This is a genomic window from Methylosinus sporium, assembly GCF_003113265.1.
In the GTDB taxonomy this organism is placed as follows: domain Bacteria; phylum Pseudomonadota; class Alphaproteobacteria; order Rhizobiales; family Beijerinckiaceae; genus Methylosinus; species Methylosinus sporium.
This window is the reverse complement of record NZ_PUIV01000023.1, coordinates 1-56,843: the sequence shown is the minus strand read 5'-3', so window position 1 is coordinate 56,843 and position 56,843 is coordinate 1. Positions and strand designations below refer to the sequence as shown.

The 56,843-nt window shown below is 66.0% G+C and carries 50 protein-coding genes, 4 tRNA genes and 1 riboswitch (1 of these 55 running past the window's edge); of the genes, 32 read left to right on the top strand and 22 right to left on the bottom strand.

What is annotated here, in order from left to right; translation table 11 throughout:
• From C5689_RS13665 to pal, 3 genes are all read right to left on the bottom strand, one after another.
• On the bottom strand, positions 1-1,616 hold the 5' portion of the coding sequence (locus C5689_RS13665; protein WP_108917817.1) for a PA5441 family protein. Its footprint begins 502 nt before the window's first position; 1,616 of the gene's 2,118 nt are visible here — the first part of the coding sequence; it begins with the start codon at positions 1,614-1,616; the stop codon falls past the left edge of the window.
• A 127-nt stretch (positions 1,617-1,743) separates the two neighbouring features.
• A tRNA-Trp gene (locus tag C5689_RS13660) sits at positions 1,744-1,820 on the bottom strand.
• 87 nt (positions 1,821-1,907) lie between these two features.
• Positions 1,908-2,429: a peptidoglycan-associated lipoprotein Pal gene (pal, locus tag C5689_RS13655; protein ID WP_108917816.1), complete on the bottom strand. Its 522-nt coding sequence runs from the start codon at positions 2,427-2,429 to the stop codon at positions 1,908-1,910.
• A 309-nt stretch (positions 2,430-2,738) separates the two neighbouring features.
• Here pal and C5689_RS13650 point away from each other — a divergent pair, with 309 nt between their 5' ends.
• From C5689_RS13650 to C5689_RS13640, 3 genes are all read left to right on the top strand, one after another.
• Complete coding sequence (locus C5689_RS13650; protein WP_244594701.1) at positions 2,739-3,365, top strand: hypothetical protein; 627 nt, start codon at positions 2,739-2,741, stop codon at positions 3,363-3,365.
• Between the two features lie 75 nt (positions 3,366-3,440).
• Positions 3,441-3,503: riboswitch (Fluoride riboswitch) on the top strand.
• On the top strand, positions 3,487-4,011 hold the full coding sequence (locus C5689_RS13645) for a hypothetical protein (protein ID WP_244594700.1): 525 nt from the start codon (positions 3,487-3,489) through the stop codon (positions 4,009-4,011). Its footprint overlaps the riboswitch before it by 17 nt.
• A gap of 133 nt (positions 4,012-4,144) precedes the next feature.
• Positions 4,145-4,594, top strand: a complete 450-nt coding sequence (locus C5689_RS13640) for a hypothetical protein (protein WP_108917814.1) — start codon at positions 4,145-4,147, stop codon at positions 4,592-4,594.
• A gap of 36 nt (positions 4,595-4,630) precedes the next feature.
• On the opposite strand, the gene C5689_RS13635 is transcribed toward C5689_RS13640, so the two are convergent.
• The gene (locus C5689_RS13635) at positions 4,631-5,596 is read right to left on the bottom strand and encodes an alpha/beta fold hydrolase (protein WP_108917829.1); all 966 of its coding nucleotides are present in this window, start codon (positions 5,594-5,596) and stop codon (positions 4,631-4,633) included.
• A gap of 309 nt (positions 5,597-5,905) precedes the next feature.
• Here C5689_RS13635 and C5689_RS13630 point away from each other — a divergent pair, with 309 nt between their 5' ends.
• Entirely contained in the window at positions 5,906-6,370 is a 465-nt protein-coding gene (locus tag C5689_RS13630) for an Hsp20 family protein (RefSeq protein ID WP_108917813.1), read from the top strand.
• Between the two features lie 60 nt (positions 6,371-6,430).
• Here C5689_RS13630 and C5689_RS13625 read toward each other — a convergent pair whose 3' ends face one another.
• Positions 6,431-7,426: a hypothetical protein gene (locus tag C5689_RS13625; protein ID WP_146188386.1), complete on the bottom strand. Its 996-nt coding sequence runs from the start codon at positions 7,424-7,426 to the stop codon at positions 6,431-6,433.
• A gap of 323 nt (positions 7,427-7,749) precedes the next feature.
• On the opposite strand from C5689_RS13625, the gene gltB reads away from it, so the two are divergent.
• A complete protein-coding gene (gene gltB, locus C5689_RS13620) occupies positions 7,750-12,411 on the top strand; it encodes a glutamate synthase large subunit (RefSeq protein ID WP_108917828.1) in 4,662 nt (1,553 codons plus the stop codon).
• 16 nt (positions 12,412-12,427) lie between these two features.
• Here gltB and C5689_RS13615 read toward each other — a convergent pair whose 3' ends face one another.
• The 3 genes from C5689_RS13615 to C5689_RS13605 form a co-directional block, all read right to left on the bottom strand.
• Positions 12,428-13,330, bottom strand: coding sequence for a metallophosphoesterase (locus C5689_RS13615; RefSeq protein ID WP_244594703.1), 903 nt, complete (start codon positions 13,328-13,330; stop codon positions 12,428-12,430).
• 90 nt (positions 13,331-13,420) lie between these two features.
• Positions 13,421-13,891 carry a hypothetical protein gene (locus C5689_RS13610; RefSeq protein WP_108917811.1) on the bottom strand — a complete coding sequence of 157 codons (471 nt, stop codon included), beginning with the start codon at positions 13,889-13,891 and terminating at the stop codon, positions 13,421-13,423.
• Between the two features lie 151 nt (positions 13,892-14,042).
• Positions 14,043-15,482, bottom strand: coding sequence for an aspartate aminotransferase family protein (locus C5689_RS13605; protein ID WP_108917810.1), 1,440 nt, complete (start codon positions 15,480-15,482; stop codon positions 14,043-14,045).
• 561 nt (positions 15,483-16,043) lie between these two features.
• On the opposite strand from C5689_RS13605, the gene C5689_RS13600 reads away from it, so the two are divergent.
• From C5689_RS13600 to C5689_RS13575, 6 genes are all read left to right on the top strand, one after another.
• The gene (locus C5689_RS13600) at positions 16,044-16,631 is read left to right on the top strand and encodes a cold-shock protein (protein WP_108917809.1); all 588 of its coding nucleotides are present in this window, start codon (positions 16,044-16,046) and stop codon (positions 16,629-16,631) included.
• Positions 16,632-16,880: 249 nt separating this feature from the next.
• Positions 16,881-17,261, top strand: coding sequence for a DUF192 domain-containing protein (locus tag C5689_RS13595; RefSeq protein WP_244594699.1), 381 nt, complete (start codon positions 16,881-16,883; stop codon positions 17,259-17,261).
• 93 nt (positions 17,262-17,354) lie between these two features.
• Positions 17,355-17,431 (top strand) — tRNA-Pro (locus tag C5689_RS13590).
• A 75-nt stretch (positions 17,432-17,506) separates the two neighbouring features.
• Positions 17,507-17,818, top strand: a complete 312-nt coding sequence (locus C5689_RS13585; RefSeq protein WP_108917825.1) for an ETC complex I subunit — start codon at positions 17,507-17,509, stop codon at positions 17,816-17,818.
• A 10-nt stretch (positions 17,819-17,828) separates the two neighbouring features.
• Positions 17,829-17,905 (top strand) — tRNA-Arg (locus C5689_RS13580).
• 90 nt (positions 17,906-17,995) lie between these two features.
• Positions 17,996-18,072, top strand: a tRNA-Arg gene (locus tag C5689_RS13575).
• Positions 18,073-18,106: 34 nt separating this feature from the next.
• Here C5689_RS13575 and C5689_RS13570 read toward each other — a convergent pair.
• The 3 genes from C5689_RS13570 to C5689_RS13560 form a co-directional block, all read right to left on the bottom strand.
• Positions 18,107-19,603, bottom strand: a complete 1,497-nt coding sequence (locus C5689_RS13570; protein WP_108917808.1) for an outer membrane beta-barrel protein — start codon at positions 19,601-19,603, stop codon at positions 18,107-18,109.
• A gap of 132 nt (positions 19,604-19,735) precedes the next feature.
• The gene (zapE, locus tag C5689_RS13565) at positions 19,736-20,878 is read right to left on the bottom strand and encodes a cell division protein ZapE (RefSeq protein ID WP_108917807.1); all 1,143 of its coding nucleotides are present in this window, start codon (positions 20,876-20,878) and stop codon (positions 19,736-19,738) included.
• 25 nt (positions 20,879-20,903) lie between these two features.
• Positions 20,904-21,401: a GNAT family N-acetyltransferase gene (locus C5689_RS13560; RefSeq protein ID WP_108917806.1), complete on the bottom strand. Its 498-nt coding sequence runs from the start codon at positions 21,399-21,401 to the stop codon at positions 20,904-20,906.
• Between the two features lie 118 nt (positions 21,402-21,519).
• Between C5689_RS13560 and bla the strand changes: the two genes are divergently transcribed.
• Genes bla through C5689_RS13545 form a run of 3 tightly spaced genes read left to right on the top strand, consistent with a single transcriptional unit; the run spans position 21,520 to position 23,504 of the window.
• Positions 21,520-22,377, top strand: coding sequence for a class A beta-lactamase (bla, locus tag C5689_RS13555; protein ID WP_108917805.1), 858 nt, complete (start codon positions 21,520-21,522; stop codon positions 22,375-22,377).
• Between the two features lie 29 nt (positions 22,378-22,406).
• Positions 22,407-22,967, top strand: coding sequence for a GNAT family N-acetyltransferase (locus C5689_RS13550; protein ID WP_108917804.1), 561 nt, complete (start codon positions 22,407-22,409; stop codon positions 22,965-22,967).
• Positions 22,968-23,504, top strand: coding sequence for a GNAT family N-acetyltransferase (locus C5689_RS13545; protein ID WP_108917803.1), 537 nt, complete (start codon positions 22,968-22,970; stop codon positions 23,502-23,504).
• Here C5689_RS13545 and C5689_RS13540 read toward each other — a convergent pair.
• On the bottom strand, positions 23,495-23,968 hold the full coding sequence (locus C5689_RS13540) for an NUDIX domain-containing protein (protein WP_108917802.1): 474 nt from the start codon (positions 23,966-23,968) through the stop codon (positions 23,495-23,497). The two genes, C5689_RS13545 and C5689_RS13540, sit on opposite strands and share 10 nt — an antisense overlap.
• A gap of 153 nt (positions 23,969-24,121) precedes the next feature.
• On the opposite strand from C5689_RS13540, the gene mbfA reads away from it, so the two are divergent.
• Positions 24,122-25,093 (top strand): iron exporter MbfA, encoded by a 972-nt coding sequence (gene mbfA, locus C5689_RS13535; RefSeq protein WP_108917801.1) that lies wholly within the window; start codon positions 24,122-24,124, stop codon positions 25,091-25,093.
• Between the two features lie 9 nt (positions 25,094-25,102).
• Positions 25,103-25,984 carry a metallophosphoesterase family protein gene (locus C5689_RS13530; protein WP_108917800.1) on the top strand — a complete coding sequence of 294 codons (882 nt, stop codon included), beginning with the start codon at positions 25,103-25,105 and terminating at the stop codon, positions 25,982-25,984.
• 6 nt (positions 25,985-25,990) lie between these two features.
• On the opposite strand, the gene C5689_RS13525 is transcribed toward C5689_RS13530, so the two are convergent.
• A complete protein-coding gene (locus C5689_RS13525; protein ID WP_244594698.1) occupies positions 25,991-26,773 on the bottom strand; it encodes a hypothetical protein in 783 nt (260 codons plus the stop codon).
• Between the two features lie 420 nt (positions 26,774-27,193).
• On the opposite strand from C5689_RS13525, the gene C5689_RS13520 reads away from it, so the two are divergent.
• The 3 genes from C5689_RS13520 (at position 27,194) to mobA (ending at position 34,286) form a co-directional block, all read left to right on the top strand.
• Positions 27,194-32,638 (top strand): GH36-type glycosyl hydrolase domain-containing protein, encoded by a 5,445-nt coding sequence (locus C5689_RS13520; RefSeq protein ID WP_108917824.1) that lies wholly within the window; start codon positions 27,194-27,196, stop codon positions 32,636-32,638.
• Positions 32,639-32,769: 131 nt separating this feature from the next.
• Positions 32,770-33,636, top strand: coding sequence for a hypothetical protein (locus C5689_RS13515; protein WP_108917798.1), 867 nt, complete (start codon positions 32,770-32,772; stop codon positions 33,634-33,636).
• Between the two features lie 23 nt (positions 33,637-33,659).
• On the top strand, positions 33,660-34,286 hold the full coding sequence (gene mobA / locus C5689_RS13510) for a molybdenum cofactor guanylyltransferase MobA (protein WP_108917797.1): 627 nt from the start codon (positions 33,660-33,662) through the stop codon (positions 34,284-34,286).
• Here the strand turns inward: mobA and lepB are convergent.
• From lepB to C5689_RS13495, 3 genes are all read right to left on the bottom strand, one after another.
• Positions 34,274-34,966, bottom strand: a complete 693-nt coding sequence (gene lepB, locus C5689_RS13505) for a signal peptidase I (RefSeq protein ID WP_108917796.1) — start codon at positions 34,964-34,966, stop codon at positions 34,274-34,276. The two genes, mobA and lepB, sit on opposite strands and share 13 nt — an antisense overlap.
• Before the next feature lie 101 nt (positions 34,967-35,067).
• Positions 35,068-36,099, bottom strand: coding sequence for a cysteine synthase A (locus C5689_RS13500; protein WP_108917795.1), 1,032 nt, complete (start codon positions 36,097-36,099; stop codon positions 35,068-35,070).
• A 63-nt stretch (positions 36,100-36,162) separates the two neighbouring features.
• A complete protein-coding gene (locus tag C5689_RS13495; protein ID WP_108917794.1) occupies positions 36,163-37,053 on the bottom strand; it encodes an aldose 1-epimerase family protein in 891 nt (296 codons plus the stop codon).
• Positions 37,054-37,367: 314 nt separating this feature from the next.
• On the opposite strand from C5689_RS13495, the gene C5689_RS13490 reads away from it, so the two are divergent.
• The 13 genes from C5689_RS13490 (at position 37,368) to mazG (ending at position 51,374) form a co-directional block, all read left to right on the top strand.
• Positions 37,368-38,390, top strand: a complete 1,023-nt coding sequence (locus tag C5689_RS13490) for a COG3904 family protein (RefSeq protein ID WP_158271810.1) — start codon at positions 37,368-37,370, stop codon at positions 38,388-38,390.
• A gap of 243 nt (positions 38,391-38,633) precedes the next feature.
• The gene (recJ, locus tag C5689_RS13485; RefSeq protein WP_174800249.1) at positions 38,634-40,454 is read left to right on the top strand and encodes a single-stranded-DNA-specific exonuclease RecJ; all 1,821 of its coding nucleotides are present in this window, start codon (positions 38,634-38,636) and stop codon (positions 40,452-40,454) included.
• A 272-nt stretch (positions 40,455-40,726) separates the two neighbouring features.
• Complete coding sequence (locus C5689_RS13480; protein WP_108917792.1) at positions 40,727-41,680, top strand: septal ring lytic transglycosylase RlpA family protein; 954 nt, start codon at positions 40,727-40,729, stop codon at positions 41,678-41,680.
• A 138-nt stretch (positions 41,681-41,818) separates the two neighbouring features.
• The gene (locus C5689_RS13475) at positions 41,819-43,009 is read left to right on the top strand and encodes a D-alanyl-D-alanine carboxypeptidase family protein (protein ID WP_108917791.1); all 1,191 of its coding nucleotides are present in this window, start codon (positions 41,819-41,821) and stop codon (positions 43,007-43,009) included.
• On the top strand, positions 43,006-43,725 hold the full coding sequence (gene tmk / locus C5689_RS13470) for a dTMP kinase (protein ID WP_108917790.1): 720 nt from the start codon (positions 43,006-43,008) through the stop codon (positions 43,723-43,725). The genes C5689_RS13475 and tmk overlap by 4 nt, the downstream gene beginning before the upstream one ends.
• Positions 43,722-44,795, top strand: a complete 1,074-nt coding sequence (locus tag C5689_RS13465) for a DNA polymerase III subunit delta' (protein ID WP_108917789.1) — start codon at positions 43,722-43,724, stop codon at positions 44,793-44,795. Before tmk ends, C5689_RS13465 begins: the two co-directional genes overlap by 4 nt.
• A gap of 9 nt (positions 44,796-44,804) precedes the next feature.
• A complete protein-coding gene (locus tag C5689_RS13460; protein ID WP_174800248.1) occupies positions 44,805-45,320 on the top strand; it encodes a DNA-deoxyinosine glycosylase in 516 nt (171 codons plus the stop codon).
• 68 nt (positions 45,321-45,388) lie between these two features.
• Positions 45,389-46,963, top strand: coding sequence for a methionine--tRNA ligase (gene metG / locus C5689_RS13455; protein ID WP_255461788.1), 1,575 nt, complete (start codon positions 45,389-45,391; stop codon positions 46,961-46,963).
• Between the two features lie 42 nt (positions 46,964-47,005).
• Positions 47,006-47,491 carry a hypothetical protein gene (locus C5689_RS13450; RefSeq protein ID WP_108917788.1) on the top strand — a complete coding sequence of 162 codons (486 nt, stop codon included), beginning with the start codon at positions 47,006-47,008 and terminating at the stop codon, positions 47,489-47,491.
• 13 nt (positions 47,492-47,504) lie between these two features.
• Positions 47,505-48,305, top strand: coding sequence for a TatD family hydrolase (locus tag C5689_RS13445; RefSeq protein WP_108917787.1), 801 nt, complete (start codon positions 47,505-47,507; stop codon positions 48,303-48,305).
• Positions 48,302-49,099 (top strand): MBL fold metallo-hydrolase, encoded by a 798-nt coding sequence (locus C5689_RS13440; RefSeq protein ID WP_108917786.1) that lies wholly within the window; start codon positions 48,302-48,304, stop codon positions 49,097-49,099. The genes C5689_RS13445 and C5689_RS13440 overlap by 4 nt, the downstream gene beginning before the upstream one ends.
• Before the next feature lie 514 nt (positions 49,100-49,613).
• A complete protein-coding gene (locus tag C5689_RS13435; protein WP_108917785.1) occupies positions 49,614-50,270 on the top strand; it encodes a cold-shock protein in 657 nt (218 codons plus the stop codon).
• A 285-nt stretch (positions 50,271-50,555) separates the two neighbouring features.
• Positions 50,556-51,374, top strand: a complete 819-nt coding sequence (gene mazG / locus C5689_RS13430; protein ID WP_108917784.1) for a nucleoside triphosphate pyrophosphohydrolase — start codon at positions 50,556-50,558, stop codon at positions 51,372-51,374.
• A gap of 37 nt (positions 51,375-51,411) precedes the next feature.
• Here the strand turns inward: mazG and C5689_RS13425 are convergent, their stop codons facing one another.
• The 6 genes from C5689_RS13425 to C5689_RS13400 all read right to left on the bottom strand — a co-directional run.
• Positions 51,412-52,065: a glutathione S-transferase family protein gene (locus C5689_RS13425; RefSeq protein WP_108917783.1), complete on the bottom strand. Its 654-nt coding sequence runs from the start codon at positions 52,063-52,065 to the stop codon at positions 51,412-51,414.
• Between the two features lie 9 nt (positions 52,066-52,074).
• Positions 52,075-52,401, bottom strand: a complete 327-nt coding sequence (locus tag C5689_RS13420) for a DMT family transporter (protein WP_108917782.1) — start codon at positions 52,399-52,401, stop codon at positions 52,075-52,077.
• A gap of 55 nt (positions 52,402-52,456) precedes the next feature.
• Positions 52,457-53,851, bottom strand: coding sequence for a GTPase HflX (gene hflX, locus C5689_RS13415; protein ID WP_108917781.1), 1,395 nt, complete (start codon positions 53,849-53,851; stop codon positions 52,457-52,459).
• Positions 53,852-53,944: 93 nt separating this feature from the next.
• Positions 53,945-54,214: an RNA chaperone Hfq gene (gene hfq, locus C5689_RS13410; protein WP_108917780.1), complete on the bottom strand. Its 270-nt coding sequence runs from the start codon at positions 54,212-54,214 to the stop codon at positions 53,945-53,947.
• 260 nt (positions 54,215-54,474) lie between these two features.
• Positions 54,475-55,839 (bottom strand): nitrogen assimilation response regulator NtrX, encoded by a 1,365-nt coding sequence (gene ntrX, locus C5689_RS13405; protein WP_108917820.1) that lies wholly within the window; start codon positions 55,837-55,839, stop codon positions 54,475-54,477.
• A 12-nt stretch (positions 55,840-55,851) separates the two neighbouring features.
• Positions 55,852-56,843: sensor histidine kinase (locus C5689_RS13400; protein ID WP_244594697.1), on the bottom strand; the 992-nt coding region annotated here is incomplete at its 5' end.

Here is a 56,843-nt window from a genome sequence, read left to right as displayed (position 1 = left end):
TCGCGCAGGAAATTGGCATATTGGCCGCGCGTCGCCTCCTTGTAGAGGAGCAGGAATCGGGCGAGCTTTCTCTCTTCCGCGCTCGCCTGCGGATCGGCGACGGCCATGCGCAGCAGGATCGGCCCCGCCGTATGGCGCAGCAGGATCGCGCGAATGCGCGGCGAGGCGAGCCGCGTCTCCGGCAAAAAGACCTTGTTGGCCATGCCGGCGCGCTCATAGCTCATGGCGAGGCCGAGCTCGACCGCTTCTCTCCACAAGGGATTGGCGAGGGTCCCGCGCAATTTCGTCCAATGCTCGATCGCCGCCGGAAATTGCCCGGAGGCCATCAGCGCCTGACCGCGCAAAATCTCGCGGCTGAAGGCGACATAGGAGCGCGGCGTCGTATTGGGCGCTCCGAGCGCTTGCAGCGTCGCCGAGAAATCGCGATCGGCGTAATAGGCGCGCGCGGCTTTCAGAAAGCCGAACAATTCCTCGCGGCCGGCGAAGACGGACGCCTCGGCGTCGAGCGCGGCGGCGGAGAGACTCTTTTCGGCGCCGTCGGCGCGCAGCTTCATCAGATCTTGCGTCGCCAGCAGGATCGGATCGCGGCTCTCATGATCTTTGGCGGCGGTCAAATATTTGGCGTCGATCTCCTGCACCAGATCGACTCCGTCGAGACCGGTCCTCGCGCCGCTCTCTTGCGCGATCTGTCGGCCATATTCGGCCGCAAGACGCTCCTCATCCGCCGCCAGCCAATAGACGCGCCGCAACAGGCCCTGCGCCGAAGCGGCGTAGCGCCCCGCCGGATAGGATTTGAGATAGGTCTGAAACGCCGTCTGCGCCGCCGTCAGCGTGGCGCGATCGGTCACATTGGGCGCGGCGGTCCCGTCGAAATCGGCGAAGGCGCCGATCTGCGCCTTGTTGATCAGGGCGCGGGCGGTCATGTAACGCGCCGCTTCGCGCAGCCAGGCGTTGCGCGCCGAATCGAGCTTGCCGAAACGCGCCAGCGCAGAATCGAAATCGCCTTCGTAGAAAGCGTCGGCGCCGGCGAGATAGGAGGCGAATTCCTGCGCCGTCGCGGCGGAGGGCGCGATTTGCGCGAGTGCGGCCGGAAGAGCGGCGGCGTCGGGCTTCTCGCCGCGGCAGGAGGGGGCGATCTCGGCGCGCGCCGCGGTCAGCGCCCGGCGCTCTTCGGGGGAAAGCGCGGGCTCGGCCTCGACCGCGGCCGCAAAAGCGATACGCCCGGACTCCATCGAGACGCAGCGCGTTCCCTCGCCGTCGGCGAAGGCGCTCTGCGCCCCGTCTTTCCCGCGTCGCGCGGCGGCGGCGGTTCGGCAGGCGTCGGTGAAATCAGGCCGCGAAAACAGCACGGAGGAATAGAAGTCGATCTTTTCGACGCCTTTCGAGACGGCCTCGTCCTTGGGCCGCAGCTTCGGATCGACGTCGATCATCAAAAAGAGAAGATTGAGCCTACTGTCATTGGCGGGATTGAGAAAGGGCATGGCGCCGAGACCGGCGTAGCCCTTTTGATCGAGCGCCCAGCGCTCGGGAGAAGGGTCGCCTCCGCCACATGCGCGAGCCGCGCCGGCGACGATCAGAAAGACGAGGCAGAAGGCCGTCGAGAGGAGAGGGCGCATCGAAACGATCCCGATTACGAAACGCGCGCGGAACTCGGCCGAAGGCTCGCGATTCTCACCTGCGTCGAGAGGCGCCGCCCGCCGCGTCGCTGTCTCGGAGTTCGGCTGGAGTGGAAGCCCGCAAGACTGGCAGGAGTGGAGGGACTCGAACCCCCAACCCCCGGTTTTGGAGACCGGTGCTCTAGCCGATTGAGCTACACTCCTGCGGTGACGGCGCGCCGTCGGGGCTCTCAATGCCGCATCACGGCCGCTGATGCAAGCGCCGGGGAGGGGCCTCGGCGCATTTTGGGGTCAAGAATTGCCGCCCGACAGCACGGTGACGGCGCGGCGGTTCTGCGACCAGCAGGAAATGTCGTCGCAGACCGCGACCGGCCGCTCCTTGCCGAAGCTGGTCGTGCGGATGCGCGCCGCGGCGAGCCCGCGCGAGGCGAGATAGCTCTTCACCACCTCGGCGCGGCGAGCGCCGAGCGCGAAATTATATTCGCGCGTGCCACGCTCGTCGGCATGGCCTTCCACGGTGAAGGAATAGCGGCCATAGCGTTGCAGCCAGTCGGCCTGCTTGTCGAGCGTCGCCTGCGCCGTCGGCGTCAGCTCGCTCGAATCGGTCTCGAAATAGACTCGGTCGCCGACATTGACGACGAAATCCTGCGGGCTTCCGGGCGCCGCATAGCCGCCGCGGCCATTGGCGCCGGCGAGCGCGGCATTCTCATCCTCGGCGTTTTTGGCGCAGGCGGAGAGCGAGACAGCCGCCAGAACGGCGACGGCGAAGCGCAGGGCGCGCGCGGCGGAAAACAATGCCAATTCCTCGGCCATGACCTCGAATCTCCTCTGACGACGGCTGTCGTCGCCAGTCCTATCCGCGCAGGGTTAAGCGAAGGTTCCGTCAACCTTGACGAAAGCTTTTCGCGTCCCGACGCGGCGCGCGAAATGTCGGTAGGGTTAACGTGAGCTCGATCGTCGATGCGATCCGTGGCGCGAGTGAGGCGAAAGCACGGCGCGAAAGAAGTCGCGCGCGCGAAATCCCGCGCACAGGGAATTGCTTATGGGGAATGCGGGGGCTGGACCGCATTGCGGATCATTGTTAGCACTTCGTTCATCATGTGGCGGGGGAAATTGAAGACGATGCGCGATTCGAAACGCTCCGCCTTCGGCGTTTGCGCGGCGCTCGGCGCCCTGGCGCTCGCCGGCTGCGTCGATACGGCGGTCGAGATCGGCCAGCCGCGCCCGGAGCAGCTCGCTCAGCGGCGGCGCGCGACGCCGCGTCCCGGCGTCAGCCCGCGCGGCGCGCCGATCACGCTCGCCAGTCTCGAAGGCGCGCCGGAGGATGCGCTCGCGCGTTTCCGTCCGGCTTTCGCCCGCGCCGCCGAGAGTCGCGACATCGCCTCCGCCGTCGAGCCGGACGCCGCCTATCGTCTGCGCGGCTATCTCACCGCCTATGCCGGCGCCGAAGGGGCGACGCGCTTCGCTTATGTGTTCGACGTCTTCGACCGCAACGGAAGGCGCGCGCATCGTCTCACCGACGAGGTCGCCGTGAAGGGCGTGGGCGATCCCTGGACGCTGCTCGACGAAAAGGCGCTCGCCGAGGTCGCGGCGCGCGGCGCCGACGAGCTCGCCGCTTTTCTCAGCGACACGCCCGAGGCGATCGCCGCCGCCGCCGGCAATGACGCGGGAGTGACCATCGCCGCCGCGACGCGCTCGGAGCCGGCGCGAACCGCCGAAAAGCCATTGGGCTTCGCTGACGCGAAGTGAGCTCCTCGGCCAGCGTTGACGATCTCGCCGGCTTTAGGTATCGAATTATGACATAAGGTCGCGTGGGCGATAGCCGGCGCGCCAGGGGATGGGGTGCCCCCTATAACCGCCGAAAAGGCTGATGACTCCTGCTCTATGTCCGACGATCGACGAGATCGGCGAACCCGGGCGCTCGCGCGCCTATATGCAGGAGAAACAGATGAATCAGGATCTCTCGGTTTTCATCACCCCTTTCGCCCTCGTCATCGGATGCGCGCTGATCGCCGCCGGCGGCCTCTATTTCATCGACATCCAATTTCTGAAGTCGCGCCTCCAGGCGGTCGCGGCGCTCGTCGCAGGCGCGATTATTCTCGCGGCGCTCGAGGTCGTGCTCGCGGGCAGCAGCGTGTCCTTTTTCAAGGCGCAGCAGGTGCAGACTTCCGCCTGCGAGCTCGAGGGCGAATCGGCGCATCCGGAGGCGCGCCTCGGCGTCGACGTCCAGATCATCCACAAGCACATTCTCGCTTGTATGCAGGAGGCCGGCTATGAATGGTCGCCGACGCATCGCAATTGCAAGGATGCGCCGGTCGCCACCAATCCCTATTGCTATCTGCCGGTCGCCGGCTTCGACCGCACGATCACGGCGTTCCAGCTGAGATTCGAATAGAAGCGACGCGCGGGCGAGGCTAAGCTCGCCGTTCGCCTTTGCGGGGCGCTTGCCGGTCGGAGGATATGCTCCATTTGACCTCGAGACAGAGGGGAAGGCGGCGCCCCGTCGGGAAGAGACGGGAGACTTGCCGATGAATGAGGACATTTCCGCCTTCGTTGCGCCGCTGACGCTCATGCTGGGCGGGGGGCTGCTCGCAATCGGCGGCCTCTCCTTCATCGGGATCGATTATTTCGACAGCAAGTTCAAGGCGCGCGTCGCCTTCGCCATCGGCCTCGCCTTCATTGTCGCGACCGAGCTCGTCTTCGTCACCAGCAGCAGCAGCGGGCGCTATTTCGCCGGGCTCAAGATCGACGTCACCGATTGCGAGCTCGACGGCGAGAGCAAGCTGCCCGAGGAGCGGCACAAGAACAGCCGCGTGCTGCATGATCACATCGTCGGCTGCATGGAGCGGCTCGGCTATGAATGGAACGCCGACCACGCGCATTGCAAGGAGGCGAAGATCGCCACCAATTCCTTCTGCTATCTGCCGACTCGGCCGGTGGCGCGAGCGATCGTGCGCTTTCAGACCGCCTTCGAGTGACGAATCCCGCTCTCGCTCGATCGAACGAAACCGCGCTCAGACGCGATCCACCGCCTCGCCGGGAACGAAAGCGTCGAAAGCCGCCCAGAACTGCTCGCGCAATTCGTCGCGCTCCATCAGCAATTCGTGACGCGCGCCGGGAAGCTCGATGAGGCTCGCGACCGGAAGCCGCTGAACGAAGCGCTCGATCGCGCGCGAGGATACGATTCGATCGCGTCCGCAGAGAAAGGCCATGACCGGCGTGCGCACGGCGCGGGCGTATTGCGGCGCGGCGAACTGCTTCATCAGCCGGAAGGCGGCGTTGATCCAGCCGACCGTCGGATCGCCGACGGCGAGATGCGGCGCGGCGCGCAACATATCGGCGTTGCGGGAAAAGCGCGCGGGATCGGATGTCAGCCGATTGCCCTCGAAGGGCAATTCCTCGAGCGATTTCGGGCCGCCGCCGGGCACATAGACCGCGCCGAGACCGAACATGTCGAGCGTATCCGCCACGGCGCGCGCGCCGATGGGAAAGCGCAGTCCCTCGAGATCGATCATCGGCGCCGAGACGATGAGGCGATCGAAGGGCGAGCGCGCCGAATGGACGCGATCGAGCAATATGGCGCCGCCCATGGAATGCGCCAGCGCATGCCAGGGAGACGGGCAGTTCAATGCCAGAACATCGGTGATGAAGGCGTCGAGATCGCGCTGATAGAGCGCGAAATCGTCGACATGGCCCTTGCGCGGATCGGAAAGATCGCGTTCCGAGCCGCCCTGTCCGCGCCAGTCCAGCGTCACCACATGAAAATCGCGCGCGAGCAGGTCGTTGATCGTCTCGAAATATTTTTCGATGAATTCCGCGCGGCCCTGGAACAGCGCCACTGTGCCGATCGCCCCGCGCGGCGGCGCGAAGCTCGCCGCCCGCAGGCTGCGTCCGTCCGCCGTGCGAATGGCGAAGACGGAGGCGTTGGGCGGCGCGGGATTGTCGGGCGTTCCGATGAGCTGCGTTTCGGTGAGCGGCATGTCGGGCGATCCTGCTGCGGCCGGAAAAGTCGCGGCGAATTTCCGTCTATCGCATGGCTCGCCCGGACGCAAAAGGGCGACGCTCGGGACATTGCAGTCGAGGGGCGGAGCCTCGGCCGCGGTGTCGACGCCATCGAAGCGGACGCGCTCGACAAAATCGCGGCTCCCGTCCCGGCGCCTCTTGCGGGTCGCAAAAGCCGCTCCCACATGGAATTCAGCGCGGGCCGTAGCGGACGCGCTTCATCCCCGGCGCGAGCGGGGACGGGCTCCCCATCGCGCTTCCACTGTCGCTTCTAGGAGGACAATGACATGCGTCACTTCGATCTTTCGCCGCTCTATCGCTCGACCGTCGGCTTCGACCGGCTGTTTTCGCTGCTCGATCAGGGACCGGGCGCGGAGGCTGCTCCGACCTATCCTCCCTACAACATCGAGCGCACGGGCGAGAACGACTATCGCGTGACCCTGGCGGTGGCCGGCTTCGCGCGAGAGGACATCTCCATCGAGACTCGCGAGAACACGCTGACCATCCAGGGCGCGAAAGAGCCGCAGCCCGAGACCGGCGTCAAGCGCGAAATCCTGCATCAAGGCATTGCGGCCCGCGCCTTCGAGCGCCGCTTCCAGCTCGCCGATCATGTCGTCGTGACCGGGGCGACCCTCGTCAACGGCCTGCTGCATGTCGATCTGGTCCGCCAGATTCCCGAGGCGCAAAAGCCGCGCCGCATCGAGATCGGCGCCGGCGCCCCGGCGCAGACGATCGACGCCAAAGCCGCCTGATCGGCTTTCGGAAGCGTCAAAAAAATCGAGGCGTCCCGCGAGGGACGCCTCTTTTTTCGTTCAGCCGCCGGGCGTCGGCTTGGCCGGCTCGCCTACGGACGGCTCCTTGGATTGCTCCGCCGAGACCGGATTGGCGGGAGCCGCAGCAGTGGGCGGCGGCGTGGCGGGCGTCGCTGGAACGATGGTCTGTGGCGCCGGCGCCGCCTGTTGATGGCCGACGGCGGCCGGTTCCGGAGCGGCCGCGCGCGGCGGCTCGGGAGCGGCTTGGATCGGCTGGGTAGGGGCGGCGACGGGAGAAGGAGAAGGCGCAGGAGATGAAGAAGAAGGAGCGGACGCGGGCGCCTGGGCCGCGCCTTGCGGCGGGGTCGGACCGGAGTGCTGTTGCGCCGGCGCCTTGCGCTCGGCCGGCTTCGCGGCGGCGGCCTTGGGAGCCGTCGGCCTGTCTTGCGGAGCAGCGGCGCGCGCCGGCGGCTTGGTCGCCTCGGACGGCGACGAATGGGGCGGGCGCCGCGTCTCGGCGTTCTCCTGCCTGACGGCGGCATGGGCGCGCGCCGGCGTCTCCGCGCGACGAGCGGGCGCGGCCGATTGCGGCGCGGGGCGCCGCGGCTCGCCGCCGAGGCCGGGCACGACCAGAGGATCTTCCACGGCGGCGCGCGGCCCGTCATAGGGCTCCGGCCCAGGCCCGCCACGATAGGCGGCTGGCGGCGCTTCGACAAAACCCGGCCCGCCCTCCGGCCCAATGCGCCAGGAGCGCAAAATCTCGCCCTCATAGAGGTCGATCAGAAAGCGCCGATAATGGCCGCGGCGGTCCACGCCGGTCGCCACCACCTGATCGCCGCGCCGGCCGAGCCCGCCGACCAGACGAAATCCCTCCTCGCCCAAAATGCCGGCGATCGCTCGAGGCGTGGCGTTGGGCGCGGGCTCCGGAATCGGCTGGTGAAAGGCGTAGCCGAAGGGGCGAAAGAAGAAATCCGCCGCGGCCGGCGTCGGCGTCGCCATCGGCGCGAGGCTCGCGATCGCGAGCAAGAGCTTCGGCCGCAGTCTCGATAGCGTCATGAACCGCTCCACATCCATCTGGTCGTCTGGCCCCGTCTCGATCGCCGAGCTTGGGCGACCATTGCGGCGAGCTTTGGACGCAGGCGGCGCGCGCCGGCGGCGGAATGCGCCGGGAATTCGGTTTTGTAGCGGCAGATTGCTTGTGCGAGGGACGCAAATCTGGCAACAATATTTCCCGCCGATATGTCAGCCATGCTGACCATTCTGCGCCAATGAGGCTCGCGCGACATGCGAGCGACGCTATGATTTCGACGACCAAGGACGGGGGAGCGGGCGCGGCGATCGGGCCGGGCGGCCCCCGGACTCGCCCGGGAGACGCCGCTATGACCGCGATCGACGCCAGAGATCCCCTCCTGCCGCAGGCTCAGGGCCTCTACGATCCGTCCAAAGAGCACGATTCCTGCGGCGTCGGCTTCGTCGCCAATCTGCACAACGCCAAGAGTCACGAGATCGTCGAGATGGGTCTGCAGATCCTGCTCAATCTCGATCATCGCGGCGCCGTCGGCGCGGACCCCAAGCTCGGCGACGGCTGCGGCATTCTCGTGCAGATTCCGCACCAGTTTTTCAAGGAAGAATGCGCGAAGCTCGGCTTCGCCCTGCCGGAGCCCGGTCATTACGCCATCGGCCAATTCTTCCTCTCTCGCGACGAGGCCGAGCGCGCCAAGGCGAAGGAATTCATCGAGGCCGCCGCCGCGAGCCAAGGCCTCGTCGTGCTTGGCTGGCGCGACACGCCGGTCGATTCGAGCGATCTCGGCGAGGCGGTGAAGGCGGTCGAGCCGGTTCATGGGCAGGTCTTCATCGGCCGCGGCCCCTCTGTGACCGACGACGTCGATTTCGACCGCCGCCTTTATCTCGCGCGCAAGACCGCCTCCAATGAAATCTATGCGCGGGGGCCGGCGGCGCGCGAGCATTATTCGGTTTCCGTGTCCTCGCAGACGATCGTCTACAAGGGCATGGTGCTGGTCTCACAGCTCGGCGAATATTTCCTCGATCTGAAAGACCCGCGCTTCATCAGCGCCATCGCGCTCGTGCATCAGCGCTTCGCGACGAACACTTTCCCGTCCTGGCGTCTCGCGCATCCCTATCGCTTCGTCGCGCATAATGGCGAGATCAACACGCTGCGCGGCAATCTCAACTGGATGGCCGCGCGGCAGGCTTCCGTCGCCTCGCCGCTGTTCGGCAACGACATAGAGAAGCTGTGGCCGATCTCCTATGAGGGGCAGTCGGACACCGCCTGTTTCGACAATGCGCTCGAGTTTCTCGTGCAGGGCGGCTATTCGCTCGCTCATGCGGTGATGATGCTGATCCCGGAGGCTTGGTCCGGCAATCCGCTGATGGATGGCGACCGCAAGGCGTTCTACGAATATCACGCGGCGCTGATGGAGCCCTGGGACGGTCCCGCCGCCATGGCCTTCACCGACGGCCGCCAGATCGGCGCGACGCTGGACCGCAACGGCCTGCGTCCGGCGCGCTATCTCGTGACCGAGGACGGACTCGTTGTCATGGCCTCCGAGATGGGCGTGCTGCCGATTCCGCAAGACAAGATCGTGCAGAAGTGGCGCCTGCAGCCGGGCAAGATGCTGCTCGTCGATCTCGAGCAGGGACGCATCGTCTCCGACGACGAGATCAAGAAGGAGCTCGCCTCCTCGCATCCCTATAAGCAATGGCTCGAGCGCACGCAGATCGTGCTCGAGGATCTGAAGCCCGTCGAGCCGCGCGCCTCGCGCGCCGATGTGTCCTTGCTCAATCGCCAGCAGGCCTTCGGCTATTCGCAGGAGGAGCTCGATCTGCTGCTGTTCCCCATGGCCGTCACCGGCCAGGAGGCGGTCGGCTCCATGGGCACGGATACGCCGATCTCGGCGCTCTCCGACAAGCCCAAGCTGATCTACACTTATTTCAAGCAGAACTTCGCGCAGGTCACCAATCCGCCGATCGATCCGATCCGCGAGGAATTGGTGATGAGCCTCGTCTCCTTCATCGGCCCGCGCCCGAACATCCTCGATCACGAGGGATCGGCGAAGCGCAAGCGGCTCGAGGTGCGTCAGCCCATCCTCACCAATGAGGACCTCGAGAAGATTCGCTGCATCGGTCATATCGAAGACAGCTTCGACACCAAGACGCTGGACATCACCTATGACGCCGCGACCGGCGCCGCCGGCCTGCGCGAGGCGCTGAACCGGCTCGGCGAGCGCGCCGAGAAGGCGGTGAACGGCGGCTATAACATCATCATCCTCTCCGACCGCATGGTGGGGCCGGATCGCATTCCGATTCCGGCGCTGCTCGCAACGGCGGCCGTGCATCATCATCTCATTCGCCGCGGCCTGCGCACTTCGGTCGGCCTTGTCGTCGAGACGGGCGAAGCGCGCGAGGTGCATCATTTCGCTCTGCTCGCCGGCTATGGTGCGGAGGCGATCAACCCTTATCTCGCCTTCGAGACGCTCGAGGCTTCGACGGCGGAATTCCCGTCCGACGTCGATGGACCGACGGCGATCAAGCGTTTCATCAAGGCGGTCGACAAGGGTCTGCTGAAGGTCATGTCCAAGATGGGGATCTCGACCTATCAGTCCTATTGCGGCGGGCAGATTTTCGACGCCGTGGGCCTCGCGCAGAGCTTCATCGACGAATTCTTCCGTGGCACCACGACGCGCGTCGAGGGCGTCGGCTTGGATGAGATCGCGGCCGAAACGGTGCGCCGTCACAAGGACGCTTTCGGCGACGTCGCCATCTATCGCGATGCGCTGGACGTCGGCGGCGATTACGCCTTCCGCATTCGCGGCGAGGCGCATAGCTGGACGCCGCATACGGTGTCGCTGCTGCAGCATGCCGTGCGCGCCAATGCGCAGGACAAATATCGCGCCTTCGCGCAGCATCTGAACGAGCAGGACGAGAAGCTGCTCAATCTGCGCGGCCTGTTCCGCGTCAAGACCGCGGAAGAGGATGGTCGCGCTCCCGTGCCGCTCGACGAGGTCGAGCCGGCGAGCGAAATCGTCAAGCGCTTCTCCACCGGCGCCATGTCCTTCGGCTCCATCTCGCGCGAGGCGCATACGACGCTCGCCATTGCGATGAACCGCATCGGCGGCAAGTCCAACACGGGCGAGGGCGGCGAGGAGCCGGAGCGCTTCAAGCCGCTGCCCAATGGCGACAGCGCGCGCTCGGCGATCAAGCAGGTGGCCTCTGGGCGTTTCGGCGTGACGGCGGAATATCTCGTCAACTCCGACATGATTCAGATCAAGATGGCGCAGGGCGCGAAGCCCGGCGAAGGCGGCCAATTGCCGGGCGACAAGGTCGACGCGGTGATCGCCAAAGTGCGCCATTCGACGCCGGGCGTCGGCCTCATCTCGCCGCCGCCGCATCACGACATTTATTCGATCGAGGATTTGGCGCAGCTGATCTTCGACTTGAAGAATGTGAATCCGCGCGCCGATGTGTCGGTGAAGCTCGTCTCTGAGGTCGGCGTCGGCACGGTCGCCGCCGGCGTTTCCAAGGGCCGCGCCGATCATGTGACCATCTCCGGCTATGATGGCGGCACGGGCGCCTCGCCGCTCACCTCCATCAAGCACGCGGGCAGCCCGTGGGAGATCGGCCTCGCCGAGACGCATCAGACCCTGGTGCTGAACAATCTGCGCGCGCGCATCGCCGTGCAGGTCGACGGCGGCCTGCGCACGGGCCGCGACGTCATCGTCGGCGCGCTGCTCGGCGCGGACGAGTTCGGCTTCGCGACCGCGCCGCTGATCGCGGCCGGCTGCGTGATGATGCGCAAATGCCATCTCAACACTTGCCCCGTGGGCGTCGCGACGCAGGACCCTGTGCTGCGCAAGCGCTTCGTCGGCCAGCCCGAGCATGTCATCAATTTCTTCTTCTTCGTCGCCGAAGAGGTTCGCGAGCTGATGGCGCAAATGGGCTATCGCCGCTTCGACGAGCTGATCGGCCAGATGCAGATGCTCGACAAGGAGAAGGCGCTCGCCCATTGGAAGGCGAAGGGACTCGATTTCTCCAAGCTGTTCCACAAGCCGGCGGGCGAGGGCGCCGCGATCCGTCACAGCCTCACGCAGGATCACGGCCTCGACAAGGTTCTCGACAACAAGCTCATCGAGGCGGCGCGCGCCTCGATCGACCGCGGCGCGAAGACGTCCATCGAGACGGCGATCCGCAATGTCGATCGCTCGACCGGCGCCATGCTGTCGGGCGAGGTCGCGCGCGTCTATGGCCTCGTTGGCCTGCCGGAGGACACGATCGACATTCGCGCCTCGGGCACGGCGGGGCAGAGCTTCGGCGCCTTTCTCGCGCGCGGCGTGACGCTGCGTCTCGAGGGCGAGGCGAATGATTACGTCGGCAAGGGACTCTCGGGCGGCAAGGTCATCGTCTATCCCTCGCGCGAGGCCAAGCAGATCGTGCCGGAGAAGTCGATCATCGTCGGCAACACCGTGCTCTATGGCGCCGTGGGCGGCGAGGCCTATCTGCGCGGCGTCGCCGGCGAGCGTTTCGCCGTGCGCAACTCCGGCGCCTATGCGGTCGTCGAGGGCGTCGGCGACCATGGCTGCGAATATATGACCGGCGGCGTCGTCGTCGTGCTGGGGCCGACGGGCCGCAATTTCGCGGCCGGCATGTCGGGCGGCGTGGCCTATGTGCTGGATGAGGACGGCGGCTTCGCCGAGCGCTGCAATCTGGCTATGGTCGATCTCGAGCCGGTGCGCGACGAGGAGGCCGTGATGACGCAGGCCTATCATCAGAGCGGCGATCTCGAGCAGCATGGCCGCGTCGATGTGATGAGCGATATGACGCGCTTCGACGCCGAGCGTCTGAAGCATCTCATCTCCAATCATCTGCGCTACACGGGCTCGACGCGCGCGCGCGCGATCCTCGACGATTGGGAGAGCTATAAGCCGAAGTTCCGCAAGGTGATGCCGGTCGAATATCGCCGCGCGCTCACCGAGCTTCTGGCGCGCAGCCAGAGCGGCGAGAAGCTGAAGGCGGCCGGCGAGTGAGGCGGACGCCGGCGCGTCACGCCGCTGGCGCTTCCACCCGAATATGAAGGACTTCCGGCGGCGCGCCGAAGCGCACCGGCAATCCTGTGCATCCCAATCCGCCGGAGACGATGAGGTGCCTCTCGTCTTCGACGATATGCCCGTGGACATAGCGACTGCCGTAGATCGACGGCACGATCGGCGCCCAGCCGAAGATCCGCACCTGTCCGCCATGGGTGTGGCCGCAGAGCGTCAGGGCGACGCGTTCCGGTACGCGCGGAAATACATCCGGCTCATGCGCCAACAGGATCACCGGATCGTCGGTGGCGACGGCGGCGAGCGTCGCGGAAAGATCGTCGAGCCCGCGCCATTTGCGCCGGCCGACGGTGATCGCATATTGGTCGGCGAGGCCGGCGAGCCATAGCGAGCGGCCCTTATGCGCCAAACGCACGGCCGCATTCTCATAGACCGGAATCCCATTGTCCTCGAGCGCGGCGCGGGCGATCGTTTCGCCGCCGCCGCGACGTTGCGCCGTGCGATCGTCCCACATGTCGTGATTGCCGAGGATCGCATGGACGCCGAGCGGCGCTCTGAGCCGAGACAGCGCCCGCGCCCATTGCGCCGACGGAATCGGCGTCGCGAAATGATGCAGTCCGGCGACATAATCGCCGAGCAGAACGACGACGTCTGGCTCGAGCGCGTTCATGTGATCGACGATCGCGTCGATGCGCTCGAGCGACATCCATGGGTCGCAAGCGTGGAGGTCGGAGAGCGCGGCGATCTCGAGCGGAAAACCCTTCGGCCACACGCGCGGCGCGACGCGATAGCGGGCGACCCGCGGCGCCTGCAGCGGCCCATAACCGAAGGCGTAGGCCGCTCCCGCGAAGGCGGAAGCCGCGCTGGCGACCGCGCCTCTCAAAAAGGCGCGGCGGGTCAACAGCGGCATGGCGTCTTCCTCATGGCGTCTCCCGAATGGACGCATGACGTCTAAGCCGATCAATGCGTCCGTTTCGAGTCGCGGCGACGCGGATCATCTCGAAGGGAAGGGGCCTTCATCGAGGAAATAGCCATAGGCCTGCGCCGGCCGCTGCGGAATCGGGTCGATCGCCGTATAGGCTCCCGGCCGATAGGAGCGGTCATAGGGATTGCGCTCCTGCGCATAATACACGGGCGCGACATAGGGGACGGGCGCGGGCTCCAACGCGCGATAGCGCATTAGGTTCCGCTGCGGCTGCGGCCACGGCGCCGTCTCCTCCGACGCCACATCGATGCGCCGCGGCGCGATCGTGGCGCGACCATAGCTCGGCTCCTCGTCGCGCCAGTGGCGCGCCGGACGGGAAGCATGAGGCGGCCGGAAATTCATGGGCGCGCGCGGCGCGAAATCATCGGGCCCGAGCCCGCGAATGACGACCGGTCCGCGCGCGCCGGCGTAGGCCGGCGCAGAGAAGCCGGCGAATGCGGCCAGCAAGGCCACAGGCAGAATCGTCGCACTGATACGCATAATCGACGCCTTTCGTCTCGAAGCGGAGCGCGGCAAGGCGGAAATTTGCGCCGACGTTTCAAATCGGCGCGGCTCCCCTGTCGCGCGCCTCTTCGGAGCAAGGCGCGTTCCCAATTCGTTAACCTTGGATGCGCGTCGGCCGAAGCTTTCGTCAGCCGAGCTTCGCCTTCAACGCATGGCCGGCGAGCGTCTTGCCGAGCGACCACACCGCCCCCGGCGCGTGATGCGCCTCGGCGATGACCTTGTCGAAGGACCGCTCGATCCAATCGCAATCGAAATCGTCTATGGTGAGCGGCGGCAGCAGCTTGATCGTGTGATTGCCATGGCCGGCGACTTGCGTCAGCACCTTGTGCTGCTCGAACAGCGGTATGCTGATGAGCTGGCAGAACAGTCCTGAATTCACCGTCTCCAAAAGATTCCACGCCGCTTTCAGCTTCAGCGAGCGCGGCTCGCCGAATTCGATTCCGATCATCAGGCCTTTGCCGCGGACATCGGCGACGAGCTCGTAACGCTCGGCCATGGCGCGGAAGCAAGCGAGGAGACGCTCCCCTCTGGCGGCGGAATTCTCGACGAGCTTCTCGCTCGCCATCACCTCGAGAGTGGCGAGGCCGGCGGCCATTGCGAGATCGTTCTTGCCGAAGGTGGAGCCGTGCACGACCGCGCGATCCATGCGGTCGAACATTTTATCGAAGATCCATTTGCGCGTCAGCACCGCGCCGACCGGCACATGGCCGCCCGAAAGCGCCTTGGCGACGAGCAGGAGATCGGGCTCGACGCCATAATGCTCGACGGCGAAGAATTTGCCGGTGCGGCCGAGGCCGGTCTGAATCTCGTCGGCGACGAACAAGGTTCCGTATTTGCGGCAGAGCGCCGCCGCCTGCGCGAGGTAATCCTGCGCCGGCATGTTCACGCCCTTGCCTTGAATCGGCTCGACGAAGAAGGCCGCGACGTCGCGATGGCGCAGCGCCTCCTCGAGCGCGGCGAGATCGTCGAAGGGAATCTCGCGCGTATCGGGGAGCAACGGGCCGAAGCCCTTCTTGAAAATCTCGTCGCCATTGAGCGACAGCGCGCCATAGGTGAGGCCGTGGAAGGAATGCGCGCAATGCAGAATTCCCGCGCGTCCCGTCGCCGCGCGCGCGAATTTGATCGCCGCCTCGACAGCCTCCGCGCCGGAGTTGGCGAAGAAGACTTTCTCCATATAAGGCGCGAAGGAGAGCAGCCGCTCGGCGAGCAGCGCGGCGGGCACGGACACGTCGAGCTGCACGAGATTGGGCAGTTCGGCGCCGAGCACGCTCATCAAAGCCTCGCGCAGCGCCGGATGATTGCGGCCGATCGCGAACACGCCCCAGCCGCTCAACAGATCGAGATAACGCGCGCCTTTGCGATCATAGAGATATTGGCCGGCCCCGCGCACGAATCCGACATCATAGCCGATCGTCTTCAGCACGCGCACCCACATCTCGTTGAGATGCTGCGCGTGCAGCGCGAAACGCTCGCTCTCGCGCTCCGCATAGAGCGAGGCGAGATCGAAATTCGGGGCGCCGCCAGCCTGCGTCTGCTCACGATCGTCTCGTGGTGTCATGAAGGTCATGCGTTCATTGTCCGTGTTTTTTGCGGCGGCGCGCGGTCTTCTCGTGGGAATTGCGGCTCATCGGCCGCGCCACCAGCGGCGGCGAGGGCACTATGTCGCGGCTTCGCGCCGACCGCAACATATGGAGGCGCAAATTGTTTCTCGCCCCTACGTCCGGCGCCCGGCGGGCCGGATGGATCCGCGAGGGCCGAAAGCGATTTGGGCGAAAGGCGACAGCGCTCGCGCGCCGAATGTCGCTCTGGCGCCGAATGACGCCGCTTTGATGGCGAAGATTCGGCGTCGCGGAGCGCGCATGTCGCGTCGCTTTCCTACTCTCGAAGCCGTTATCGCAGCTTGGATGCGCTCGTACGGTATTTCGCGTAACCCGCGCCGAGGTCGCGGAACGCCAAGCATTTTCGGGCTTTGTATCCACAGCGAAGGCGCGCGAGACAAAAAAGTCGGTTGGAGGAAAGCGTGGCGATGATATCTTAACCACAGTGATTCACGGGCGAGCGTCGCGATTCGAGTCTTCGAAGGCGAGCGGAGCGCATTCGTTCCGAATCGGCAGGGGGAGTTGGTCTGTTGGGCGCAAAAATTTCATTCCAGAATGAGTTGAGCGCGTCGACGATAAATATCGAAAACGGCGAAGCCGGGCTCGATCTCGTCGAAGTGTCGGGAACCATCAAATGGTTCGACGTTTCGAAGGGATATGGATTTGTCGTTCCCGATGATGGCGGCGCGGATATTCTCTTGCATGTGACGATCCTGCGTCGGTCCGGCTTCCAGTCCGCCTATGAAGGCGCGCGCGTCGTTTGCGAGGCGCAAAAGCGCGTCAAGGGAATGCAGGTGTTCCGCGTCGTCGCGATGGACGAGTCGACAGCTGTTCATCCCTCGCAGAACGGAGCCGCGCGCACCCATGTCCAGGTGACGCCGTCGAGCGGCTATGAGATCGCCATCGTCAAATGGTTCAACCGGGTAAAAGGCTTCGGCTTCCTGACCCGCGGCGAAGGCACGGACGATATTTTCCTGCATATGGAGACCGTCCGACGCTTCGGACTGGCCGAGCTGAAGCCCGGCGACAGTGTGCTGGTGCGCTACGGCGACGGCCCCAAGGGCCTGATGGCGACCGAAGTGCGGCCGCTCGAATCGGCGCTGCCGGCCTCTCATTAGAGCCGCGCGAGACGCGAGTCTTCCAGGCCGCTTTGTATTTCCCGATCGCATTTGGCAGAATGGCCGTCGAGCGCCAGCTCTCGACAGTGTCGTGATATGCGCGGCGGCCAGGATGCGGCGAGGATGAACATGTCGGGTGCGTTGTCGCGGAGCGTGTCGAAGCTCGTCGTCGCTCTTCTTTTCCTTTTCTTCGGCGCCGTTGTCGCGAGTCGCGCGAAGGATGCGGGACCGCCGCCGCCCGCGGTCAAAATGGCCGTCGAACCGCTCGAGATCGTCACCGCCACCGGCGCGCATCGGCTGCGCGTCGAAGTGGCGCGCACGCCCGACCAGCGCGAGAGGGGCCTGATGTTCCGCACATCGCTCCCCTCCGACGGCGGCATGTTGTTCGATTTCCGCGAAGAGCGGCCGGTCGCCATGTGGATGAAGAACACGCCGCTGTCGCTCGATATGATCTTCGTCTCGCGTTCCGGCCGCGTCGTCTCCGTGGCGCTCGGAGCGGAGCCCTATTCGGAGCGCGTCATTTCCTCGGGCGGGCCGGCGCTCGCCGTCATAGAGCTGGCCGCCGGCGCGGCGCAACGCCTCTCCATCGCCGTCGGCGACACGGTCAAACATCCGATTTTCGAGCGATAGAGCGGCCCGTCCGCGCGCTCGCGCTTGTGAGCGGCGCGCCCGCGTGCTAGCGAGGCGTTCGGCGGAAATGGGCTCCGCGGCCTATTCGCGAGACGGGGTATGGCGCAGCCTGGTAGCGCGGAAGTTTTGGGTACTTCAGGTCGCAGGTTCGAATCCTGCTGCCCCGACCATTGGCGCGGAGTCCCCGCCACAGCGCCGATTTTTCGTTCTGGCCGGCTCGCGAGCCGGCTCTCGCCGAGGCCGATATGACCGCACGCATTCACCGCCCGTCCCCCAGCGCGACGCAATCTGGTCCCGGACCGGCCAAGCCCTGGGTGCTCGAATATGAGAACGAGACGCCCCGCGAGCTCGATCCGCTGATGGGATGGACCGGCACCTCGGACGCCAAGGCGCAGATCAGGCTGCGTTTCGCCACCAAGGAAGAGGCGATCGCCTATGCCGAGCGCAAAGCGCTCGTCTATCGCGTCGAGGAGCCCAAGCCCGGCTCGCCGTCGCGCCGGATCATCTCCTACGCGGATAATTTCAAGACGCAGCGCGTCGGCCAGTGGACGCACTGACGGCCGTCACGACCCCGTAGCTCAGCTGGATAGAGCAACCGCCTTCTAAGCGGTAGGTCGCAGGTTCGAATCCTGCCGGGGTCGCCAGCGGTCGACGACCGGCGACTGCGGGTTCTCCCCAATCGACGAGAAAGCGCCCGAGACGACGCCGGCCGAATATGCTAGAGAATAGGCGTCGACTCCGTAGCTCAGCTGGATAGAGCAACTGCCTTCGAAGCAGTAGGTCGTAGGTTCGAATCCTACCGGGGTCGCCAGCGAACTCCCGAGAATCTCCGCCGTATTCGACCTTCACTTCAACGCGAACGGCACGATCGCATCGATGGCCAACATGCCGGTCGAGCGCCTGTAGCCGCTCGCGCCGAAGAAGGGCGCCGCGCCGGTCAGGGATGCGTCATAGCGCAGTTCCGGCCGCAGGGTCAGGCCGGCGATCGGAAGACCTTTGGGAATTTCCGGCGTGATCGTCAGCCCGGCGGTGATCGCGAAATAGCTCGTTCCGCGTCCCTCTGGTTGGAAGATCGCCGAGGGCGCGTAGAAGCCATGGTCGATGTTCATATAATCGAAATAGCCCGGATAGGCGCCGACGAAATATTTATTGTGGTCGCGCCAGAATTCGACGCGGCCATTGAGCTGGAACACGTCGTCGATCTTGTAGGACGCATATTGCGCCACGCCATAGCCGTTGACGCCGCGCGGGCGACGCGGAATGAGCGCGGCGTTGAAACCATAAATGTCGGCAAGCCTGCTCAGAACGCCTTCGGATAGTCCGGTCGCCGAGAGCGCGTTCCATCCATCGTCGTGGACGTAATTGATATCCGTGCTCAGCGTGAGCCGATCCGTCGCCTTCCAGGTCAGCGTTACGTCATTGCTGTAGGACAGCGCCCGATTGGGATCGCAGGCGCATTCGTAAGGGATGTTCGGCCAGCCGACGCCGAGCGGATCGAGCTGCTTCGGATCTTCCGGCCCGATATGAGTCGTCCCCAATATGGTCAGTCTGTCGTCGAAGGCCTTTATGCGCAGGCCGGCTTGGAAAGAGGCGGCGCTGTTGTTGTCGCCGGGCCAGCCGAGGCTGGCGCTGTCGCCCGACATGACGCTCGCATGGACGAAGAGCCAGGAAGAGAGATCGGACGAGATCATCACGCCGGTCTGCTTGAGCGGGATGCCGAAATTGAAAATATAGGAATGAGTGTAGAAAATGCTGTCGACGAGTTCCGCGCCCTCGAGCGTGACGAATTGGCCGATCTTCACATCGAAGCCTCTGTCGGTGATCCAGGGCAGATGCAGCGTGGCGAAGGCCTGGAGAATGTCGAGCTGCGTTCGGTCGCGCATCGCATAATCGAGCTCGCCGAGAAAATGCGTGTAGCGCGCATCGGAGCCGACCATCGCCTGAATCTTGAAGCCGAAGTCGAAGTCCTTGGTCGCCTTCGGATCGGGCAGGCGCTGCACGGCGATCACGCCGGCGTTGAATTGCGGCTGATTGGCGCGATCGGTGAACAGATGGCCCCAATTGAGCTTGTTGAAGGGATTGTCGAAATTGAAAGTGGAGCCGGCCTCGGCGAATCCCGTCACGGTCAGAGCGTCGAGCCAGGACGGCGGCGACTTTTTTTTCTTCGCCGCGCTCTCGCTCGAAGTTGCGCTCGAGGCTGTCGCCGCATTCGAAGCGGCGGGCGATGTCGGCCACCCGAGAAGCGCGCGGGAATCGTCCTCCTCCGCCGATGCGGGGGCGATCGCGAGCGCCATCGTCACGACGGCGGCCGCGAGCAACGACCGCCATGTCTCGACCGCCATGTCTCGACCTCGAACAGGTCAGCCTCTTTTAAGAATTCGAATGAAACGGAATGATCGAAAACGTCGTCAAACCGACGATGATCCCGGCGACGAATGGAGAGCTATCCGATTCCTCCGCGGCGAGCCAGTCGGCTATTCCACGCGCCCGGCTCGCGGCTCGCAGAGATAATCTCGCGAGCGCATTTCGATCAGCCGCGATATGGCGCGGGCGAATTCCTGAGCCTCATGTCCCATCGGCGCATGATAGAGGTCTTGCGCCTCGGTCTCTGCAGAGAGAATGAGCCGCGTCTTCTTCTCGTAGAGAATATCGACGAGCGTGATGAAACGCTTGGCCTCGTTGCGCCGCTCGAAATTCATGGCCGGGACGTCGTCGACGAAGATCGTGTCGAAGGCCTCGGCGAGAGCCATATAGTCGGAGGCGCCGATCGGGCGCGCGCACAGATCCTCGAATGAAAATCGCGCGATGCGGCCGGCCGCTTGCGGAACGATCACATTGTGGCAAGCGACGCGCAGCTTCGTCGGCGCGCCTGTGGCGACGCCCGTGAGCCGAAGAAACAGATCGTCCAGCGCCGAGCGGGCGCCGGCGTCGGCGGGGGTGAAATAGGTCTCGCCGAGCGCGATCTTCTCGAGGCGGAAATCGGCGCGCGCGTCGAGGCGCATTATGTCGAGCCGCTCCTCGAGCAGCGCGATGAAGGGCAAAAAGAGATCGCGATTGCGGCCCCCCTCGTAGAGCCGGCGCGGCTCGACATTGGAGGTCGCCACCACGACGACGCCTTCCGCCAGCAATCTGGTGAAGAGACGCGCGAGAATTGTCGCGTCAGCGATATCGGTCACGGCGAATTCGTCGAAGCAGAGGACGCGCGTCTCGCGCGCGATCTCCTGCGCTATATGCGCCAGCGGATCCGGCGCGGCGCTGCGGCGGGCGGCGGCGAGGCGTTCGTGAACCTCCGCCATGAAGGCGTGAAAATGCGCGCGGCGCTTTTCCGCGAGCGGCAGCTCGGCGAAAAAAAGGTCCATCAGCGTCGTCTTGCCGCGCCCGACGAGGCCATGAATATAGACGCCGCGCGGGCCCGCGCAGGGCGCGTGGCGTCCGAGCCATCCGCGCAGCCGCGCGGCGAGACCGCCCGCCGCCGCCGGCGGCGATGACTTGCGCGCCAGCGCGCGCGCCAGCGCCTCCAGCCGCTCGAGCCCGGCGAGCTGCGCCGGGTCGCGCTCGAGCGCGCCGCTCGCGACGAGCTCCTCATAGCGGGCGAGGAGGGGGCGCGGCGCCGTCATGAAAGGCGCCGCCGAGTCGAAGCGATCACAGCCGGCGCATCCTGCCACTGGCGGCCGCGAAGGCGCCTTCGCGCAGCTCGCAATAGAGCAGGCGCTGCGGATCGACCGGGCCGGGCATGACGATCTTGCCGCGCGGCGTGCGGGCGAAGCCGAGGCGGGCGTAATAATCGAGATCGCCGACCAACAACACGAGGCCGTGGCCCGCGTCGCGTGCGGCGTCCAGCGATTTCTTGACCAGCGCCTCGCCGAGCCCCTGCGAGCGGAAGGCCGGCTCGACCGTCAGCGGGCCGAGCAGCAGGGCAGGGGCCTCGTCGATGAGGATGGAGGTCATGCGATTGGCGCCGACCAGCAGCGTGCCGACATGGGCGACGAAGGAGAGCGACAAATCCGCCTCGACGCCCTCGCGCAGCCGATAGGCCGTGCGCGCATAGCGGCCCGGACCGAAAGCCCGCTCCTCGAGCTTTTCGATTTGGGGCGCGTCGGCCGGGGTCTGCGGCGAGAAGCGGATGACGAGATCGATCATCGCTCGCGCATAACATGCGCGGCCCGGCCGGCAAAGACCGCGAGCAGCCGGGCGGCCGCATTGCTTCCTCGAAGTTCCGCCAAGGTCGAGCGATGAATCATTTCTGGAGCTCAATCGCATGAATCGCCGCCGATTTCTCCTCTGTCTCGCCGCGTCCGGGGCGACGCCCTTCGCCCGCGCCGCGGATGCGGCCGAACTTTCCGCACGCGTCGAAGCGATCGAGCGACGCGCCGGCGGGCGGCTCGGCGTCGCGGTTCTCTCCGGCGACGGGCGACGTTTCGCCCACCGCGCAGATGAACGATTCCCGATGTGCTCGACCTTCAAAGCGCTCGCGGTCGCGGCCGTGCTGAAGCGCATCGACGCTGGCGCGCTGTCGCTCGAGCGCAAAATCGCCTATGGCCAAGCCGATCTCTTGGATTATGCGCCGGCGACGAGGGCCCACGTCGCGGACGGAGCGATGAGCCTCCGCGATCTCTGCGCGGCGGCGATGCAGCTCAGCGACAACACCGCCGCCAATCTCATTCTGGGCGCGCTCGGCGGGCCGCAGGCCGTGACCGAAACGGCGCGCTCGCTCGGCGATGAGGCGACGCGCCTCGATCGCGACGAGCCGACGCTCAACAGCGCCATTCCCGGCGATCCGCGCGACACGACGACGCCAATGGCGATGGCGCGCGACCTTCGCGAGCTGATCATGGGCAGAGCCTTGTCGGAAACGTCGCGGCTCCTCCTCGAAGACTGGATGATCGGCAATAAGACCGGCGCGAAGAGGCTGCGCGCCGGCCTTCCGCCGGATTGGGGCGTCGGCGACAAGACCGGCAGCGGCGAAAACGGCGCAGCCAATACGATCGCCATTTTCCGCCCGCCGCGCCGCGCGCCGCTCTTCGTCGCGGTCTATCTCGCCGAGGCGGGCGGATCGAAAGAGGAGCGCGACGCCGTGCATCACGACGTCGCGAAATCGATCGCCGAGACTTTCTGACCGGCCCGAGTCTTGCTCGAAAATCGCGCATGACAGCGATCGAGATCAGACCGGCGACGCTGGCGGATGCGCAGACGATCGCCGCCCTCCATGTCGCCTGCTGGGGCGAGACCTATACGCCTCTGGCGCCGGCGGAAATTCTCGCCGAATACACACTGGAGACCCGCCTCGCGCAATGGCGTGAGACATTGGACGGAGCGGGGCCGCAACAGCCGCCGCCGAATGTGTTTCTGGCGCTGCGGGAGGGGAGCGCAATAGGCTTTTCCGCCTGCGGCGCGCAGCAGAGCGCCATTCTCGGCGAGCGCGGCTATGCCGGCGAGTTTCAGGCGATTTATCTGTTGAAGGAAGCTCAGCAGCTCGGCGCCGGGCGCGGCCTCATGCGCGTGATGGCGCAGGCGCTGCGCGAGCGCGGGATCGAATGGGGGAGCCTCTGGGTGCTGCGGCATAATTTCACGGCCCGGAAATTCTACGAGAAGCTCGGCGGCCGCAAGATCGGCGTCGAAGGCGATTGGCGCGGCGTGCCGGAGGTCGCCTATGGCTGGCGCGATCTTCGGCTGCTGATCGATCCGCCGCCGGCGAAGCCCTGGTGAATGCCGAGCGAATTTTCCATTCGCGCCGCGACGGCCGAGGATGCGCCGACGCTCGCGGCGCTCAATCTCGCCTGCTGGCGCGAGACCTATGAGGGGCTGCTGCCGGCCGAGACCTTCGCCGCGCTCACGCTCGAGGAGCGGCTCGACCATTGGCGTGGGGCTTTTCAGTCGAGCGGATCGCGCGTCGCTCTGGCTTTCGATGTGGACGGAGCGGCTGTCGGCTTCACGCATTGGCGCGCGCATGAGTTCGTTCTCGGCGGACGGCTCGGCCGCGGCGGCGAGATTTGCGCCGTCTACCTACGCCGCGCCGTGCAACGGCGCGGCCTCGGCCGCCGGATGATGCGGCAGATGGCGCGGGAGATGCGCGCGAGCGGCTGCAAATGGGCGAGTCTCGTCGTGCTGCGCGACAATCTTCCCGCCCGACGCTTCTATGAGGCGCTGGGCGGGCGCCGCTTCGGGCGCGAACTCTCCTGGCGCGGCGTTCCGCAGATCGCCTATGGCTGGCGGGATGTGGCGGGTCTTGCCGCTCACCAATAGGGAGAGACCGGCGCGCCGCCGAATACCTCCGCTATGCGGGCGCGCGTGGCCGGCGTCGCGCTCTCGGGAAGCGCGTCCAAGGGAAAGAATCCCGCCTCGGCGATCTCATGGTCGGGGCCGCGCGGCGCGCTCTGGCGAAAGGCCCGCGCGACGAAAAAGGCCACATGGTCGCGCTTGGAGATGCGGCGGTTGAGATAGACGCCGCGCAGTTCGGCCGGCGCCTCCAGCTCTATATTGCCTTCTTCCGCCAATTCGCGCACCAGCGCCTGCTCGAGCGTCTCGCCCGGCTCGACGCCGCCGCCCGGCAGATAATAGCCCGAGACATAGGTGTGCCGCACCAGCAGCACGCGCCGCTCGGCGTCCACGACGAGACCGCGCACGCCGAGCGTCATCGGTCGGATGACTGTGGCGGCGAGCACCACGAGGCGCGTCGTCAGCAAGGTCCGCCAGCCGGGCCCGCTCATCGGCGCCGCGCCCGCGAGGGAGACCTCGCCGATTCAAATGTCTGGCGTTCCATGGTTCGACACTCTAGAACCGCTCTAATTCGTCGCCGGCGCGAGCGAGCACGCCGAGAGCTAACTAGCGCCGTCGCTCCGCCATGCGCAAGGAGCGCAAGATTGAAATCCTTCTGTGACCTCACGGAACGCGAGATACTCGCCGTCGCCATCGCCTCGGAAGAGGAAGACGGCCGCATTTATCAGAGCTTTGCGGAAGACCTCTCCGAGCGCTATCCCTCATCCGCCAAGGTCTTCGAGGAGATGGCCGAGCAGGAGGGCGCCCATCGCCATGCGCTGCTCAGCCTCTATCAAAAGCGTTTCGGCCCCAATCTGCCGCCCATACGCCGCGAAGATGTGAAGGGCTTTCTGCGCCGCCGGCCGATCTGGCTGACGCGCAATCTCTCGCTGGAGACGATCCGCAAGGAAGCGGAAGTCATGGAATATGAGAGCGCGCTCTTCTATCAGCGGGCGGCGGCGCGGGCGACCGACGTCGGCGTGCGCAAGCTGCTCGGCGATCTCGCCGCGGCGGAGCAGGGGCACGAGACTCTCGCCATGCGCCTCGGCGCGCAAATCCTCACGCCCGGCGCGAAAAAGGAGGAGGATATCGCCTATCGGCGCTTCTTCATCCTGCAATATGTGCAGCCGGGCCTCGCCGGGCTGATGGACGGCTCGGTCTCGACCCTGGCGCCACTGTTCGCCGCCGCCTTCGCCACGCACAATAATTGGGAGACCTTCCTCGTCGGCCTCGCCGCCTCCATCGGCGCCGGCATCAGCATGGGCTTCGCCGAGGCGCTCTCGGATGACGGCTCGCTGACCGGCCGCGGCTCGCCGATCCTGCGCGGCGGCGTCTGCGGACTGATGACGACGCTCGGCGGCCTCGGCCATACTCTGCCCTATCTCGTGCCGGATTCGATCCCCGACAGCTTCGCCATAGCGACGACGATCGCCGGCGCGGTCGTCTTCGTCGAGCTATGGGCGATCGCCTTCATCCGCGCGCGCTACATGGATACGCCTTTCCTGCAGGCGGTGTTTCAGATCGTGCTCGGCGGCGCCATCGTGCTCGCCGCCGGCATATTGATCGGCGGCGCATGAGGACTGCCCATGGGATTTCTGCTCGCTCATCTTTCTGACGCCCATATCGGCCCGATCCCGCGGCCGAGCCTGCGCGAGCTCGCTGGCAAGAGGCTCACCGGCTACGCCAATTGGATCAATAAGCGCGCGCAGGCGCATGATATGGGCCTGCTCGGCCGGCTCGTCGAAGATATGGCGGCGCAAAAGCCCGATCATGTCGCGATGACCGGCGATATCGTCAATATCGGCCTCGACGCCGAGATCGCGGCGGCGCGGCTCTGGCTCTCCAGCCTCGGCAGTCCCGAGAATGTGAGCTTCACCCCCGGCAATCACGACGCCTATGTGCCCTCTGCGGTCCCGCGTGTCGCCGAGACTTTCGCGCCCTGGACCACATCGGAGGAGGGTGCGGGCTTCCCCTATCTGCGGCGGCGCGGCGGAGTGGCGATCATCGGGCTCGATTCCGCGATTCCGACCGCGCCTTTCGTCGCCTCGGGCCGGCTCGGCGCAGAGCAGCGCGAGAAATTGGCGGCTCTGCTCGACAAGACCAAGGCCGAAGGGCTCGTTCGGGTCGTGCTGCTGCATCATCCGCCGCATCGCGGCGGCGCCAAGGCGTTGCGCGGCCTCGACGACGCCGCCGAGCTGGAGGCGATCATCGCGCGCCATGGCGCCGAGCTGGTGCTGCACGGACATAATCACAAGATCAGCCTGCATCGCCTGCCGGGCGCGCATGGCGAGACGCCGGTCATCGGCGCGGCCTCCGCCTCGGCCAAGGCCGGCGGGCATAGTCACCGCGCGGCCTATAATCTCTATTCGATCGAGCGTGAGGGCGACAAAATCGTCATCTCCGCCCGCTCGCGCGGGATGCTGGAAAACGGCGAGACGATCGGGGATTTGGCCGCGCTCGCGCTTTGAAGAGCGTCAGCGCGTCAGATGCGGACCGATCGCATAGACGCCGAGCTGCCAAAGCAGAAAGAAGAACGCCGCCGCGCCCGCTCCCTGCGCGAGAAACAAAATCGCCCGATAGATTTTCTCGCCGACTCCGCCGAGGCGTGGGAGGGCGGGCAAGCTTGCTGATCTCGGGGCGATCTGCTTCTTTTTTTTCGCCGCCTCCTCGGTGAAGGCGCGGGCGCCGCCCTGTCCGGCGAAATCGAACCCCAGCGCCTTTTCACGCTCGATCAGCCGATGAGCGATATATTCGGTGATCGCCTCCACCACTGTCGCGACATTGTCGGTCTCGCCGATCGTGATGCGGCCGTGGCGCGTGTCCTGCAAGAATCGATAGGTGCGGCGGTCGCGCCCCATTTCGACGAAGCCGACATGATCGATGAACAGTCGCGGCCGATCGCCATGCGAGACGCCGATGTCGAAGAGATCGCAATCCTTCGGCGCCTGGGCGAGGACAGGCTCCAAATGATCCCGCAAAATCTCCAGCCGCGCGATCTCGGCGTCGCGCAGATCCGCGAGAACGCCGGAGCGCTCGGCATTGGCGAGCCGGGCCCGCCGCATCGCCCCGGCCAGATTGGCGACGCGGGTCTCTTTGGTCTCCGTCGAGAGGGCGCGCTGGCCCGAGCCGCTCCGCTCGACGGCGGCGGCCCGCCGGTCGGTCACGAGGGCCGCAGCGGCGGACGCATCGCCGGTCGTCGCCGCTTGGCTGTCCCTTTTCGACTCGTCCATCTCACTCATTCGCACGAAAGACCGCATGGAGTTGCTCATTCATTATACCCTGTCGCGACCGAGATTCGACCGGAAAGCGCCGGGCGCCGTGACGCTTCGGCCGGCGTTCCTCATCTCCTGTATCGCACCATTATCGGCGGCGGCCTTCGCCTTGTTAGACCACAATGGCGGATAAAACATGACCGTCGTTACAGACCCGCCAATATGGTATCGGGAATAATACTTATAATTCGACGTGAATATTAGGTGATCCGGCCTCTGTACCAGCGGCCTCCTCGTCATCCATCGATGCGAGCGGCGGCTCCGCCGACAGCAGAGCTTGCGGAAGAGTCGACATTTGCGCCGCCTTCCGGCAAATCTCCGGCCGACGAGAGAGCGGGCGCCCGCGATTCGTGCGCAGGAGGAGGCCGCCGCCCGCCGCAGGCCGCGCGCAAGCTGGAGACCCATATGGCGCCTCATGACGCCGGCCTGCCGACGGTGGGCGCACGCTTCGGACGGATCGCATTCGGCTCGATCTGCTCGCTCGTCTCGATCATGGAAGCCGCTGGCGGCAGGGAGCATATGCTCGTCGCCGGATTTTTCGCAGCGACCGCCATGCTCCTCATGCGGCCGGCGCAGGGGCGCATTCGCCAAGGAGTCGATTTCGCGCTCGATTTCTGCGCAATAGGCGGGCTCGCCCTCCTTTGCGATCCGTCCGGCGTGCTCTGGCGTGCGCCGGAGACGCTGTCCAGCCTTTTCACATTGACGCCGATCGGCGCGGGCTCCGCGGTCGGCCTCTATCTCCTCGGCGTCTCCATTCTTCCCGGATCGCCTTTCGCGCTGCGCGCGGCGCTGTTCCTTCTCCCCTTCCTGTTCAGCCTCCTGGTCGCGCTCGGCTCGCGGGTCATCGGCGAATTGGGTGGGCTGCTTTTCCTCGGCCTCGAGGTTCCGCAGACGGCGCGCGTCGTCGCGGCGCGGACAGTCATCGTTTTTCTCTTGAACGAGGCGGTCATCGTCGGCGCGCCACTGGCGCTCGGCCGCTATCTGCCGCAGCAATGGCGCCCGCATGGCGTGCTGATCCTCGCCGCTCTGATCGCCGCCGTCACGCCGGAGATCGCCAGCCTCGGCGCGCATCCGCATGTCGCCTTGCTGCCGGCGCCGATCGCGATCGTGATCGCCGCGCTGCTCGCCGCCGCCGCCCAGGCCGGCCTTTGGGGAGAGACCTATCTCGTCACCCAGGCCATGGCGGGAATGCTGCGCGGAACGCCCTCGCTCCCCGTCATCGTGCTCAACGACTGGAAGACCGGCGCCGCCAAGGGCGCCGTCTATGGCTTCGTCTTCATGGCGCTGCTGCTGGTCGCCGGGCTGATCGTGAGCTTCCCGCCGGCGCTCGGGTTTCTCGTCGCGGCGGGGCCGGTCGGCGGCGCGCTCATCGGCGCCGCGACCTTCCCGCTGCTGCGCGCCATTGTCGAGAGCACGGATTCGACGCCGCCCTTCTACGCCCGGCTGCGGCATGAATATGAACGGATCGCCAATTTCCCGCGCGGCCTCGTCGCCGGCGCGGCGGTCGGTCTCGCGCTGCTCTTCGGCCTGCCGGGCGAGGACGGCGGCGCGCGTTTCCTCTTCGGCGCCGGGGCGGGGATTCTCGCCTATGCCGGCGTCGACATGGGCTTCGATCTCTACGCGCTTCAGCAGAAGCGCCGCCAGCATTTGCGCAGCTGGCGCGTCTATGCGCTCGGCGCGCTCCTCGGCGGTCTCGTCGGCGGGGCGGTGGCCTGGTATCTCGACGCCGATCAGCTCTCGACGATCGCGAAGAAATTCTTCGCCTATATCTCGCTGAGCTACGCTGCCGACGGACGGCCGGTCGCCGATTATGTGATCCGCCCGCTCTTCTCCAAATGGGGCGCGACCAATCTCGGCTTCGTCGACGGCGGCGTGCGCCTCTTCTTCGACGAGTCGCTGTCGGGCGTCATTCAATGGGTGTTCGCCGCGCCCTTGTTCTCGATCAATCTCTTTTTCCTGACGGCGCTGGTGCGCCGCAGCCTCGCGCCTTTGCGCCAGCTCGCGAGCTGGGAAGGTCTCGACATGCTGGTCGAGAACGCGGTGCGCGTGCTGCGCTGGGGCCTGTGGATGGCGCCGGTCATCTATTCCTTCCTGAAGGCCTCGCCCGATCCGGCCTGGTACAATCAGGACGGCCTCATCCGCACCGGCGTCGCCATATGGATGAATCACGCGCTGCCGGACCAGGATTTCCGCGCCTGGAGCCTCGACATTTTCACGGCTCTGCTCGCCTATGACGCCATCCGCGTGCTGATCTGGTTCGACCATATGGGTCTGCGCGTCGCGACGCTGGTAAACCTCTCCTTCGTCGGCGGCGATGTCGCCGACGAGAAGGCGGCGCGCTTCATCGGCAAGGCGCAGAAGAGCCGCGCCATTCCGGAAGGCCTGCGCCGCTTCGCGACCTGGGCGCCGCTGCTGCTGCCCTTCTACATTCCGCGCGGCGCGGAGTGGGATCAGGCCTGGGGCGCCGCCGAGCGCATGACGCATCTGAGGCCGCCGTCCTATTCCTATCTCATGGGCGGCTATATGGCCTATGCGGGCGCGCTCTCCATCGCGCTCGTGATCTTCCTGCTGATCCAGCTCGCCAAGGCCGGCAAGCTGCCGCTGGAAGGCATCACCGGCGCCGGCGGCGCGCCCGGCTCCAAGCCCTTCGAGCTGACCAATGGCCTCGTCACCAGCCAATGGTTCGAGGATGGGCAGGGCGCGATGCGCGTCGAGGGCGTCGCGCGCGGCGGCCCGCCGATCGATCTCACCCGCCGGCCGGACGATCACGCCCATCCGCGCGGACGCTTTCTGTTCTTCCGCGAGGAGGGCCGCGATCTCTGGTCGCTCGGCTCCGCGCCGACCTGCGTTCGCTGCGAGAAGGTCTCGCTGGAGAGCGAGGGCTGCACTTTCCTCTACTTCCTGATGGAGCAGGGCGGCTTCGCCATTGAGGCGAAGATCGCGCTCGCGCCCGATGAGGCGGTGGAGATCACGCGGCTGCGCCTCGTCGATCTCGAGCAGCGCCCGCGCAAGATCACGCTCGCGACCCTGCGCGAATGGGTGCTGAACGAGACCGGCGTCGAGCAGCGCGACGCCGCCTATAACGCCATTCACATCGGCACATGGTTCGTCGGCGGTCTCAACGCCATCATCGCGCAGAACCGCTTGCTGAAGGGCGGCGCGCGCCGCGACGTCGACCGGCGCCTCTCGCCCGAGGTCGGCTTCCACGCGATCGGCGCCAGCGAAGGAACGCGGCTTCGCCTCATCGGCTATGAGGATGTGAAGGCGCGCTTCTACGGCCTCGGCGCCGCTGGCGCGCCGGACAGTCTCCGAGACGGGGACAAGCCGCGCGATCCGTCCGACGAAGGCCTGCTGTTCGGCTTCGAGCCGATCGCGAGCCTGCGCGCCGAGCTCGAAATTTCGGCTGGCGGTGCGGCGGAGATCGTCATCGTCGACGGCTGGGCGCGCGACATTGGCGCGGCGACGCGCACGATCGCCAAGCATCTCTCCCGCGACTTCGATTTCGCGAGCGTGGAGACGGCGCTGGCGCGTAAGCGCGCGCTGCTGCATCCGCCGGCGCCGACCGAGCATCGCTACGCCTTCGCCGAGGACGGCCGCAGCCTGACGCTACGTCCCGAAACGCCGCGGCTCTACGCCCATACGATCGCCAATGCAGTGGGGCAGGGCGCCGTGCTCGGCAATCATGGCGATATTTATTCCTTCCACGGCAATTCGCGGCTCAACAGCCTCACGCCCTTCCGCATGGGCGAGGGCCGCATGACGCCGGCGGGCCAGGCCATTTATGTCTACGACCTCGCCCGGCAGGACGCGCATTCGGCGACCTTCGCGCCGCTGCGCCGACGCGACGCCGAGCATGAGGTCGATTACGGCCTCGGCTATGCGATCTATCGCTCGAGCCGCGACGATCTTGAGCTCGAGCTGACCGTCTTCGTCCCGCCGGACCAGCCGGTGGAAATCAAGCTGCTGCGCATCATCAACCGCCACGATCACGAACGTCTGCTGCAGATCACCCCGGCGATGGAGATCGTTCTCGCCGAGACGCCGAACGAAAGCCTCGGCCGCGTCGAGGCCCTCGCGGGCGAGAACAATCGCGCGCTCTACTTCCGCAACCCGGACAATAATTTCGTCCAGGGCTGGGCCTTCGTCTCCACGTCGATCGCGGCGGAGTTCGCCGAGACCTCGCGGCGACGCTTCCTCGGCCATGAGAGCCGCGATCCGGCGCTTCCCTATATGGTCGAGCACGGCCATCCCGACGCCGGCGCGCCGGAGCATCAGCGCAAGGTCGCGAGCTTTTCCGGCGCGATCGACGTTCCCGCCAATGGCGAGTCGCTCGTCGTCGTCGCCCTGGGGCAGACGCCGACGCTCGAAAGCTCCAGGATTCTCGCCGCTCTCGCCAGCGACCCGGCCTATGCCGTGCGCGCGTTGGAAGAAACGAAACGCGATTGGGAGCAGCGCCTCAGCGTGCTGCGCGTGAAGACCAATCGGCCGGAATTCGACCGGCTGGTGAACGACTGGTTACCCTATCAGCTGCTCGTCTCGCGGCTCTGGGGCCGCTCCGGCCCGGCGCAGCGCTCGGGCGCGACCGGCTATCGCGACCAGCTGCAAGACGTGCTGCCGCTCATCCATCTCGCGCCGGAGCTCGCCCGCGCGCAGATTTTGAAGCACGCCGCGCATCAGTTCATCGAGGGCGATGCGGTGAAATGGTGGCATGACGCGCCGAACGGCGGCTGCGGCATCGCCGACCGCACCCACGCCTCCGACCCGCATCTGTGGCTGCCCTATTTGACGATCCGCTATGTGAAGGGAACGGGCGACGACGCCATTCTCGATGCGATCGAGCCTTTCCTCGAGGCCGAGCTGACGCCGCCCGACCGGGAAGGAAACGCCAGCGTGCCGCTGACCTCGCGCGACAAGGACGCGCTCCTCGGCCATTGCGCGCGGGCGATCGACTATTCGCTGGATCGCTTCGGCGCCCATGGCCTGCCGCTGATGGGCACAGGCGATTGGGACGACGGCCTCAATCTGCTCGGCGCGCAGGGACGCGGCGAGAGCGTTTGGGTCGGCTTCTTCCTGCATGGAATTCTGGCCGATATCGCGCCTTTGTTCGAGGCGCGCGGCGACGCCGAAAGGGCGGCCCGCTATCGCGCGCGCGCCGAGGCGCTGCGCGCCGCGCTCGATTCCTGCTGGCGCGGCGATCGCTTTCTGCGCGCCTATGCGGATGATGGAAGCGAGGTCGCGCCGATGAGCGCCATGACCGCCTCCTGGCCGATCCTCTCCGGCGCGGTGGATTTCGCGCGCGGCAAGGAGACGCTCGACAATGCGCTGGCGGCGCTCGCGCGGCCGGATCGCATCTTGCTGGTGACGCCTTTCTTCGATGAGAATTCGCGTCCCTATCCCGGCCGCAGCGCCGAATATCCGCCGGGCGTGCGCGAGAATGGCGGCCAATATTCGCATGGCGTCTCCTGGCTCGTGGACGCGCTGACGCGCCTTGCGCTGGAGGCGGAAGAACACGGTGATCGCGCCGAGGCCGATGCGCTGTTCGCGCGCGCGTGGGACGCCTGGTTCGCCATCTCGCCCTTGTCGCGTCTCACAACGCCGGAGCAGGCCGATATCTACGGCCTCGCGCCGCATCAGCAGCCGGCCGACGTCTATGAGGGCGAGGGCTATGAAGGCCGCGGCGGCTGGAGCTGGTACACGGGCGCCGCCGCGCGAATGCTGTCCGCCGCCTATGGGCTGCTCGGCCTGGAGATGATCGACGGCGAGCTCAGGCTGCGTCCCGATGCCTTCGAGTCCAAGGGCGAGTTGAAGCTCGAGAGCGTCACTTGGCGCGGAAAGAACTTCTCTGCCTGAAGCGTATGTTTTCACCATGAATCGGCTTCCGCGGCGCGGACGCTTGTGGACAAATTGATTTCATTTTAGCTTTTCGCCGCTCGATCGGCAGCTTTCGCTCGGGCCTCGATCTCGATGCGGCGTTTTTGTTCATGAGCTCATGGGCGCGTATCTGCTCCTGTGTCGCGGCGCTGTCGTTTCTGCATTCGACGGCGTGCCGCGCCGGCGCGTTTCTGCAAAAGCCGGGCGAGGGGATCGTCATCCTCTCGACGAGTTTCGCCGACGCCCATAAGGCCTATGACTCGCGCGGCAAGCTCGTCACCGCGCCCTCCTATGACAAATTCGAGACGCAGGCCTATGTCGAATACGGCCTCATCGACGAAATCACTTTCGTCGCAGAGTCGAGCTACATGCGCTTCCGCGGCGCGAACGAGCAGCGCCAGCTCGAGCAATTGCAATATCTGACGGCGGAAGCGATCGCCGGCGCGCCGCTCTATCTGCCGCCCGGGCTCGGCGGCGGCGCACGTTACGAGGGGCTCGGCGCAGGCTGGATCGGCGGCCGGTTGCGGCTGCTCGAATGGGGCGCGACCATTCTCTCCGTGCAAGGGAACCTGCGCGCGGCGACGCCCGCCGCGCAGACCTTTCTCGATATGAAGCGGCGATTGCAGGAGGATGTGCGTCTGCAATTGGGCTGGCCGGTGGAGATTTTCGGTCTGTCCGGCTTCGGCGACATGCAGCTCGGCTATCGCTCTCTCGGCCAGAGCGGCGACGAGCTGCGCGGCGAGACGACCTTCGGCCTGCGGCCCGTCGATGGCGTGCTGCTGCTGGCGCAGAGCTTTCTCTCCTTTTCTCCCTGGAGCGGATCGGCGCCTTTCATGTCCTCGCAAAAAGCTCAGGTGAGCGCGGTTTGCGACGTCACCCGCGAGGTCGCCGTGCAGCTCGGCGTTCGCGCCTCGCTGCGCGGCGTCAATGATTCCGCCGAGCGCGGCCTACTCGGCGCCCTATGGTATAGGTTCTGAGAGGAACCGCGGGCGAGGGGAAGATGACACGCTGTTTCGGACTCATTCTGGCCGGCGGCCAAGCGCGGCGCATGGGCGGCGTCGCCAAGCCGCTGATCGAGGTCGGCGGCGCGCCCATCCTCGAGCATGTCGTGCGCCGGCTCGCGCCGCAATGCCTGCGCCTCGCGCTCAACGCCAATGGCGATCCGGCGCGCTATGCCGCCTTCCATCTGCCGATCGTGCCGGACGAAGTGGAGGGTTTCGCGGGGCCGCTCGCCGGCGTGCTCGCCGGGCTCGACCATGTCGCCGCCAATTTCCCGGATGTTCCACTCATGCTGAGCGTTCCGGCGGATACGCCTTTCGTTCCGCTCGATCTCGCGGCGCGGCTCGCCAGCGCGCGCGCCGCGGCGAAGGCGGAGATCGCCGTCGCCAAATCGGCCGACCGCGTGCATCACGCCGTCGCTCTATGGCCGGTGGCGCTGCGCGAGCCGCTGCGTCATGCGTTGGTGAAGGAGGATTTGCGCAAGGTGTCGGGCTTCATCGAGCGCTACGCCAATACGCTAGTGGATTGGCCGGTCGAGCCCTATGACCCGTTCTTCAACGTCAATCGGCCGGAGGACATAGAGCAGGCCGAGCGCATAGCGGCGGCCCTCGAGTCTCAGCGGTCGTAGACGAATTCGATACGACCGATGATGTTCTCGACCGGCACGAAGCCGACGCCGCCTTTCTCTGGAGCTAAACGCGAATCCGCCGCATTATCGCGATTGTCGCCCATCACGAATATATGATGCGCCGGAACGACGAATGTGGATGTCGTCGCGAGAGGCGGCGGCGTTTCGCCAAAGCCGATGACTGTCTCGTAATGCGTAAAGCTTCGTCCTTCCGGCAAATGCTCGCGAATGATCTGTCGGCCCGAATAGACGACCGATGGAGTGAGCACGCGCGACACAGGCTCGCCGTTGATCCAAAGCTTGTCGTGATCGAGCTTGACGTGATCGCCGCTCAAGCCAATAACCCGCGCCAGATGGTCGCTTCCATTCGGAGCTATGAAGACGATGACATCGCCGCGAATGGGCTCGAGATTTGGCCATCGGCCCGAGATCGGCAGAGGAAACCATTCATAGCTGTGTCGGCTCAATCCGTAGGCGAGGCGATTGGCGTAGACGGTCTGTCGGTATTCGATGGTCGGCTCCATGGACGCGCTCGCGGAATAAAAGCTCCGAAACGTCGGCCCGATATTCGGAACGACCGCCCATATGGCGAGAAACAACAGAATTCCGACCGTGATCACGCAACGGAAAAGCCGCCGATCCGCGACGTCCGACGGATCGAGCGTTTCTGCATCCCTCATGCTATGACCTCAGAAAAGCGTCGATGAAACGAGCGGCTCGCACGAGGAAATAGCGTAAAGCGCCGCAATAGTCACCCGAAGCGTCGGCGCGCGCTTATCCCTCACACAAACCCCGGATCGATCGTCCCCGTCCGCTCGAGCCAGGCCGGCGTCGGCAGATTCTGCCCGCGTAGGAAATCGAGATTATAGAGCTTGGAGGCGTAGCGCGTGCCGAGATCGGCGAGGATGGTCACGATCGTATGGCCCGGCCCCAGCTCCTTGGCGAGGCGGATCGCGCCCGCGACATTGACGCCCGAGGAGCCGCCGAGCAGCAGGCCTTCATTCTCGGCGAGATCGAAGAGAATGGGCAGCGCCTCCGTGTCCGGGATCTGATAGGCGAGATCGATCGGCGCGCCCTCGAGATTGGCGGTGATGCGGCCTTGGCCGATGCCCTCGGTGATGGAGGAGCCCGAGGCCTTCAGCTCGCCGGTCGTATAATAGGAATAGAGCGCCGCGCCGAGCGGGTCGGCGATGGCGATTTTCACGGAAGGCTTGCGCTCCTTCAGCGCAATGCCGATGCCGGCGAGCGTGCCGCCCGTGCCCACCGCGCAGACGAAACCGTCGATCTCGCCCTCCGTCTCGGCGAAAATCTCCGGCCCGGTGCCGCGAATATGGGCGTCGCGATTGGCCACATTGTCGAATTGATTGGCCCAGATCGCCCCTTCCGGCGTCTCCTTCGCCAACCGCTCCGCGAGGCGGCCGGAGAGCTTCACATAATTATTGGGATTGGCGTAGGGGACGGCCGGCACCTCGACCAGCTGCGCGCCTTGAAGGCGCAGCGTGTCCTTCTTCTCCTGGCTCTGCGTCTCCGGGATGACGATGACGGTGCGGAAACCCAGCGCATTGGCGACCAGCGCGAGGCCGATGCCGGTATTGCCGGCCGTGCCCTCGACGATGGTTCCGCCCGGCTTCAGCGAGCCTTCCGCTATGGCGGCCTGGACGATGGAGAGTGCGGCGCGGTCCTTCACCGAGCCGCCCGGATTCATGAATTCGGCCTTGCCGAGAATGCGGCAGCCGGTGGCCTTGGACGCCGCCTTCAATTCGATGAGCGGAGTATTGCCGATCGCTTCGATGACATTGGCGGCGAATTTCATGTCGGACCCGTCCTTTGAGCGCTCAGAATTCGCGCTAGCCTATGGAGATAGAGGAAGCAAGGATTATTCCTCGCGAGGCGGCTCGCCACGCGAGAGGCGAAAGGTCGCGGCGTGGACGGCGCTCTCGCCGGGCGCGAGAATCCGCATCGACGGCTTCTCGTAGAGATCGCCGGAAAAATCCTCCGGGTCGCCATGGCCTGTCCAGGCCTCGATGCAGAGAAAAGGCGCCGGCGGCAGCGACCAGAGCGCGATATGGGGAAAATCCTCGAGCTCGATCGTGAGAACGAGCCCGTCGCCATTGTCGTAAAGGAGACGGCGGCTCGCGGCGCCCAGAAAGCACAGCGCCTCTTTCTCGAGGAGCGCCGCCGAGAGCGGCAGCCTCTTTCCGGCGAGTGGAATCGCGCGACGTCGGTCCGAGAACAGCCCGCCCGGCGCGATGACCGGGACCTCGCGGTTTTCCTCCCGATCGAAACGGATGGCGTGCGGGAAGGGGGAGTCGTCGAGCGGCCAGCGGAAGCCCGGATGCAGCCCGCAGGCGTAGGGCAGGGGCCGCGCGTCCCGATTGGCGGCGGCGAGGGCGACGCGCAGCTTGCCCGGCCGCAGCGCGAAATGCGCCTCGAGGCGAAAGGCGAAAGGATAGAGAGAACGCGTGTCCTCGTCCTCCTCGAGGACGAGGCGCGCCTCGTCCGCGCTCCGCTCGAGAAGGGCGAAGCGCTTTCTCCGCGCGAAGCCGTGCAGGCCGAGCGGGAACGTCTCTCCATCGACCCGCGCGCGCCCGTCCCGCGTCCAGCCGACCACCGGAAAGAGCAGCGGCGCGGTCTGCGGCCAAACGGAGGGCTGCGGCGTCCAGATCGCCTCGACGCCGCCCGCGCGCCAGGAGCGGAGCTCGGCGCCGAGCAATGAGATTTCGGCGACGTCGAGAGAGCCGGCCGTCAAGCGAATCGTATCCATCATTCGGGGATCGTAGCGAGCCGGGCCGTGGTCTGGGAGACGGCGCACGCGGAGCGACTTCCCGGCGTCTTGCGAAATCCGGGGGGACGGCGCATTTTTCGCGTCATGGTTCGCGCGTGCGCGCGATGCTACGAGCCGGGACATTTCCGGCTCGCCCGCCGCGAGCGGTCACGACGGGCCGTCGCGCTCGAAAGGTTTCCTCGCCTATGTATTTCAGCCGTTCATGGATTTTGATCTCCGCGCTCGCGCTCTGCGCGCCGGCCGCCGCCGCGCCCACCCGCGAGCCCGCCTCCGCTCCGCGCCCAGACGGACCGCCGATGCGCGTGACCATCGTGCGCGGCGCCTATCCGGGCTGCGAGCCGAATTGTGAAGAATGGATCGCCGCGGAAGGGCGGATCGGGAAGCAGTCGCCGGCGCTGTTCCGCGCGGCGATCGACGCCGCCGAGCCGCGCAAGCCGCCGATCCTCATTCATTCGGGCGGCGGCGACGTCGATTCCGCCATAGCGATCGGCCGGCTCTTGCGCCAGAAAGGATTCCAGGTCGCGGTCGCGCGCACGGAATTCCTCGCCGAAGCCGCGCCGACGGCCGCCGAACCGGCGCGTGGAAAAATCAAAAAGCCCGAGCCGCCGCGCGCCAGGGGGTTCGCGCGCAGCCTCCAGGCGAGCTGCGCCTCCGCCTGCACGCTGATCCTCGCCGCCGGAACGCGGCGCTACGTCGGGCCGACCGCGCTCGTCGGACTTCATGAGATCGTCGTGCCGGAGACGACGGTCACCCAGACGATGCGCTATTACCGGATCCGCACGCTCACCAAGGGCGGCCGCGTGGTCTCGAAAGAAAAAGTCTTCGTCGGCGAGAAGAGTTTCGTGCGCCACATCGGCCGCTCGAAGCCGACGCCCGAGACCTATCGGCGCGTGCGCCGCTATCTCGCGGAAATGGGCGAGACCAAGGAGGTCGTCGATCTGATGATGACCGCCCCGCCCGAGAGTATGCGCTGGCTGACCCGCGCCGAGCTCGTCTCGACGAAGCTCGCGACCGACGAGCGCGGCGGGGAATCGCTGGTCGCCTATGTCCCGCCGCCGCCGCCGCCGAAATTCGCTGTCCGGCCGACCTACGAGACCTTCGTCGCGCTGCAGCGGGAGAGGGCCGCCTCTTCTTACGCGCCGTCGTCGCCGCCGTCGATCCGGCCGCCGAGCTGGCTCGAGCTCAATCGCGATTGGGCGATTCCCGTGGGCCTCTCCGGCGGCCTGCTGCTGCTGCTCATCCTATCGAGCCTCTTCAGAACCTTGCGCGGTCCCGAGCCGCAGCGATGGCGCCCGCCCGTCGCGGGCGACGCGCCCTGACGCCGGGGAACGCGAATTCGGCATGGCGGAAGCGGCGTGGCGCGTGGCGGTCATCGGCGCGGCGGCGGTCTTTTCATCGGACGACCTCCGCTCGGGACATCCCGGCCGATCGCCTGAATAGCGAGGAGAGGGACTCGGCGGATTTTCGGGGGATCGGCGGGCGCGGCGCGCCTTGTCTCATTGACCGGCCGCATGGCCGCGGCGATGCTCGGCAGACGATTCCCTCTCGTCTCCCGAGTCTCGATGCTGGACAAAATCGCCGGAAACGACCGGCCGCCCTTCCTCGGCGTCGAGCGCTCCGTTTCGGGGCGCGTCTGGCGCGCGCGGCTGCGGCCGCAGGAGGAGGTCCAGGCGAGCGCCATCGCGCAACTCCACGGCCATGGCGATCTTCTCTCCCGCGTGCTGGCCGGGCGGGGGATCACCCAGGAGACAGCGGCGACCTTTCTCGCCCCCACATTGCGCGAACTAATGCCCGATCCGCTCGTCCTGCAGGAAATGGATGCGGCGGTCGAGCGGCTCGCCCGCGCCGTCGAGGCGAGCGAGCAGATCGCCCTGTTCGGCGACTATGACGTCGACGGCGCGGCATCTTCGGCCCTCTTCGCCGAATTTCTGGAGGCGGCCGGCTGCCCGCGACCCTTCCTGCACATTCCCGACCGCATTCTGGAAGGCTACGGCCCCAACGTCGAAGCGATCGCCGATCTACGGGCGAGGGGGGCGAACCTTCTGGTGACGCTCGACTGCGGCACGACGAGCCACGCCGCCCTCGCCTCGGCCCGCGCGTCGGGTCTCGACGTCATCGTCGTCGACCATCATCAGGCGCCCGAGCTGCTTCCCGAGGCGATCGTCGTCAACCCCAACCGCGCCGACGACCTCTCCGGTCTCGGCCATCTCTGCGCGGCCGGGGTCGCCTTCATGACGTTGGCGGCGCTGGCCCGCGAGCTACGCCGGCGCGGACATTGGACCGACGCCCGGCCGCAGCCCGATCTCCTCGCGGGGCTCGATCTCGTGGCCCTGGCCACGATCGCAGACGTCGCGCGGCTGCACGGCCTCAACCGCGCCTTTGTGGCGAAGGGCCTCGCGGTCATGCGGGGCCGCGCGCGCATCGGCCTTTCGGCGCTGCTGGACGCCGCCCGGGTGGACGGGCCGCCGCGCGCCTATCATCTCGGCTTCGTTCTGGGCCCTCGCATAAACGCCGGCGGACGCATCGGCGACGCGGCGCTGGGGGCGCGGCTGCTGACGCTGCGCGATCCCATCGAGGCGGCTCGCATCGCCGCCGAGCTCGACCGGCTGAATGTCGAGCGGCAGGCGCTGGAGAAGGCCACTCTGGAAGAGGCGGAGGCCGAGGCGGATCGACAAATGATGCGCTCCAACCGTCTCTCCTGCCTCGTGGTCGCGGGCGAGGGATGGCATCCGGGCATTGTCGGAATCGTCGCCTCGCGGCTCAAGGACAAGTTCAAGATTCCCGCCTTTGTCATTGCGAAGACAGGGGAAGTCTGCTCAGGCTCAGGCAGAGGCTCGAGCGGCGTCGATCTCGGCCGCACGGTGCGTATGGCCGTCGACGAGGGCCTTTTGCAAAAGGGCGGCGGCCATGCGATGGCGGCCGGCGTCACGCTGGCGCGCGATCGAATCGACTCCTTCCGCGCCTTTATGAACGACGCGCTCGATGATGACGTCGCGCGCGCGCGCGACGCCGATGCGCTGCTCGTCGACGGCGCGCTGACGGCGCGCGGCGCGAGCGTCGATTTCATCCGCGGGCTCGAGCGGGCGGGGCCCTTCGGCGCCGGCAATCCCGAGCCGCTCTTCGTTTTTCCCGACCAGCGCATCGTCGATTCGGCGGTGGTCGGCTCCTCCCATGTGCGGGCGCGGCTGCAATCGGGCGACGGGGCGCGGCTCGACGCCATCGCCTTTCGCGCCGTGGGAACGCCGATCGGCGACGCTCTGCTCGACGGACGCGGTCGGCTTCTGCATGTCGCCGCCCGACTCGGAGCCAATGTGTTTCGCGGCTCCGAGCGCGTGGAGACGCGGATAGCCGATCTCGCCCGGCCGGATCGCGAAACATGGTGAACACCGCGCTACGCCTGGAGATCGCAGGACAATTGCGGCGTCGAACGCCGCATATGCCGCAATTTGGTCGCAATCTGCCTCTCTCATTGCAAAGCTCGAGGATGCGGGAGAGGGAGCGCGCGACGCGTTAACTCTCGAGTAAGTCGGGCGCGAGACATTGAGGCGTGCGGTCGCGCCAATTCGAGGTTTTCGGAGCCCGCCGCCGGCGTCGTTCCGCAGGTCGAGCGTTGGAAGCGAGCCGTCCCCCCATTTCGAGCGAATGCGCGCCTGACATGAGATCGAGACTGCCGGACTTTCGCATTTCCATCGCGCTTCTCGGCCTTTGCGCGCTGGCCGGGTGCTCTTCCGCCCCGCCCGCCGTTCAGAGGGTCGCGCGCGCGCAGATCGACCCGCGCTATGGCGTGGCGCCGAGCCCGCGCGTCGTCGCCGATGGCGAGGAGGTGCCGCGCGGCGGCGGCTATTATATGGTCGGCAAGCCCTATCAGATCGCCGGCAAGACCTATTATCCGAGCGAGAAGGCCTATTCGGCGACCGGCCTCGCCTCCTGGTACGGATCCGATTTCCACGGGCGCAAGACGGCGAATGGCGAAGTGTTCGACAGCGCCTCGATCAGCGCCGCCCATCCCACTCTGCCGCTGCCGAGCTATGCGCGCATCACCAATCTGCGCAATCACCGCTCCATGATCGTGCGCGTCAACGATCGCGGCCCCTATCATGGCGGGCGCGTGATGGATGTGTCGCGGCGAGTCGCCGAAGCGCTGGATTTCTACCGCGTCGGCACAGCGCATGTGAAGGTCGATTATGTCGGCCGCGCCGCACTCGCCGGATCGGACGACGCCAAGCTGCTCGCCACGCTCCGCGAGGACGGCCGGCCGGCGACTCTGCCGGGCGGCGCGCCGATCATGGTCGCGACCAATCTGCGCGAGCCGCCGGCCCGCGTCGCTCGGCTCGAGCGCGCGGAGGAGACGCAGCCGGAGCGCGCGGCCCTGTCCCGCGCCGAACAGCGGGAAGAAGAGATCGCCACTCGCGCCGAGGCGATCGACATCGAGAGCCCACGGCGCGCCGAGCCGCGCGCCGTCGAGAAGGAGCCGGTCTCGACCATTCCGACTCCTATTTCTTCCAAAGCCTTGGCCATGGCCAAGAGCGCGCCCTTGCCGCCGTCGCGTCCCTTCGATCTCGGGACCGCTTCCTCGCGCAATGTCCGGCTGAGACAAGCGCTCAATTAACCTCGATGCCGCGGGCGCCGTCCGAGCGTCGCGCGAGGCCGTTGCTTTCTGCCGCCCGACGCGCCACATTTTAGCGGAACTCATTGCGTGGGGCCGTCGACGCGCTCCGACGGCGTTTCGAACGAAGGCGAAAGACGCGTGCCTGTCTCCCTTCCCAAATCCCTCATCCGCCTCGGCTTTGTCGCGGCGGCTCTCGCCATCGCGCCGGCGGCGGCCTTGGCTCAAGGCTTCCAGACCAGCGCCCCGCACGCCATTCTCGTCGATGCGGGAACCAGAACAGTGCTGCTCGAAAAGGGCGCCGACGACTATGTGACGCCGGCCTCCACTGTGAAGATCATGACCGCCGAAATCGTGTTCCGCGAGATCGCCGAGGGGCGGCTGAAGCTCGACGACGAATTCACCGTCTCGGAGCACGCCTGGCGCAGCGGCGGCGCGCCCGCCGGCGGCTCGGCCATGTTCCTCGCGGTCAACAGCCGGCCGCGAGTCGAGGATCTGATCCGCGGTCTCGTGATCGACTCCGGCAATGACGCCGCGATCACGCTCGCCGAGGGCGTCGCGGGATCGGAAGAGGCTTTCGTCGGCCGCATGAACAAGCGCGCCTCTGAACTCGGCCTGACGAAGTCCGTTTTCGGCAATCCATGGGGGAAGGCCGGGCCCGACCAGAAGGTGACGCCGCGCGAGATGGTTCAGCTCTCGGCGCATGTCATCAAGACCTATCCCGACCTCTATCGCTATTTCGGCGAGAAAGAGTTCACCTGGAACAAGATCAAGCAGCAGAACCGCAATCCGCTGCTCACCATGAGCCTCGGCGCGGATGGGCTCAAGACCGGCAATATAGACGATTCCGGATTCGGCATGGTGGGCTCCGCCGTGCAGGACGATCGCCGGCTCATCGTCGCCGTCTATGGGCTGCGCACGGCCAAGGACCGCGCCGAAGAAGCACGCAAGCTGCTGCAATGGGGCTTCCGCAATTTCGAGGAGAAGGCGCTGTTCAAGGCGGGCGAGACCGTCGGCACGGCGCAGGTCTATGGCGGGACGGCCGGGACCGTGCCGCTGACCTCGCCGAACGACATCAAGGTGCTGCTGCAGCGCGGCGGCTCTGAGAAGCTCTCCGGCAAGATCGTCTATGAGGGGCCGCTGATCGCGCCGATCGAGGCGGGGACCAAGGTCGCCAAGCTCGAGGTCCGCCGCGGCTCGACGCTCGTGCTGGAGCAGCCGCTCGAGGCCGCAGAGACCGTCGAAAAAGGTTCGCTGGCGAGCCGCGCCTTCGACGCGGCCTATGAATATGCCGCGGGCGCCATTCACAACAAGCTGTCGAAGAAGCAATGAGCGCAGAGCCGCCGCTCGGCCCGGCGCGTGGGCAGGACAAGGGCCGCCCCGGCAAGTTCATCACGCTCGAGGGCGGCGAAGGGGCCGGCAAGTCGACGCAGATGCGCCGCTTGCAGGAACGCCTCGCGCAAAGGGGCGTGGAGGCGATCGCGACGCGCGAGCCCGGCGGCTCGCCCCATGCCGAAGTGCTGCGCGAGGCGCTGCTCGGCGGCAAGGCGGCTTCGCTCGGCCCGCTCGGCGAGGCGATCTTGTTCTCCGCCGCGCGCATCGATCATCTCGATCGGCTGATCAAGCCGGCGCTGGCCCGCGGCGCCTGGGTCATTTGCGACCGTTTCGCCGATTCGACGCGCGCCTATCAGGGCGCGCGCGGCGGCGTCGATCCGCGGCTGATCGCTCTGCTCGAGCGCGTCGCGCTGATGGGCTCGGCGCCCGATCTGACCATCATCCTCGATCTGCCGCCCGAGATCGGCCTCGAGCGCGCGCATCGGCGGCGCGCGCCGGACGTGGCGGCGGACCGTTTCGAGCGCGAGGGGCTGGAGTTTCATCGCGGACTGCGCCAAGCCTATCTCGACATAGCCGCGAGCGAGCCCGGCCGCTGCTGCGTCGTCGACGCTCTGGCGCCTGAGCAGGAAGTGGCCGAGGCCATTTGGCATGTCGTCGAAGCGCGTTTTTTTCGGCCCGAGATCGTCATTCCGTTGAAGAGCGTGGTGGCGTGAAGCGCGACGTCGAGGCTCCGCCCGAAAGCGATCGTTTCGCCGATCTCCCGCATCCGCGCGAGACCTTCGCGCTATTCGGCCACGAAGCCGCCGAGAGCGAGCTGCTCGACGGCTTTCGGCGCGGCAAGCTGCCTCAGGCCATACTCATCGGCGGGCCGGAAGGGATCGGCAAGGCGACGCTGGCCTGGCGCCTCGCGCGCTTTCTGCTCGCCCATCCCGACGCCTCGAGGCCGGAAGCCGCGAGCGCAGAATCGCTCTTCATCGCCGAGGAGGCGAGCGTCAGCCGGCGCATGGCGGCGCTGGCGCTGCCCGATCTCTTTTTGCTGCGGCGCGAGTGGAACGAGAAGACCAAGAAACATTTCATGGAAATCCGCATCGAGGATGTCCGCAGGCTCATCCATCTCTTCCAGCAGAGTTCGGGCGAAGGCGGCTGGCGCGTCGCCATCGTGGACAGCGTCGACGATCTCAACCGCTCCAGCGCCAATGCGCTGCTCAAGCTGATCGAAGAGCCGCCGGCGCGCTCGCTGTTCCTGCTCGTCGCGCATCAGCCGGGCCGCGTGCTGCCGACCATCCGCTCGCGCTGCCGCAAGCTCAATCTCGCGCCTCTGGCCGAGGCCGACGTCATCGCCGCGATAAGGGCGCTGGGCGCGCCCTGGGCCGAGGCGCAACAGGAGACGCTCGCCGGCGCGGCGGCGGGGGCGGAAGGCTCGGTGCGTGAGGCGCTGCGCCTCTTGGACGGCGACGGCGTCGCCTTCGACACGGCGCTGCGGGCGATGTTCGCACGCCTGCCGCAAGTGGATTGGCTCGCCGTTCATTCGCTCGCCGACCGGCTCGCCGGACGCGACAATGAGCAGGTCTATGAGACCTTCATGAGCGGGCTCTATCGCTTCCTCGATTCCACCGTGAGAGCGAAGGCCGGCGAGGGCGCGAGCGCGACGAGCCTCGCCCCTTATGCGCGCGCATGGGAGCGCATCGGTGAAGCGGCGCGCGAGACGGAAGTGTTCAATTTCGACAAGCGCGGGCTCATTCTGCAGGTGTTCGCCGATCTCGAAGAAGCGGCGCGCCGATAGAGGTTTTCTTTGGACGTCATTCCGACATCGAAAGGCTTCCCGCCGGTCTCCCGCGCCGACGCGCGCGTGCTGATCCTCGGCTCGCTGCCTGGGCAGGTCTCGCTGGCGCGCGTCCAATATTACGCGCAGCCGCGCAACGCCTTCTGGCCGATCATGGGGCTGCTCTTCGGCGCCGCGCCGGAGCTTCCCTATGAGGAGCGTCTCGCGCGGCTGACCGAGAGGGGCGTCGCTTTGTGGGACGTCTGCGCGCAAGGGCGGCGGCCGGGCAGCCTCGACCAGAAAATCGACACCGCCAGCGTCGTCGTCAACGACATAGCCGGCTTTCTGGTCACGCATCCGCAGACGGCCCTCGTCTGCCTCAATGGCTGCAAGGCGGGCGATCTCTATCGCCGGATGGTCGCGCCGGCGCTCGCTGCATCAGCGCCGCCCAGCATGGTCTTGCCTTCGACCAGCCCGGCCCATGCGGCCATGAGCTTCGATCGCAAGCTCGAACATTGGCGGGCCGCGCTCGCGCAATCGATCTAGTCAGGAATTTTGCTGCGCCGCACGCCTTCCGCTTCCCCGCCGCGGCAAAGCGCGCTAGACCCTTGCCCATGGCTGAACGTCCGACCTTCATGATCACCACCGCCATTCCCTACGCGAATGGCGCCCCGCATATCGGTCATGCATATGAACGCATCGCGACCGACGCTTTCGCGCGCTTCAAGCGGCTCGACGGCTTCGACGTGCTGTTCGTGACCGGAATGGACGAGCACGGCCAGAAGATGCAACGCACCGCCGAGCGCGAGGGGCTGACCCCGCAGCAGCTCGCCGACCGCACCGCCGGCCAGTTCCAGACCATGGGCGAGACGCTGAACGCGCTCGCCGACGATGTCGTGCGCACGACGCAGCCGCGCCACGCCGAGGCGGCGCTCGAGATATGGAAGCGCATGGAGGCGGCGGGCGAAATCTACCTCGCCAAATATTCCGGCTGGTATTCGGTTCGCGACGAGGCCTATTACGACGAGAGCGAGATCAGCGAGGTCGAGGGCAAGAAGCTCGCGCCCACGGGCACGCCGGTCGAATGGGTGGAGGAGGAGAGCTGGTTCTTCAAACTCTCGGCCTATCAGGAGAGACTGCTCGCCCATTATGAGGCGCATCCCGATTTCATCACGCCAGAGAAATACAGAAACGAGATCGTCTCCTTCGTGAAGCGCGGCCTCACCGATCTCTCGATCAGCCGCACCACTTTCGACTGGGGAATTCCCGTGCCGGCGAAGCCGGAGACCAATTCGCCGCATGTGATGTATGTGTGGGTGGACGCGCTCACCAATTACATCACCGCGACCGGCTTTTTGACCGGGGAGGGGGATCGAGCCCGCTTCTGGCCCGCGAACGCCCATGTGATCGGCAAGGACATCACGCGCTTTCACGCGATCTATTGGCCGGCCTTTCTGATGTCGGCCGGCGTTCCGCTGCCCGAGCAGATCGTCGTGCACGGCTTTCTGTTCAGCCGCGGCGAGAAAATGTCGAAATCGGTCGGCAATGTCGTCGATCCGATCGATCTCGCGCAGCGCTATGGCGTCGATCAACTGCGCTATTTCTTTCTGCGCGAGATTCCCTTCGGCCAGGACGGCAATTATTCACATGAGGCGATCGTCAACCGCATCAACGCCGATCTCGCCAATGACCTCGGCAATTTGGCGCAGCGTTCACTGTCGATGATCGCCAAGAATTGCGGCGGCGTCGTCCCGACGCCGGGCGAATTGACCGAGGCCGACCGCGCGCTGCTCGCCGACGCCTCCGCCGCGCTGGGCAAGGCGCGCGAGGCGATGGACGTCTATGCGCCGCATCTGGCGCTGGCGGAGCTGTTTCGCGTCGTCGGCGACGCCAATCGCTATTTCGCCGGCGAGGAGCCCTGGGCGAAGAAGAAGACCGACCCTAAGCGCATGGAGACGATCCTCTATGTGACGGCTGAAGCGCTGCGGCGGCTCGCCATTCCGCTGCAGCCTTTCATTCCCGCCGCGGCCTCGGGCCTGCTCGATCTGCTCGGCGTCGCGCCCGGCGCGCGCGATTTCGTCCATGCGGGCGAAAAGGACGCGCTCACGGCCGGCGCGCCGCTTCCTGCGCCTGCGCCCGTCTTTCCGCGTTATGTGGAGGAGGGTGAGGCGCAAGGCGCCAAGAACTGACGGGAGCAGCAGATGAAACGATCGCGAGCGAGCCTTCTTCGAATGGTGGCGACGGTCGCGACTCTGCTCTGGGCCGGCTCGTCCCTCCATGCCGAAGGCTGGCGCCTTTATCGCAACGCCCGTTTCGGAACGACAGCTGTCGTGCCGAAGGACTGGACGATCGGCGCGGCGCCGGAGAATGACGATGGACGCGTCTTCACCTCGCCGGACCGAAGATCGGAAATCACCGTTTATGGCGGCTATCGTAGCTTTCAAAAGGAACAGGAGATCGCCGATCGGCTCGCGCCCGGCGAGGGCGAGACCGTCACCTATCGCAAGCAGGCCAAGGACTGGCTCGCGGTCTCGGGAACGAAAGGCGACCGCATCTTCTATCGAAAGTCGATACTGTCCTGCCGCGGAGCGATCTGGAATACTGTCTCCATCGAATATCCGGCTTCGGACAAGAAGAAATTCGACGCGCTGGTGACGCGCGTCTCGCATTCGCTGCGCCCGGGACGGGCCGACGAAGCGCCGACCGATTGCCGCTGACGAGGCGAAATAAATGCTCATCGACACACATTGCCATCTCGACTTCCCCGATTTCGCTCCCGAGCAGGAGGAGGTCGTGGCGCGCGCCCGCGCGCAGGGCGTCGCGCGTTTCATCACCATCTCGACCCATGTCGAGAAATTCGCCGCGATCAGCGCGATCGCCGAGCGTTACGAGGATGTGTTCTGCACGGTCGGCACACATCCCAACCACGCCCATGAGGAGCGAGAGGCGAGCGCGGCCGAGCTCGTCGCGCTGGCGCGCCACGAGAAATGTGTCGGCATAGGCGAGGCGGGACTCGACTACCACTATGACAAAGCCCCGCGCGAGCTGGCGCATCGCGTTTTCCGCGCCCATATCGCCGCCGCACGCGAGAGCGGGCTGCCGCTCGTCATTCACTCGCGCGACGCCGACGCCGATTGCGCCGAAATTCTGCGTGAGGAAATGGGGAAGGGGGCTTTCAAGGCCCTGCTCCATTGCTTCACCAGCTCGCGCGCCCTAGCCGAGACGGCTGTGGAGCTCGGGCTCTACATCTCCTTTTCCGGCGTGGTGACGTTCAAAAATTCCGGCGAACTGCGCGAGATCGCGCGCGACGTGCCGCTGGAGCGTCTGCTGGTGGAGACCGACGCGCCATTCCTGGCGCCCGTCCCGCATCGCGGCAAGCGCAATGAGCCAGCCTATGTCGCCGATACGGCACGCACGCTCGCCGCGGCCAAGGGCGTTTCCTTCGAGGAGATGGCCGCGCAGACGACGGCCAATGCGCTGGCGCTTTTCTCCAAAATGACGCCGATCGAAACACGGCGAGCCGCCGAATGAGCCTTTCCGTCACAATTTTGGGCTGCGGCTCCTCCGGCGGCGTTCCGCGCGTCGGCCAGGGCTGGGGCGCCTGCGATCCCGCCAATCCCAGGAATCGCCGCCGGCGCTGCTCCATATTGGCGACGCGGACCGAGGGAGACGCGCGGACCAATGTGCTGGTCGACACTTCGCCCGATCTGCGCGAGCAATTGATCGACGCGAAGGTCGACCATCTCGACGCAATCCTCTTCACCCATCCGCACGCCGATCACACCCATGGCGTCGATGACGTGCGCGGCCTGGTGCTGGAGAGCGGCCGCCGCATTCCGGCTTATCTGGACGAGCCGACGGCGAAAATGCTCACGGATCGCTTCGACTATATCTTCAAGACGCCGCCGGGCAGCTATTATCCGCCGCTGCTCGACGAGCATCGCATCCATCTCGGGCGAGAAGTGACGGTGGAAGGCCCGGGCGGCGCCATCGCGGCCACGCCGTTCCGGCTCGACCATGGCGATATGGACGCGCTCGGCTTTCGCATCGGCGGCCTGGCCTATACGCCAGACCTCAATTCCGTGCCGCAGGAGAGCTTCCGCCATCTCGAGGGGCTCGACGTCTGGATCATCGACGCGCTGCGCCACAAGCGTCACAGCACGCATCTCTCCGTCGGCGAGGCGCTGGAATGGGTCACTCATTTCAAGCCGCGCCGCGCGATTCTGACCGATCTGCATGTCGATCTCGACTATGACGCGCTGGCCGCGACTCTGCCGGAGAATGTGACGCCGGCCTTCGACGGAATGCAGATCGCTCTGGCCTAGCCGGCGATCCGAAAAGCCGCAATATCCATGACCCGAGCGCGATCGGCGCCGCGCCGATCGAGATTTAAGTTCCATAATATCGATTATGCGATTTTTGTTTCGCAAACTCTCCGGATTTCAGGAGCTTGCTCGGATTTCAGGAGCTTGCTCGGCGGAGCCCGCCCCTCGCCTTGCGGCGAGGGTGAGATATGGCTACGTCATTTGCCGCGCTCGCGCCACTTTTGAGGCTTTCGATCAAAGAGTTCATGCGGACGATTCGTCGCGCGGCGAACAGCGGAGCCGGGATTTTTCGATCTCGCTGGCGAATTCATCTAGCCAGAGCCGGCCGCTTCCTGGTAAAAAGGCGATTGCGCGGGACTATATGGCATTCAACTGGCACACTTACGAACGCACCGGAACCGGCTCTCCGCGAGATGCCGGCAGACGCGCGCGTCGTGGCGCATTGCGCTCGGCGAGAGGCCGTGCATGTGGCTATAGCGGTCTTTTGGCGGATGGCGGAGACGAGTACTAAGACATGAGCAGCAAAGGTCGAGACTTCCGGGGACCCAGAAAGCGTGGGTTCGACGACGACCCCCCGTATGGCTATGACAGCCCGCGGCCGAGCCGGCCGCCACGGTCGCCCTTCGGCGGAGGAGGCGGATTTTCCGATTCGCCGCCCCCGTCTTCGAACGAGCCTGCCGTCGACGCGGTCGTCAAATGGTTCAAGCCGGAGAAAGGCTTCGGCTTCGTCGAGCTGGGCAATGGCACAGGCGACGCCTTCCTGCATGTGGGCGCGGTTCAAGCTGCGGGCTATGAAGCCCTGCCGCCCGGAGCCAAGCTGAAAGTGCAGGTATCGAGCTCCGTCAAGGGCCAGCAGGTCTCGCGCGTGCTCGAGGTCGATCTTTCGACCGCGGCCGCCGAGCGCCCGCGCAGCAGCGGCTTCGACCGTCCGCCGCGGCGTCAGGCTCCCGATCCGTCGACGGCCGTGCCGGTCTCCGGCAAGGTCAAATGGTTCGACGAGACCAAGGGCTTCGGCTTCGTGCAGTCGAACGACGGCGGCAAGGACGTCTTCGTCCATATCTCGATCCTTGGTCCCTCCGGCGTCAATCATCTCGCCGAAGGCCAGCCCGTGACGATGCAGGTCGTCGACACGGCCAAGGGTCGCGAAGCGCTGTCGATCACGCTCGACTGAGACGCTGAATCGGCGAGCCGCAAGTCGTTTCTCGGCTTGCGGCGACGCGCGCCTCACGGCTGCGATAATCAAGCCCCTCGGATGCGCAAGTCGGGTCCGAGGCGCTGTCGTTTGCAAGGCGTACTACGGCCCCGGACCCTCGGATCGACTGCGGAGGGCGGTAGACCAAGGGCGCAGTCGAAATCCGGCACTCATGTTAGAGCAAAGCGTCTCGAATTCCTCGCCTTTTTTCCTGCGCCCTGCTGCGTCAAAACAACGCGTCGCTCGCGCTTTCGAGGCGCATCGATGACGCAGGAGCGCATCACGCGCCTTCTCGGCATTATGGCGGCGCTGCGCACGCCAGGGACCGGCTGTCCCTGGGACCTCGAGCAGAACTTCGCCAGCATCGCCCCCTATACGCTCGAAGAAGCCTATGAGGTTGTCGACGCGATCGAGCGCGGCGATCTCGGCGATCTGCGAGACGAGCTCGGCGACCTGCTTTTGCAGGTCGTCTTCCACGCCCGGCTGGCCGAGGAGAGCGGCGCTTTCGTCTTCGCGGATGTCGTAGAGGCGATAAGCGAAAAGCTCATCCGTCGTCATCCCCATGTGTTCGGCGATCGCTCGGCTGCCTCGGCCGAAGATGTCGCCGTGCAATGGGCGCAAATCAAAGCGCAGGAGAAGAAGGCTCGCGCCGAGCGGCGTGGAATAGAGGAGTCCGGCGGCCTGCTGGACGGCGTTCCGCCCGCCCTGCCCGCTCTGACGCGCGCCGTGAAGCTGCAGGAGAAGGCCGGCAAAGTCGGTTTCGATTGGGCCGACGCCCGGCTCGTGCTGGAAAAAATCCGCGAGGAGACGCTGGAAGTCGAAGCGGAGCTCGGCGAAGCCGGCGCGCCGCCCTCGCCCGCCGTGGCCGAAGAAATCGGCGATCTTCTTTTCGCGGTCGCCAATCTGGCGCGCCATGTCGGCGCCGATCCCGAGCAGGCGCTGCGCGGCGCCAACGCCAAATTCGAGCGGCGTTTCGGCTTCATCGAGCGCACGCTGGCGTCCAAGGGAACGAGCCCACGAGAATCGACGCTGGACGAGATGGAAGCGCTTTGGCGAGAGGCGAAAGCCGCCGAACGGAAATGAACCTGGCCAATCTCGCGATCGTCGCGGCGACGCCCGGTCACTTTTCGAATTTTTCGAGCGTCCAAGGCTCCGCGCGTCCGCTTTCCACCCATTCCCGATAGGCCGGCAGAGCCTCGATCGCGCGCATATAATCCTGCGCCTGGGACGAGACGTCGAGCAGATAGGTCGAGAAGCGGCAGACGACCGGCGCGAACATGGCGTCGGCGGCGGAGAATTCGCCGAACAGAAACGGTCCATGCGCGCCGAAGCGCTCCCGCGCATTGCGCCAAGCGGCGTCGATGCGGGCGATGTCGGCCGCCGCCGCCGGACTCGGCGACGCGATCGCGCGCGGGGCCCGGCGGAAATTGGTGGGGTATTCGCCGCGCAGCGCGGTGAAGCCGGAATGCATCTCCGCCGAAAGCGAGCGCGCCAGAGCGCGCGCCGCCGGATCCCGCGGCCAGATCGCGAGATCAGAAAAGCGCTCGGCGATGAATTCGACAATGGCGAGCGATTCCCAGACGAGAATTTCGTCGCAGCGCAGCGCCGGGACTTTGCCCGCGGGCGAGAAGGCGAGGAGCTTTTCTTTCGACTCCGGCCCATAGAGCGGGACGAGGCTTTCCTCGAAAGCAATGTCGAACTGTTTCAGCAGCAGCCAAGCCCGCAGCGACCAGGACGAATAGGCCTTGTTGCCAATGAGCAGATTGAGAGTCATGGAAAATCCTCAATGCGCGGTCTGGGAAAAGAGGCTCAACACGACGACCCCGGCAATGATTAGGCCCATGCCGGCCATTTCGCCGGCGTTGAGCCGCTGATGAAAGGCGAACCAGGCGACGACCGCGATCAGCGCCTGGCCGACGCCGGACCATATCGCATAGGCCACGGCGACCGGAATGCTGCGCAGCGCCAGCGACAGCAGAAAGAAGGACACGCCATAGCCGAGGACGACGATGACCGACGGCAAAGGCTTGGAAAAAGCCTCGCTCGCCTTGAGCGCCGAGGTGCCGACGACTTCGGAGAGAATAGCGACAATCAGATAAACTCGATCCATTGATGCGTTCCGCCGGTTCGAAGGCCTCGGGGCGCGAGGCGCTCCGAGAGGGATTTTAGCGCGCGCGCCGCCTGGATGAAGCTTCCGCCCGCACTTCGGCTTGCGGATAGCGTCGCGTCACTCCGTCGAAACGCTCCGGCGCGACGCGCACCACGAGCCGCGCGCGGCCGTCCGCCAGCGTCTGGCGGTCGAGAACCTCCGTATGGGCGTGCAGCCATGCGATGCCCGCGCCGTCGGCGGGGTCGAGCTCGACCTCGAGCCGAATGCGGCCCTCGGCGAGGCGCGTCTCTATCCGCTCGAGCAGAGCGTCGAGCCCCTCCCCCGTCAGCGCCGAGACGAGCGAGGGGCGATCCGCGCCTTTGCGGCCGCGCGCGGCGATGCGCAAAGCTGCGAGCCGATCGGCGTCCAGCGCGTCGATCTTGTTCCACACCTCCAGAATGCGCGTCCCCGCCTCGCCGGACAGGCCGAGTTCGCCGAGAATGGATTCGACGTCGGCAGCCTGCGCCTCCCAATCGGGATGCGAGACGTCCCGCACATGCAGGATCACATCGGCGAGCGTCACTTCTTCGAGCGTGGCGCGGAAGGCCGAGATCAGCATGGTCGGCAGATCGGAAATGAAGCCGACCGTGTCCGAGAGCAGTATCTTGGCGCCATGCGGCAAGCGGATTTGGCGCAAGGTCGGATCGAGCGTCGCGAACAGCATGTCCTCCGCCAGCACGCCGGCTTTGGTCAGGCGGTTGAACAGCGTCGATTTGCCGGCGTTGGTGTAGCCGACCAGCGCGACGACCGGATAGGGAACCTCGCGGCGCTTCTTGCGATGCAGGCCGCGCGTGCGCTTGACCTGATCGAGGTCGCGCTCGATGCGCGCCATGCGCTCCTCGATCAGGCGGCGGTCCGTCTCGATCTGCGTCTCGCCGGGTCCGCCGAGAAAGCCGAAGCCGCCGCGCTGGCGCTCGAGATGGGTCCAGCTGCGCACGAGGCGCGATTTCTGATAGGCGAGATGGGCGAGTTCCACCTGTAGCGCGCCTTCCTTGGTGCGGGCGCGGCGGCCGAAAATCTCGAGGATCAGCCCGGTGCGGTCGATGACCTTGGCGCCGAAGGCTTTCTCGAGATTGCGCTGCTGCACCGGCGAGAGCTGGCAATCCATGGTGACGAGTTCCACCTCGGCGGCTTTCACCGTCTCGGCGATCTCCTCCACCTTGCCTTTGCCGAGATAAGTGGCCGGCCGCACGTCATGCAACGAGACGCCGATCTCGCCCACAATGTCGAGATCGATCGCCTCGGCGAGGCCGACCGCCTCCGCCAGACGAGCGACCGGATCGCGCTCCGCCCCCTGCCCCGCTCCGCTCTCCGATGGCCGCGCCCGCGTCGGATAGGGACCGACCACGAGCGCTTTCGTGGCCGCGCCGGCCGTCGTCTGATCCTTCGACGCTGATGTTTTCTCGTTCAACCCGACCTCGGCCCGCCGAGCGAAGCGCCTCGCCAGCGTCTTTTGATTTATGCGGGACTCTTCAAAAAAGCGCCGCCCTTTCGCAAATCCCGCTCAGCGATGGCGTTCCGGCGCGCTCTGCTCGCCTTCTTCGCCCGGCTCGAACATATGGATCGGATGACCGGGCATGATCGTCGAGATCGCATGTTTATAGACGAGTTGGGAGTGCCCGTCGCGTCGCAGCAGGAGGCAGAAATTGTCGAACCAGGTCACAATTCCCTGCAATTTGACGCCATTGACCAGAAAAATCGTGAGCGGAACCTTGTTCTTCCGCACGTAATTCAAAAACGTATCCTGGAGATTCTGCGCGCGTTCGGAGGACATCGGCTATCCTGTTCTGTTTTTCGTTATCGGGGCGATTGTGTCGCTCTTATCGGTCATAGCCATCCGCCCGCACATTAGAGCCCGCGCCGGCGCGATGCGCAAGGCGCAAACCCTTCCTGCGGCGAAAGGCCTCCACTTACGGTTCTGTAACCCGCTGTTTCGACGAGTTTACGACGAGACGAAACGCATCAACTAGAGCCAAACAGCCGCAGAGCCAATAGGAATTTTTTACAACGCTTTGTATCGCCGAGATTTGTCGCTCATTCTATGGACAGCGATTTCAACTTGCGATGGAGCGCCGATCGCTCCATTCCGATGAATTCCGCGGTTCGGGAAATATTGTTGCTGAAGCGATTGAGCTGAGCGATCAAATATTCTCGCTCGAACACTTCGCGCGCTTCGCGCAGCGGCAGGCTCATCAGCTTCTCGCCGCGCACGCCGGCCGGCGTCGAGGGCACGAGCTGGCCGATCTCGGACGGGAGCATTTCGGCCGAAACCTCCGCGGTCGCGTCGCCGGCGGTCAGAATCATCAGCCGCTCCACATTGTTGCGCAGCTGACGGATATTGCCGGGCCAATCATGCAATTGCATCACGGCGAGCGCATCCTCGCTGATTTTGCGGCGCGGCATTCCGGATGTCGCCGAGACCTGCTCCATGAAATATTCGATGAGTTCGGGAATATCCTCGCGCCGCTCGGCGAGCGAAGGGATGCGAATCGGCACCACCGAGAGGCGGTGGAAGAGGTCTTCGCGCAGAGCGCCCTCCTCGATCGCGGAGGTCAGATCGCGCGCCGATGAGGAGATGATGCGCACATCGACCTCGACTCGCGCGGAGCCGCCGACGCGCTGAAAGTTCTGCTCGACCAGAACGCGCAGAATTTTCGACTGCGTGTCCTTGGGCATGTCGGCGATTTCATCGAGGAAGAGCGTGCCGCCATGGGCCTCCTCGAGCGCGCCGATCTTGCGCGGAGCGTCGCCGCCCTCGCTGCCGAACAGCTCTATCTCCATATTTTCCGGCGTGATCGTCGCCGCATTGATGACGACGAAAGGACCATTGGCGCGCTGCGACGCGGCATGGATGCAGCGCGCGGCGAGTTCCTTGCCCGAGCCCGGCTGGCCGGTGATGAGCACGCGCGAATTGACCGGCGCAACGCGGGCGATGACCTGTTGCAGCTGATGCGCCGGAAAGGAACTGCCGACGATGCGGTCCGAGGCGCCGGCGCGCTGGCGCAGCGCGCTCAATTCGCGGCGCAGATGCGAGGCCTCGAGCGCGCGCTCGGCGACCAGCACGAGGCGATCCGCCTTGAAGGGTTTTTCAATGAAATCATAGGCGCCGAGCTTTATCGCGCTCACCGCGGTCTCGATATTGCCGTGGCCGGAGATCATCACCACCGGCAGGTCTTTATGCTGCTTCTGGACGATCTCCAGCACCTGCATTCCATCGAGGCGCGAGCCCTGCAGCCAAATGTCGAGGAAGACGAGATGCGGGCGGCGCTGCTCGATCGCCGCCAGCGCGCCATCGGCGTCCTTGGCGGTGCGCACGCCATGGCCCTCGTCGCCGAGAATGCCGGCCACCAGCTCTCTGATGTCTTCTTCATCGTCGACGATGAGAATGTCGCTGACCATATTCCTCACCATTCACGAAGTCCGCGCCCGTCCCTCGCCCGCCGCCGAGCCGGCCTCGCCGAGCGGAATGAACAGACGCACGCAGGCGCCGATCCCTGAAGGGGCGTCGAGCAATTCGAGTCGTCCGCCATGGTCCTCGATGATCTTGGCGACAATAGGCAGGCCGAGCCCCGTGCCTTCGGCGCGCGTCGTCATATAGGGTTCGAGCAGACGCTGCCGGTTGAAGGCCGGAAAGCCTTTGCCATTGTCCACCACATCGATCTCCGCCATGCCGTCCCGCACCCCGAGGCTGATGTCGATCCGCTTGGCGTCGAGCGCAGCGACGTCCTCGCGCGCCGCTATGCCCTCGGCGGCGTTCTTCACAATGTTGGTCAGCGCCTGCGACAGCAGCCGGCGATCGAACACCGCGAAGACCGGCGCCTCCGGCAGATTGAGAGTCATCTCGACATCGTTATGGGCGACGCGCGTCAGAAAAAAGGCCTGACGCATACAGTCGCAGAGATCGTCGCGCACCGGCCGCGCCTTTGGCATTCGGGCGAAAGAGGCGAATTCGTCGACCATGCGCTTGATGTCGTCGACCTGACGCACGATCGTGTCGGTGCATTGGTCGAAGACGTCGCGCTCGAAAGTGATGTGCTTGCCATATTTGCGCTTCAGCCGCTCGGCGGAAAGCTGAATCGGCGTCAGCGGATTTTTGATCTCATGGGCGATGCGCCGCGCCACATCGGCCCAGGCGGATGTGCGCTGCGCGGTGACGAGATCGGTGATGTCGTCGAGCGTGACGACAAAATCCGAGCCGCCCTGCTGCGTGCTCGCCGAAGTGACGCGCACGGCGAGGGTCAGTTCCTTGGTGCCGCGCCTTATGTTGATCTGAGTCTGAATGGCGCGCGGAAAGGCCTCGACGGCGTCGGCGAGAATGGGCGCGATCTCGGGAAGCGCCTCCGCCGCGCGCGCGCCGATCGCCGCCGCGGCGCCATCCTTCCCCGCTCCGTCCTTTCCCGCCC

What these genes read in the sequence shown, in the direction of transcription:
- ntrX (WP_108917820.1), bottom strand. Translation starts at nt 55,839, where the DNA reads ATGGTCAGCGACATTCTCATCGTCGACGATGAAGAAGACATCAGAGAG.
- C5689_RS13545 (WP_108917803.1), top strand. Translation starts at nt 22,968, where the DNA reads ATGCCGAGCGAATTTTCCATTCGCGCCGCGACGGCCGAGGATGCGCCG.
- C5689_RS13560 (WP_108917806.1), bottom strand. Translation starts at nt 21,401, where the DNA reads ATGATCGATCTCGTCATCCGCTTCTCGCCGCAGACCCCGGCCGACGCG.
- C5689_RS13630 (WP_108917813.1), top strand. Translation starts at nt 5,906, where the DNA reads ATGCGTCACTTCGATCTTTCGCCGCTCTATCGCTCGACCGTCGGCTTC.
- tmk (WP_108917790.1), top strand. Translation starts at nt 43,006, where the DNA reads ATGAGCGCAGAGCCGCCGCTCGGCCCGGCGCGTGGGCAGGACAAGGGC.
- C5689_RS13520 (WP_108917824.1), top strand. Translation starts at nt 27,194, where the DNA reads ATGGCGCCTCATGACGCCGGCCTGCCGACGGTGGGCGCACGCTTCGGA.
- hfq (WP_108917780.1), bottom strand. Translation starts at nt 54,214, where the DNA reads ATGTCCTCCGAACGCGCGCAGAATCTCCAGGATACGTTTTTGAATTAC.
- C5689_RS13525 (WP_244594698.1), bottom strand. Translation starts at nt 26,773, where the DNA reads ATGCGGTCTTTCGTGCGAATGAGTGAGATGGACGAGTCGAAAAGGGAC.
- C5689_RS13650 (WP_244594701.1), top strand. Translation starts at nt 2,739, where the DNA reads ATGCGCGATTCGAAACGCTCCGCCTTCGGCGTTTGCGCGGCGCTCGGC.
- metG (WP_255461788.1), top strand. Translation starts at nt 45,389, where the DNA reads ATGGCTGAACGTCCGACCTTCATGATCACCACCGCCATTCCCTACGCG.
- C5689_RS13425 (WP_108917783.1), bottom strand. Translation starts at nt 52,065, where the DNA reads ATGACTCTCAATCTGCTCATTGGCAACAAGGCCTATTCGTCCTGGTCG.
- C5689_RS13595 (WP_244594699.1), top strand. Translation starts at nt 16,881, where the DNA reads ATGGCCGTCGAACCGCTCGAGATCGTCACCGCCACCGGCGCGCATCGG.
- pal (WP_108917816.1), bottom strand. Translation starts at nt 2,429, where the DNA reads ATGGCCGAGGAATTGGCATTGTTTTCCGCCGCGCGCGCCCTGCGCTTC.
- C5689_RS13420 (WP_108917782.1), bottom strand. Translation starts at nt 52,401, where the DNA reads ATGGATCGAGTTTATCTGATTGTCGCTATTCTCTCCGAAGTCGTCGGC.
- C5689_RS13625 (WP_146188386.1), bottom strand. Translation starts at nt 7,426, where the DNA reads ATGACGCTATCGAGACTGCGGCCGAAGCTCTTGCTCGCGATCGCGAGC.
- recJ (WP_174800249.1), top strand. Translation starts at nt 38,634, where the DNA reads ATGCTGGACAAAATCGCCGGAAACGACCGGCCGCCCTTCCTCGGCGTC.
- bla (WP_108917805.1), top strand. Translation starts at nt 21,520, where the DNA reads ATGAATCGCCGCCGATTTCTCCTCTGTCTCGCCGCGTCCGGGGCGACG.
- C5689_RS13450 (WP_108917788.1), top strand. Translation starts at nt 47,006, where the DNA reads ATGGTGGCGACGGTCGCGACTCTGCTCTGGGCCGGCTCGTCCCTCCAT.
- mobA (WP_108917797.1), top strand. Translation starts at nt 33,660, where the DNA reads ATGACACGCTGTTTCGGACTCATTCTGGCCGGCGGCCAAGCGCGGCGC.
- C5689_RS13605 (WP_108917810.1), bottom strand. Translation starts at nt 15,482, where the DNA reads ATGACCTTCATGACACCACGAGACGATCGTGAGCAGACGCAGGCTGGC.
- C5689_RS13610 (WP_108917811.1), bottom strand. Translation starts at nt 13,891, where the DNA reads ATGCGTATCAGTGCGACGATTCTGCCTGTGGCCTTGCTGGCCGCATTC.
- C5689_RS13635 (WP_108917829.1), bottom strand. Translation starts at nt 5,596, where the DNA reads ATGCCGCTCACCGAAACGCAGCTCATCGGAACGCCCGACAATCCCGCG.
- C5689_RS13570 (WP_108917808.1), bottom strand. Translation starts at nt 19,603, where the DNA reads ATGGCGGTCGAGACATGGCGGTCGTTGCTCGCGGCCGCCGTCGTGACG.
- C5689_RS13445 (WP_108917787.1), top strand. Translation starts at nt 47,505, where the DNA reads ATGCTCATCGACACACATTGCCATCTCGACTTCCCCGATTTCGCTCCC.
- mazG (WP_108917784.1), top strand. Translation starts at nt 50,556, where the DNA reads ATGACGCAGGAGCGCATCACGCGCCTTCTCGGCATTATGGCGGCGCTG.
- C5689_RS13585 (WP_108917825.1), top strand. Translation starts at nt 17,507, where the DNA reads ATGACCGCACGCATTCACCGCCCGTCCCCCAGCGCGACGCAATCTGGT.
- C5689_RS13500 (WP_108917795.1), bottom strand. Translation starts at nt 36,099, where the DNA reads ATGAAATTCGCCGCCAATGTCATCGAAGCGATCGGCAATACTCCGCTC.
- C5689_RS13435 (WP_108917785.1), top strand. Translation starts at nt 49,614, where the DNA reads ATGAGCAGCAAAGGTCGAGACTTCCGGGGACCCAGAAAGCGTGGGTTC.
- C5689_RS13530 (WP_108917800.1), top strand. Translation starts at nt 25,103, where the DNA reads ATGGGATTTCTGCTCGCTCATCTTTCTGACGCCCATATCGGCCCGATC.
- lepB (WP_108917796.1), bottom strand. Translation starts at nt 34,966, where the DNA reads ATGAGGGATGCAGAAACGCTCGATCCGTCGGACGTCGCGGATCGGCGG.
- C5689_RS13480 (WP_108917792.1), top strand. Translation starts at nt 40,727, where the DNA reads ATGAGATCGAGACTGCCGGACTTTCGCATTTCCATCGCGCTTCTCGGC.
- C5689_RS13540 (WP_108917802.1), bottom strand. Translation starts at nt 23,968, where the DNA reads ATGAGCGGGCCCGGCTGGCGGACCTTGCTGACGACGCGCCTCGTGGTG.
- gltB (WP_108917828.1), top strand. Translation starts at nt 7,750, where the DNA reads ATGACCGCGATCGACGCCAGAGATCCCCTCCTGCCGCAGGCTCAGGGC.
- C5689_RS13645 (WP_244594700.1), top strand. Translation starts at nt 3,487, where the DNA reads ATGACTCCTGCTCTATGTCCGACGATCGACGAGATCGGCGAACCCGGG.
- C5689_RS13640 (WP_108917814.1), top strand. Translation starts at nt 4,145, where the DNA reads ATGAATGAGGACATTTCCGCCTTCGTTGCGCCGCTGACGCTCATGCTG.
- zapE (WP_108917807.1), bottom strand. Translation starts at nt 20,878, where the DNA reads ATGACGGCGCCGCGCCCCCTCCTCGCCCGCTATGAGGAGCTCGTCGCG.
- C5689_RS13495 (WP_108917794.1), bottom strand. Translation starts at nt 37,053, where the DNA reads ATGATGGATACGATTCGCTTGACGGCCGGCTCTCTCGACGTCGCCGAA.
- C5689_RS13490 (WP_158271810.1), top strand. Translation starts at nt 37,368, where the DNA reads ATGCGCGTGACCATCGTGCGCGGCGCCTATCCGGGCTGCGAGCCGAAT.
- C5689_RS13550 (WP_108917804.1), top strand. Translation starts at nt 22,407, where the DNA reads ATGACAGCGATCGAGATCAGACCGGCGACGCTGGCGGATGCGCAGACG.
- C5689_RS13515 (WP_108917798.1), top strand. Translation starts at nt 32,770, where the DNA reads ATGAGCTCATGGGCGCGTATCTGCTCCTGTGTCGCGGCGCTGTCGTTT.
- C5689_RS13440 (WP_108917786.1), top strand. Translation starts at nt 48,302, where the DNA reads ATGAGCCTTTCCGTCACAATTTTGGGCTGCGGCTCCTCCGGCGGCGTT.